The following is a 57,543-nucleotide window of genomic DNA, read 5'->3' as shown; positions in this document are numbered from 1 at the left end:
AGCCGCGAACGGCGTCGCGCCCTGGGGCGACCCTGACCCGCTTCCCGGCTTCGGCGCCTTCGTCGATGGCGCCATCATCCCGCGGCACCCCTTCGCCGAAGGCGTCGCGTCCTTCTCGGCCGGCAAGCCGCTGATGTGCGGCACATGCCGCGATGAAACGGTGTTCTTCAGTCTCTTCGAGCCGCCCGACATCTTCCGCATCGACGAGGCCGGCCTGCGCAGGGAGCTGAGTCGTACCTATCAGGGTGCCGAGCTCGACCAGATCATCAGGACCTTCCACACCTCGCGGCCCGACGCGACGCCGGCGCAGCTCTACTTCGCGATCACGACCTCACCCATCTGGCGCGACGCGATCAAGATCGCGGAGGCCAAGGTGGCGCAGCGCGCCGCGCCGGTGTTCATGTACCAGCTCGCCTACAAGAACCCGACCGTGGTGCCAGGCACCGATTTCCCCATCGGCTCGCCGCACGCGTCGGACATCAACCTCAAATTCGCCAACACCGACAAGAACCTCGACTTCTTCCTCTACGCCGATCAGTCGCCGGGGCGGCTGGCGACCGCGCGGCACATGAGCGCACTGTGGGCGGGCTTCGCCCGTAAGGGCCGCCCCACGGCGACGGACGTGCCGAGATGGCCTGCCTACACGCTCAAAGACCGTGCCACGATGTGGCTCGACGCCGAGTGCGAGATCATCACCGATCCGGACAAGGACGAAAGGTTGTTCTGGGAGAACCGCGCCTGAGGCGCGTCACCCGTCCTGGTGATCAGGCCCAGGGCCGATTCTGTCGGCGCCGGATGGCATTCTTGGGGCGTGAGCATCCACGCGGTGAGCCCGCTCTTCGTCGGTCGCGCCGGCGAGCTGAGCGCGCTCGAGCGCGCGCTGGCCGACGCCCGGACCGGCGCGGCGTCCACCGTGCTGGTCGGCGGCGAGGCGGGCGTCGGCAAGACGCGCCTGGTCAGGGAGTTCGCCGACCGGGCGGGCGAGGCGATGGTGCTCGTCGGCGGCTGCCTGGAGCTCGGCACCGAGGGCCTGCCGTTCGCCCCCTTCACCGCGGTGCTGCGCGGCCTGGTGCGCGAGCTCGGCCGCGACGGCGTCGCGGCGCTCGTGCCCGGCGGCACCACGCGCGGGCTGGCCCGGCTGCTGCCCGAGTTCGGTGAGCCCGACGGCGACGGGTCCGAGGCCCGCGCCCGGCTCTTCGAGCAGCTGCTCGGCCTGCTGGAGCGGCTGGCGGAAGACCGCCCGGTCGTCCTGGTCATCGAGGACGCCCACTGGGCCGACCGATCCACCCGCGACCTGCTCTCGTTCCTGGTCCGCTACCAGCGCTCCGGCGTACGGCTGCTGATCGTCGTCACCTACCGGGCCGACGAGCTGCACCGCACCCACCCGCTGCGCACGCTGCTGGCCGAGCTGGGCCGCGTCGACTGGGTGGCCAGGCTGGAGCTGCGCAGGCTCACCCGCAGGGAGGTCGTCGAGCAGGCGGCGAGCATCCTGGAGCGCGAGCCGTCCGGCCCCGACATGGACCTGATCTACGCGCGCAGCGAGGGCAACCCGCTGTTCGTCGAGGCGCTGCTCAGCGAGTCCGGCGTCGGTGAGGCGCTGCCGGAGTCGCTGCGCGACCTGCTGCTGGCCGGCGTCGAGCGGCTGCCCGACGACACCCAGGAGCTGCTCCGCGTGGCCAGTGCGGGCGGCCAGCGCATCGAGCACGACCTGCTGTCCGCCGTCGCCGGGCGGGACGACGTGGCGCTGTCCAACGCGTTGCGGCCCGCCGTGGCCGGCAACGTGCTGGTCGTGGACGGCGAAGGCTACTCCTTCAGGCACGCGCTGATCCGCGAGGCGCTCCACGACGACCTGCTGCCGGGCGAGCACACCCGCCTGCACACGCGCTTCGCCGAGGCGCTGGAGCGCGACCTGTCGATCCTGCCCGTCCCGCGCGGCGCGATCGAGCTGGCTCACCACTGGCACGCCGCCCACGACACCACGTGGGCGTTGATCAGCGCCTGGCACGCCGCGGCCGCCGCCCGCCGCTCCGCCGCCTACGACGAGCAGCTCAGGATGCTGTCCCGGGTGCTGGAGCTGTGGGATCACGTGCCCGACGCCGCGGAGCGCATCGGCGTCGACCACGTCGACGTGCTCAGGCAGACGTCCACGGTCGCCCACCTGGCGGGCGAGTACGAACGCGCGATGGCCCTGGCCACCGCCGGGCTCGCCGAGATCGACGAGACGGCCGAGCCGGCCAGAGCCGCCAGGGTGCTGCGGCAGCGCGGTCTCACCGGCTACGACCTCAGCCGGCCCGGCCATGTCGACGACCTGCGCAGGGCGGCGTCGCTGGTGCCCGCCGACAAGCCGAGCAAGCTGCGGGCGCAGGTGCTGGAGAGCCTGGCGCGCATGCTCTACGACGACTGGCAGGAGAAGATCTCGACAGCCCGGCTGGCCATGGAGATCGGCCACGAGGTGGGCGACGCCAACACCGAGGCGCACGCGCTGATCAGCCTGACCTGGGCACGCTGCCAGTTCTCCGACATCGACGCCTACCTGGACGGGTTCGCCGAAGCGCGCCGCATCGCGGCCGCGGCCGACGCCTACAACGCGATGCTGCGCTGCGCCATCTCCGAGTCCGACGTGCTGGAGGGCGCCGGCCGCCACGAACGCGCCGCGCAGGTCGCCCGCGACGGCATCGCCGAGGCCGAACGCTACGGCGTGGCGCGCACGTCGGGCACGTTCCTGTCGATCAACCTGGCGGAGCCGCTGTGGTCGCTCGGGCGCTGGGACGAGGCGCTGAAGGTGATCGAGCACGCCCTGGAGCTCATGCCGCCGCCGCCCTACCGGGCCAGCCTGCAGGGGTTGGCCTCCGACATCGTGCTCGCGCGCGGGCGGGTCGATCGGGCCGAGGAGCTGTTCGCGGCCTCACGCAGCGTGCTGGCGCGCGGGCGGTTCCGCGACCAGAGCGTGCTGCCGCACGCCTGCAGGGAGGTCGAGCTCCTGATGGCGCGGGGGCGCCTGGACGAGGCGCGGGAGGCGGCGGCCCGGACGCTGCGTGAGCAGGATCTGCTGGCCAGCCCGCGTTACGCTTGGCCGCTGCTGGTGGTGATCGCGCAGCTGGGCGGGGATCTTGTGGGGGAGCTGCGGTCGGTCGCGGGGCGGCTCGAGGCTGAGGGCGACAGCCAGGAGGCGCACCGGCTCACGTTCATGGCCTTGACGGGGCTGTCCGAGTCCGAGCTGGGTTTGGGGTCTGATCCTGAGTCGGGTGCCGGATCGGAGCTGAGCTCCGGGTCTGGTGTTGGCCCGGGTGCCGGATCGGAGCTGGGCTCCGGGTCTGGTGTTGGCCCGGGTGTCGGATCCGAGTCTGATTCCGTGGCCGGTCTCGATGGCGCGGCCTGGCGGCTCAAGGCGTGGGACGCGGCGGTGGCGGCTTGGGCGGGGTTGCGGGAGCCCTACTCCGAAGCCTGGACCCTGGAGGGTGCCGCCCGTGCGGCGCTGGAGGCCGGTGATCGGCAGGGGGCGGGGGTCAGACTGGCGAGAGCCCGTGAGCTGGCCGAGCACCTCGGTGCGGTGCCGTTGGTCGAGCGGCTGGACGCGTTCGCGCGGCGGGGCCGTGTCGCCGTGGCCGACGACCCGGCGCCCGACGGGCTGCCGTTGGGGCTGACGGCGCGCGAGCTGGAGGTGCTGCGGCACGTGGCCGAGGGGCACAGCAATCGGGAGATCGCGGGGGAGCTGTTCATCTCGGTCAAGACTGTGAGCGTGCACGTCTCCAACATCCTGGCCAAACTGGGCGTCGCCTCCCGCGGCGAGGCATCCGCGGTGGCCCATCGAATCCGCCTCTTCGCCGACGACTGATCGGCCCCACAGCTCGGTGCCTGTCGTCGAGGAGCGATCGGCTTCATGGTCTGGTGCCTGCCCCCGGCACAAGGTGGGGCCGCTGCTGACCTTCGGCACCACGACGTGCGTTAACGCTTGGGCCCTGGCACCCGACCACTGCTGACCTCCGGCACCGAAGCGCCGGTTGGACTCTGGGTCAAGCGGTGTCCCGTGTTGGTGTGGTCAGCCGGTGAGCTGGGCTTCCAGGCGGTAGCCGTCGACCGTGACGTAGACCTGGTCGCCGGGGCGGGCGTTGAGGCGCATGAGGACCGGTTGGAGCGAGTCGAAGACCGGCTGGTGACCCTGCCAGACCAGGACGATGGCGTTGTCGCCCGGGCCGGTCACCGACAGGAGGGTGCCGGGGCGCATGCCGAGCTGCGTGGCGTACCCCTCCGGGACCGGGACCGGGCCGCCTCGGAGGTGCTCGTTGGTGACCTCGATGCGCTGCCAGCGGCGCGGGTCCGACGACGGGCTCGGCAGCGGCGGCGGTGGGGTGGCGGGCGTGCCCGCGAGCGTGGGGGGCAGCATGCCGGAACGGCCGCCCGAGAGGGCGGACAGCGTGGCGAGGGCCGCCGAAGGGTCGATGGCGTTGCTCTCGGCCGAGGGGATGGGCTGACCGCCCCTGTGGTGATGGCCGTTGGCTCCGGGGGTACGGCGGGGGAGCGGCTGGGCCGGAGACGGGGCGGACGCCACCGGGTCCGACGTGTCCGGCAGCGCGTCGAGCCACGCCTTGGCCGAGTGCGCGCGGATGCCCAGCTCGCTGAGCAGCTCCACCACGTCGGTGTCGGCGGGCTGGCCGGCCAGCAGTTGCCTCGTACGGGCCTGCAGGCCGTGAAGGTCGCCCACCACCAGCCAGCCGTCCTGGAGGCGGCGGTCGGGCATGAGCGTCACGAGTACTCGCCAGAGCGGTGTACGCAGCGACGGCACCATCACCGGGTGCGCGGGGTCGGCGCCGATGAGCTGGTCCTGCGTGGCGGCCGCGCCGAGCCACTCCGTCAGCCGGAACATGTGGCCGGTGACCGGCGCCGACTCCGACGAACGCAGCCAGTTCAGCACGCGTTCCTCGGCCGTCCGCTGCGCTTGGGAGAGCGCGTCCCGGTCGACGAGCATCTTGTGGGCGAGCGTACGCAGGCTGACGGGGTCGTCGGCGAACAGTCGGTGTACGGCCACCGCGAGCGCCAGCTTGTCCAGGCTGCGGAACAGGCTGTCGACGACCCGGACCATGGCATGGTCGGTCTCGGACGGTGCGGGCGTCGCCGCCGGTGCGGAGCTACCGATCGGGGCCGGTGTGTCGTACGCGCCGCCGAGGCCCGGAACGCCTGTCACCGGGAGAGAGACGTCGCCGGTGTGCATGTCCGCGTTCGGGGTGCGGGGCGTGGCGCCCAGGTCGCCGGGGAAGGCGCCTCCGGGATGCGATCCCGCGCCGGTTCCGGCGGATGATCCGTTGCCTGCGGGCGTTCCGTTGCCCGCTAGTGGCCCGACAGCGGGGAACGAGCCGGTGCCTGTGGCGGACCTGACAGCCGGGAACGAGCCGGTGCCTGTGGCGGAGCCGACCGCTGGGAAGGAGCCGGTGCCGCTGACGGACCCGTTGCCCCCGGGCGTTCCGTTGTCCGCGAGTGGGCCGGTGCCTGCGAGCGGTCCGGTGGCGGGGCGTGACCCGGTGTGGGGCGTTCCGCCGGGGATGCGGTCGGCGCCTGGCTGGGAGCCCGGTTGGGCTGTCCCGCCGGGACGGTCGGCACCGGACCGGGGGTCGGTGTGCGGGCCACCGGGCGGCAGCTGGCCGCCGGTGGGCGGCGTACCGGCCTGAGAGCCGACGGTGGGGTGCGGACCGGTGTGCGGGCCTGCGGTGGGATGGGGGCCGGTGTGCGGACCGGTGCGCTCGGAGTCCGCGTTGCCGGGGACGTTGGCACCCGGAAGCCCAGTGCCCGAAAGCCCAGTACCTGAGAGCCTCGGAAGGCCGGTGCCTGGACCGTTGGCGGCCGGGAGGCCGGTGTTCGGGAAGCCGCCTTGCTGACCGCCGCCCTGCTGACCGCCGCCCGGGGCATTGGTGCCGGGGAAGAGGCCACCCTGCTGGTTGGTGCCGGGCGGATTGGTGCCGGGAAAGCCGCCGCCCTGCTGGTCGGTGCCGGGCGGATTGGCGTCGGGGGCGTTCGTGTCCTGGCGGGCGGCCTGCGGGCCGGACTGAGGTTGCGGAGCGGACAGGGGCTGCCGACCGGCCGCGGGTGCCGGGGCGCCCTCGTTCTGCGCCGGGAACGAGCCGGTCTGAGAGGGTCCGCCCGGGGCGGGGGACGAGCCGGTGTGAGAGGCACCGCCCGGGGCGGGGGACGAGCCGGTGTGAGAGGCACCGCCCGGTGCGGGGGACGAGCCGGTCTGGCGGGCGGCCCCGCCCAGAGCGGCGAAGGAGCCGGTCTGTGGCCCACCTTGACCCGGGAGGGAGCCCGACTGCGGCGCCCCCTGGACGGGAAAGGAGCCGGTCTGGCGGGGAGAGCCGCCGTTGTCCTGGGCCACGGCGGGCAGCGGGCCGGTGTGCGCCGGGCTCTGGCCCGGACCACCGTCGCGCTGGCCGGGGCCTCCATCGCGCTGAGGGCCACCGTCGCGCTGGCCGGGGACCGTGCCGCGCTGAAGCGGACGGGTCACCTCTGGATGGCCCTGCCCCGGATGGGCGGCGGGCTGGCCCGGCCGGGTCTGTGTCGGGTGACCTTGTGGTGCGGACTGGGTGGCGGGCTGGCCGGGTTCGCGTTGGACCGGGATGCGGCTGAGCACCTCGCGGAACACCGAGCCGATCACCACTTCAGGCGTGGCCGACGGCGTTTTCAGGTCGCCGGGCGACAGGCGGCGCAACCGCTGCCAGCCACCCAGGCCGGTGATCGCCGTCCTGGTGGCCTCCGGCCAGCCGGGCAGCGCCGGGTCGATGGGGTGCACTGTCAGCGCGGGCAGAACGTCAGAGAGGGCCAGGTGGTCCCAGCGGGCTGAGGCCAGCAGGGCGAGCCGGTCGCAGATCCAGTCGAGTCCGGTCGTGCCGAGCGCCCTCGACAGGGCGACGGACGACCACCACCCGGCGGGCAGGCGCGGATCGCCCAGCGCCTCCGCGACTTGCTGGGGACGGCTCCAGCGCAAGGCAGGGACCAGGTCGCTCAGGCAGATCGATGACTCGACTTCCATCGGCGGACCTTATCCTCCCCAGTGAGCCGCGTGATGCCACTCAATACGCATGTGGTTCTTGGTGCAGCCTACGCGGCAAGCTATCAATCGGTGTGAATAGGGTAAAGAAGGTTCAGCTCCAAACCGTACCGTGGCCGACCGCCCACCAGGGCCACGCACTCGGCTCCGGCGCGGCATCCGGCGTCCAAAGACTGCCCTTCACCGGCGCCGTTCAACCTCGCTGTGAGATATCCCGCAGCGAACGCATCGCCCGCTCCCGTCGAGTCCACGACCTCGGCTGGAACCCCCGCCGCCGCCGCCGTCACAGTGCCCTCCGTGGCCGCCAGAGCGCCCTGGGGTCCCAGCTTGACGATCGCGGTGCCGTACTTCTCGCTGAGGAGCTCTGCGGCCCGCTCGGGCGTCCGCGCTCCGGCGAGCAGGAGGGCTTCGTCCCGGTTGGGGATGATGAGGTGAGCGGGGGCGGATTCGCGCAGGAAGCGATCGACGCCGAACTCGCGCAGAAAGCCGGTCGAGGCGGGATCCATGCTGACGGTCACCCCGGCGGCGCGGGCCTCGGCCATGGCGAGCCTGGCCAGTGCCAGCCCCGCCTCCGCGAAGAGCGTGTACCCGGACAGGTGCAGGCGGCCCACGCCGTCGAGCAGCGAGCCGTCCCAGTCCTCGGCGGAGATCCGGCCGCCCGCGCCGCGGTTGGTGAGGAACGAGCGTTCGCCGGTCCGGTCCACCATGGCGATGACGATCGCCGTGGGGTGGTGGGGATCGACGCGTACGTGCGGGCGTACCCCGGTCTTGCGCAGCTCGGCGGTGTGCCACTCGCTGCTGTCGTAGCCGAGCCGGGCCAGCAGCCGTACGTCGGCGCCCAGGTGGGCGGCCCAGGAGGCGGTGTTCGCGCCCGAGCCGCCGGGACGGAGCACGATGTCGGCGGCCGTGTCGGTGCCCGACATGACCGGAGTGTCGTGCAGGGCCACCACATCGGTGACGACGTCGCCGATGACGAGGAGGCCGCCGCCGCTCACGCTCGTGACCAGGCGAGCGCGATCTGGGCCGCGAGGGCGACGTTGCCGCGGACCGCGGCCAGGTTCGCCTCCAGGGAGGCGCCGCCGGTGCCGCGTACCAGGTAGTCGAGGAGGAACGGGGTGATCTTCTGCCCGGTCACGCCCTCGCGGTCGGCGGCGGCCAGCGCCTCGCTCAGCACGCGGTCGTGCAGCTCCGGATCGAGCTGCTGGTCCACCGGGATGGGGTTGGCCACGATCAGCGCGGTCTCCTGCCCGCCGAACCCGTCCTGTCCGCGCATGATGGCCGCGGCCTCGTCGGCCGACTCGATCCGCCAGTCGATCGGCTCGCCGGAGGAGTGCAGGTAGAAGCCCGGGAAGGTGTCCGTACGGTATCCCGCCACGGTCGCGCCGCGCGTCTCGAGGCGCTGGAGGGTCGCGGGCACGTCCAGGATCGACTTGACCCCGGCGCACACGACGGTGATGCGGGTACGCGCGAGCGTGTCGAGGTCGGCCGACTCGTCCTGCGCCTGGGTCCAGCCCCGGTGCACGCCGCCGAGCCCGCCGGTGGCGAAGATCCGGATGCCCGCGCGGGCGGCCAGGAACGAGGTGGCCGACACGGTCGTCGCGCCGCTCGCCTTCAGCGCCGCGGCCACCGGCAGGTCGCGCTGGCCCAGCTTGCGCAGGCCCGACTCGGTCGCGATGCGTTCGAGCTCCACCTCGTCCAGGCCGACGCGGGCGACGCCGTCGAGCACCGCGATCGTGGCCGGTACGGCACCCGCCGCCCTGACGACGTCCTCCAGCTCCCGGGCCACCGCCAGATTGCGCGGCTGCGGCAGGCCGTGCGAGATGATCGTGGACTCCAGGGCCACGACCGGAGCGCCGGTGGCAAGGGCTTCGGCGACCTCGTCGGACGGCCGGAGGATGGGGTCGGCGGCGCTGCGCATGTGGGTTTCGTGCTCCTTCGTAGGACGGCTTGGTGGAACGGTCTATTTTACGAAGCTTGTTCCGGATAAGCACGTTACGGAGGAGGACATCCACCGGTGATCACACGAGAAGCATGACACCCGCCAGCGAGATGGTCGCGATCATGCCGGTGGCCATGGCGCCGAGCAGCAGCACGCGCCCGCCCTTGATCAGCGCGCGGGCGTCGATCCCCGTACCGAGGCCGAACAGGGCGGCGGCCATGAGGACGTTCGTGACCTGGGGGATCACGGTGGTCACGGCGGCGGGGACCAGGCCGCTGCTGCGGAGCGCGACCATCGCCAGGAAGCCGGCCACGAAGAGCGGGATGACCGGCGGGCGCTTGAGCGGGCCGGCGGTATCGAAGCGGTGGCGGTAGGAGGTCAGGGCGACGATCGGGGCGAGCAGGATGACACGACCCAGCTTGACCGTGACGGCGGTCGCCAGCACGCCCGAGGCGGCCCCGATCGCGGCCACCTGAGCCACCTCGTGCACCGCCGCCCCGGCCCACACTCCCAGCTGCGTCGCCGACAGTCCGAGCCAGGACGCCGCCAGCGGCACCACGGCGATGGAGGCGGTGCCGTACAGGACCACCACGCTGAGCGCACCGGCCGCGTCCTCGTCGGAGGAGCCGTCGGTACTTTCCCGCATGGCCGCGATCGCGGCGGCGCCGCAGATCGAGACACCGGTGGCGACCAGCAGTGACGCGCCCGGCGTGAGGCCGAGGCGGCGGCCGATCAGCGGAGTGAGCGTGAACGTGACGCCGGTCGCCACCACCACGACGGCCACCGCCCGCCAGCCCAGCGCCAGCACCTGCGGCACCGCGATCTGCAGGCCGAGCAGCACGATCGCGATCCGCAGCACCCGCTTGGCGACGAACCGCAGACCGGGCTTGAGCCGTTCGCCGACGCCCACCAGGTTCGCCAGCGCCGCGCCCGACACCACGGCGATGGCCGCGGGGCTGAGCACGGGCACGAACCGGTTCACGACCAGCGCGAACACCACCGCCAGCGCCGCCGCGCCGATCCCAGGCAGACGATCGTCGCGCAGACGATCACCAGGTGGACGATCGTGCGGCACGCGCGCGGTGGAGTACATGATCCCAGTGTTCTGAGCGCCGGAAGGGCTCGGTAGCCACGCGTTGCCTAGTAGGTCATAGCCTTGGGCTATGAGTACGCTGCCGGATCTCGACTCGCTCAAGCTCCTGGTCGACGTGGGCGAGCTGGGCAGCCTCGGGCAGGCGGCCAAGGTCGCGGGCATCGCCCAGCCGTCGGCCAGCAAGCGGATCGCGCACCTGGAGCGCCGCCTGGGCCTGCCGCTGCTGGAGCGTACGCCGCGCGGGTCCACGCTGACCGCCGAGGGCAGGATGGTGGCGGGCTGGGCCGCGCACGTGCTGGCCGCCGCTCAGGAGCTGATGCGCGCCGCCCAGGCGGTACGGCGCAGCGAGGCGGCTCATCTGCGGGTGGCGGCGAGCATGACGGTGGCCGAGTACCTGGTGCCGCGCTGGCTGGGCGAGCTGCAGAACCGGGAGCCTGACGTCCAGGTCGGACTCGACGTGGTGAACTCCGCCGACGTCGCCGCCCGGGTCCTGGCCGAGGAGGTGGAGCTGGGCTTCGTCGAGGGGCCGAGCGTGCCCGAGGGGCTGGCCAGCCGGGTGGTGGGCACCGATCGGCTGGTGGTCGTGGTGGCGCCGGGGCACGCCTGGACGCGGCGCCGTACCGCGCTGATGGGGGCGGAGCTGGCCGCCACGCCGCTCGTCGTCCGCGAACCCGGCTCGGGCACCCGGGAGACGCTGGACGTGGCGTTCAGAAGCCTGCACCGGGCCAGCCCGCGCCTGGAGCTGGGCTCGAACTCGGCCGTCAAGGGTGCCGCCCAGGCGGGGGCGGCGCCCGCGGTGCTCAGCGGGTACGCCGTGGAGGCGGAAGTGGCCACGGGCCGGCTGGTGGAGGTGCCGCTGGCCGGGATCAACCTGGTCAGGAGCCTGCGCGCGGTGTGGCGCCGCGGCCGCTCACTCGCCGCCCCGGCCGCCACCCTCCTGGCGATCGCCAGCCGACCCTGACCGAGGGTTTTGCCGCTTCGGCAAAGCAGCTTGCGATCCCATCCAGCGCAGGCTGATCCTTTCCGCCATGCATGTCTTCGTCACCGGCGCGAGCGGCTACATCGGCGGTTCCGTCGCCGCCCGCCTCATTCAGGCAGGCCATACCGTCACCGGCCTGATCCGCGACCAGGCCAAAGCCGAGGACCTCGCCCGGCTCGGCTGCCGACCGGTGGTGGGCACCCTTGACGACCCGGCGGTGCTCACCGAGCAGGCCCGCCGCGCCGACGGTGTCGTCAACGCCGCCAGCAGCGACCACCGGGGGGCCGTCGAAGCACTCATCGCCGCGCTGGCCGGGTCCGGCAAGCCGCTGATCCACACCAGCGGCTCCAGCATCGTGGGCGTCGGCGCCGATGGCGAGGCATCCGGGAAGACCTTCGGCGAGGACATCCTCGATGCGGACTCCGCCTGGGAGCCCGACCATCCCATCCGCAAGGCACGCCTCGCGATCGACCGCTTGGTGCTGAGCGCCGCGGAGAAGGACGTACGGTCCGCGGTCCTGTGCAACAGCCTGATCTACGGGCCTGGACGGGGCCTGGGCCGCGACAGCGTCCTGATCGCGGCACTGGTCCACCAGGCGCGCTCCGGCGGTGTGGTCCGCCACGTCGGGAGCGGCGGCAACATCTGGTCCAACGTCCACATCGACGACATGGCCGACCTGTACCTTCTCGCCCTGGAGAAGACGCCCGCCGGCACGTTCTATTTCGTGGAGAACGGCGAGGAGTCCTTCGCCGCGATGACCGGCGCCATCGCCCGCTCCCTCGGCCTGCCCGGCCCGCGGCCCTGGGACCCCGACTCACCGGACAACGTCTGGGATCCCCAGTTCGCCCGCCACGCCCTGGGCTCCAACAGCCGCGTGCGCGGCACCCGTACCCGCGATCTCCTCGGCTGGCGCCCGCGGCACCGATCGATCACCGACTGGCTCACCGATCTTTGACACCATGGAGAGCCTTCGACAGGAAAGGCCCATCCATGATCAGCCAAGCGAGGATCGCCGTGACCGGCGCCACCGGCCGCCTCGGCGGGCGCGTCGTCCGCCGGCTCGCCGCCGCCGATATCCCGCAGACCATGGTGGTACGCGACCTGGACCGCGCCCCTCAGCTGGCCGGAGCCACCGCGGTCCGCGGCGGTTTCGGCGACCGTGACGCCGTCCTGCGGGCCCTCGACGGCGTCGATCGGGTCCTGATGGTGTCGGCCTCGGAGACCCCTGACCGCCTCCAGCAGCACCGCACCTTCGTCGACGCCGCCGCCGAGGCCGGAGTTGCCCACCTGGTGTACATCTCCTTCTACGGCGCCGCCCCCGATGCCACGTTCACACTGGCGCGCGACCACTGGGCCACCGAACAGCACATCCGCGCCAGTGGCCTGGCCTTCACCTTCCTGCGCGACAACCTCTACGCCGACTTCACGCCGGCCCTGGTCGGCGCCGACGGCGTCATCCGCGGTCCCGGCGGGCAGGGGCGAGCCGCGGTCGTCGCGCAGGACGACATCGCCGACGCCGCCACCGGCGTACTGCTCCATGCCCCCGAGCACGCCGGAGCCACCTACGACCTGACCGGCCCGCAATCGCTCACCCTCGCCGAAATCGCCGCGATCCTGTCCCGGACCACGGGACGCGCCATCACCTACCACCCCGAGGACGTGGAAGAGGCCTACCGCTCCCGCGCCTCCTACGGAGCCCCGGACTGGCAGCTCGACGCCTGGGTCTCCACCTACACCGCCATCGCCAACGGCGAGATGGACGGGGTCAGCGACGCCATCCCTCGCCTGACCGGCCACCCCGCGACACCGCTGGCCGACGTCGTCTCGGATACCTAGAGCTTGCGCCTGGTGACGCAGGCCGTGTGCTCGCTCTGCGAGAGCGATCACTATGTATGGTGCCGGTATGGGGTCATATGACGTCGTTGTCGCGGGTGGCGGGCACAACGGGCTGGTGGCGGCCGCGTACCTGGCGCGGGCCGGGCGGCGGGTGCTGGTGCTGGAGCGGCTTGGGTACGTGGGCGGCCTGGCGATCTCCGCGCGCCCCTTTCCGGGCGTGGATGTACGGCTGTCGCGCTACTCCTACCTGGTCAGCCTCCTGCCCACGGAGATCGTCCGCGACCTGGGGCTCCGCCTGGACCTGCGCCGGCGCCGCTACTCCTCCTACACGCCCCACGGCGACACCGGCCTGCTCGTGGACGACGGCGACGAAGGCGCGACCGTCGCCTCGTTCAGGGCCGTCACCGGAGGCGACGCCGACCATCGGGCATGGCGGGAGTTCTACGGGCTGACCGCCGAGGTGGCCCGGGTCCTGGCGCCCACATTGCTCGAACCTCTGCGTACCCCGGCCGAGATCGAGCGCTTGGTGGGCGCCGAGGCGTGGCGGGAGCTGTTCCAGCGGCCGATCGGGCAGACGGTGGACGAGCGGTTCGGTGACGACACCGTACGCGGCGTGGTGCTGACCGACGCGCTGATCGGGACGTTCGCCGACCCCGCCGCGGACCTGCTGGCCAACCGGTGCTTCCTCTATCACGTGATCGGGGATGGGACGGGCGACTGGAACGTGCCGGTCGGTGGGATGGGCGCGGTGTCAGGAGCGCTCGAAGCGGCCGCCAGGCAGGCGGGCGCCGAGATCAGGACCGGCGCGGAGATCATCGGGATCTCCCCATCGGGGGAGGTGGCGTTCCGCGCGGACGACGGCGAACACACGGTCACCGGACGCCACGTGCTGGCCAACCTGCCGCCGGCCGTGCTCGACCGGCTGCTCGGCGCGACACCGGAGGTGCCCGAGGGCGCGCAGCTGAAGGTCAACATGGTCCTGAGCAGGCTGCCGCGGCTCAAGGACGACTCGGTGGACCCGCGCGCGGCCTTCAGCGGCACGTTCCACATCAACGAGAGCCGCGACCAGCTGGCCCGGGCCCACGCGCAGGCGGTGGCGGGCCGGATCCCCGACCTGCCGCCCGCCGAGGTCTACTGCCACTCGCTGACCGACCCGTCGATCCTCGGCCCCGAGCTGCGGGACCGGGCGGAGACGCTGACGCTGTTCGGGCTGCACATGCCCGCCCGGCTGTTCCGCGACAATCCGGACAAGGCGCGGGAAGAGGCGCTCAAGGCCACCCTGGCCTCCATCGACAGCGTGCTGGCCGAGCCCATCGAGAGCTGCCTCCTGCGCGCCCCCGACGGCACGCCCTGCGTCGAGGCCAAGACGCCGGTGGACCTGGAGAACGAGGCGGGGCTGCCCGGCGGGCACATCTTCCACCGGGACCTGAGCTGGCCGTACGCGGAGGAAGGCGGCTGGGGAGTGGAGACCGGGCACGAGCGGATCCTGCTCTGCGGCGCCGGTGCCCGGAGGGGCGGCGGCGTCAGCGGCATCGCCGGCCACAACGCGGCGATGGCCCTACTGACCTGAGGACTCATGATCTGAGACCAGCCGGACCGCCACGGTCATGGCGGCGGCGGCCAGCTCGGCCGGCGGCAGGTCGATCTTGAACAGCTCCGGCACCCTGGCCAGGATCAGCGCGAACACCGCCAGCCGCGCCTCGAACTGCACGACCGCGTCACCCTCCGGCCTGCTCAGCACCGACACCAGCGTGACGATGCGCTCCTGCATCTGGCCGCCCACCGATGACTGGGCGAACGCCCCCTGGTTCATCTGCGCGAAGCGCATCAGCGGCCGCCACCTGTCCTCCAGCAATTCGGAGATGCGCCCCAGGATCTCCCGCCGGGCCTCGAACGTGTCCGGCTGCGCACGTGCCCACTCCGCGAGTTCGTCGAGCGAGGCGATGAACCCGTCGGCGATGCTGGCGAGAATCTCCTCTTTCGTCCGGAAGTGGTAGTACAGCGCCGGCCGGGTGATCTCCAGCCGCTCCGCGACCTCCTGCAACGTGGTCTTGTCGTAGCCCCGCTCGGCGAACAGCTCCATCGCGACCCGCTGGATCCGCTCACGTGTATCGGTCCGCCGCCCTGCCATTTCACTCCGTTCGCTTGACGGCCGGGCCCTCCATTGCTTACTTTCGCGTAAGTAAGCAATGCGATTCCGGCTTCGTAGGGAGCAAGACTATGACCTCCTCCTTTCCTGTCCCACGCACGTGCCCGTACGCGCCGCCGCCCGAGTACGAGCGGATGCGCGAGGAGGCGCCGCTCGTACGAACGTCGCTGCCCAACGGCGACGTCTGGCTGGTCACCAGGTACGCCGAAGCCAGGCAGGTGCTGAACGGTCAAGGCATCAGCACCAGCCCGGCCACCCCCGGCCATCCGAACAACGCCTTCACCACCGAGGAGCCCACCGAGGAGCAGCGCGAGTTCATGGAACGGTTCAGGGTCGGCCAGTTCATCGACATGGACCCGCCCGAGCACGGCCGATTCAGGCGGCTGCTCATCCCCGAGTTCACTGTCAGGCGGATCAAGGAGATGCGACCCGGCATTCAGCGGACCGCCGACCTGCTCATCGACGACATGCTCGCCAAGGGGCCGGAGGCCGAGCTGGTCGCCGACTTCGGGCTGGCGCTGCCGTCACTGGTCATCTGCCAGTTGCTCGGCGTGCCGTACGGCGACCACGAGTTCTTCCAGTCGCGTACCCGCACGATGGTGTCGAGCGAGGACCCGCAGGCGGGCATCGCGGCGATCATGGAGATCAAGGGCTACCTCGACGGCCTCGTCACCGAGGCCGAGAAGCAGCCCAAAGACGACCTGCTCGGGCGGCTGATCGTGGCGGGAGAGGTGAGCCACGACGAGATCGTCGGCATGATCTCGCTGCTGCTCATCGCCGGCCACGAGACCACCGCCAACATGATCCCGCTCGGCGTCCTCACCCTGCTGCGCCACCCAGACCAGCTGGCCAGGCTGCGCGAGGACCCGGGACTGTGGCCGATGGCGATCGAGGAACTGCTGCGCTACCTGTCGATCGTCGACTGGGTGGCCTTCGACCGGGTGGCCATCGAGGACCAGGAGATCGGCGGGCAACTCGTCAAGAAGGGCGAGGGCATCTTCGTGCTCGGCGCCTCGGCGAACCGGGACGAGCGGGCCTTCGAGCGGCCGGACGAGTTCGACATCGACCGCGGCGCCCGCCACCACGTCGCCTTCGGCTACGGCGTGCACCAGTGCCTCGGCCAGAACCTGGCCAGGGCCGAGCTGGAGATCGCCTACCGGACGCTGTTCGAGCGCATCCCCTCGCTGCGTCTCGCGGTGGACGAGGAGGAGGTGTCGTTCAAGTACAGTCAGGTCATCTTCGGGGCGAACGCCGTGCCCGTCACGTGGTAGCACTCATGAAACAGCCCCGGAACCGTTCATGGCGTTCTCATGATGGGGCCTTAGCGTAAAGATTATGAGTGAGCCCGCACGGTTGCTGGTGGTGGACGACGAGCCCGCGTTGCGCGAGGCCCTGCAGTCGAGCCTCGAATTCGAGGGCTACAAGGTCGTCACCGCCAACGACGGGCAGGCGGCGCTGGACCAGGTGGCGCGCGAGACCTACGACGCGGTGCTGCTCGACGTCATGATGCCGCGCCTCGACGGGCTGACCGCCTGCCGCCGGCTCAGGGCCACGGGCAACCACATCCCCGTGCTCATGCTGACCGCGCGCGACGCGGTCGGCGACCGGGTCTCCGGGCTCGACGCGGGCGCCGACGACTACCTGGTCAAGCCGTTCGAGCTGGACGAACTGCTGGCCAGGGTCCGCGCCCTGCTGCGGCGGGGCGCGCTCAACTCCGCCGTCCCGGAGGTCACGCTGACCTACGGCGACCTGCGCATGGACCCCGACACCCGCGAGGTCACCAGGGGCGAGCGGCGGCTGGACCTGACCAGGACCGAATACCTGCTGATGGAGCTGTTCCTGACGCACCCGCGCCAGGTGCTGACCCGCGAGCAGATCCTGGGCGAGGTGTGGGGGTTCGACTTCGAGCCGACGTCCAACTCGCTCGACGTGTACGTGATGTACCTGCGGCGCAAGACCGAGGCCGGCGGCGAACCGAGGGTGATCCACACCGTCCGCGGCGTCGGCTACACCCTCCGGGCCGCGCCGTGAGGCGATACAGCCTGCGCTCCCGGCTCACCCTCCTCGTCACGGTCGCCGTGGCGCTGGCCATCGCGGCCTGCGCGGGACTGTCGTGGTTCATCGTGCGCGAGCAGATGGTCCGCCAGCTCGACCAGACCATCATGGACCCCGAAGGCAAGAACGACCAGAGATGGCTGAGGGAGCATTGCACGACCGAGGGAACCCCCGCCGAATACGCCGCCGGCCTGGTGACGTTGCTGGACGGGACCGGTACCACCTGCTCGCTGGGTTCGCCGATTGTGGTGACCGAGGATGACAAGCGGGCCATCCCCCACCCCGGTAAGCCGATCTACCGTTACGGCGTCACCAAGGACGGCATGCCGCTGCGCGTTGTGACGGTGAACTTCTCACCAGGTGTGGCGGTCCTGGAGGCCAGGCCGCTGTTCCACCTTCAGGACACGTTGCGCAACACCGCGTTCGCGCTGGCGGCCGTCGCCGCTCTGGGTGTGCTCGGCGCCGGATGGGCGGGCCTGGCCATCTCCCGTGCGGCTCTGGCACCCGTCGGCCGCCTCACCAAGGCCGTTGAGCACATCGCCCAGACCGAGGACCTCGACACCCCCATTCCCGTCAAGGGCAGCGACGAGATCGCCCGGCTGAGCCTGGCGTTCAACGGCATGATCACCGCTCTGGCCGGGTCCCGCGAGCGCCAGCAGCAACTGGTCGCCGACGCCGGGCACGAACTGCGCACCCCGCTGACCACCCTGCGTACCAACATCGACCTGCTGCTGCGCAGCGAACAGACCGGCCGCAGCCTGGACCCCGGTGCCAAGGAACGCCTGCTGGTCAACGTGAAGGCGCAGTTCGCCGAGCTCACCGCGCTCGTCGGCGACCTGCTCCAGCTGGCCAGAGGCGACACCGACCACGAGCCGCACGTCGAGCTGGGCCTGCACCAGGTGGTCACCGCCGCCGTCGAACGGGCCAGGCTGCGCGGTGCCCACGTCACGCTCGACCTCCAGCCCTGGTACGTCGTCGGCAACGCCGCCTCCTTGGAACGTGCCGTACTCAACCTCATCGACAACGCCGCCAAGTTCAGCCCGGACGGCGAGGTCCAGGTGAGCCTGCGACAGGGCGAGGTGACCGTACGCGATCACGGGCCCGGCATCCCCGAAGAGGACCTGCCGCACGTCTTCGAGCGCTTCTGGCGCTCCCCGGCCGCGCGCGGCCTGCCCGGCTCCGGGCTCGGCCTGGCGATCGTCGCGCAGGCCGTGGCCGAGGCGGGGGGAAAGGTACGCCTGGAGAACGCCCCAGGCGGCGGCGCGATCGCGATCGTCGAACTGCCCGGGAATCTCACCCCTCACTCATAATCGGCTAATTCCCGTTAAAGACCCCCACGATGGGATCTGGGTCATGCACACAACAGTGAAGACCCGGCTGGTCGAGGTGGTCGTCCCGGTCTACAACGAGCAGCGGGCCCTGCGCGACAGCATCGGCCGGCTGCACGCCTACCTCTCGGGCACCTTCCCCTACGACTACCGCATCACGATCGCCGACAACGCCAGCACGGACGACACCTGGCAGCTGGCCATAGAGCTGGCCGCCGAACTGCCGCACGTGCGGGCCGTACACCTGGACGGCAAGGGACGCGGGCGGGCGCTGCGCCAGGTGTGGTCGGACAGCGACGCGGACGTCGTCAGCTACATGGACGTCGATCTGTCCACCGACCTCGACGCGTTCCTGCCACTGGTGGCCCCGCTGCTGTCGGGCCACAGCGACCTGGCCATCGGTACCCGGCTGGCCAGGTCGTCGCGGGTGGTGCGCGGGCCGAAGCGCGAGCTCATCTCCCGTTCGTACAACCTGCTGCTCCACTCCGTCATGGGCGCGAAGTTCTCCGACGCGCAGTGCGGCTTCAAGGCCGTACGCACCGAGATCGCGCAGGCACTGCTGCCCGCCGTCGAGGACGAGCAGTGGTTCTTCGACACCGAACTGCTGCTGCTGGCCGAGCGGCACGGGCTGCGCATCCACGAGGTGCCCGTCGACTGGGTGGACGACCCCGACAGCCGGGTGGACGTCGTCCAGACCGTCAAGGACGACCTGCGCGGCCTGGTCAGGGTGACCCGCAAGACACTGTCCGGCGCGGCCCGCATCCCGGTGCCCGCCCGCGTCTCCCAGGCGCGGCTGCCGCGCGGGATGGCGGCGCAGCTGCCCAGGTTCGCGGTCGTGGGCGCGGTGAGCACGCTGGCCTACCTGCTGCTGTTCTCGGGGCTGCGGCAGGCGATCCCGGTACTGGCGGCCAACGCGATCGCGCTGCTGGTGACCGCCGTGGCCAACACCGCCGCCAACCGCCGCTTCACCTTCGGCGTGACGGGGTCGGCCGGGGCCATGCGGCACCAGTTCGAGGGCCTGATCGCGTTCCTCGTGGGGCTGGCGCTGACCAGCGGCGTGCTGGCACTGCTTCCGGACGGTGTCTCTCATGGGGTGGAGCTGGTGGCGGTCGTGGTGGCCAACGCGCTGGCCACGCTGGTCCGCTTCCTGCTGCTGCGCGTCTGGGTCTTCAACCCTCGCCGGAGCACGTCATGACCGATGTGCGTCCGGGTCGTCAACCTTCACTGGAGGACGTCATGACCACGACCCTCGACCGTCCGGGTCACCGTCGTATGTCCCGTCCAGCCCAGATCTGGCGCGGCGCCCCGGAGGACCCCCGCTGGTCCCGGCCCGCGCTCTGGGCCGTCCTGGCCGTCGCTCTCGTCCTCTACACCTGGGCACTGAGCGGCAACGCCAACGAGTACTACTCCGCCGCCATCCTGTCGGGCACCAAGAGCTGGAAGGCGTTCTTCTTCGGCGCGATCGACTCCAGCTCGTACATCACGGTCGACAAGCCGCCGCTGGCCCTGTGGGTGATGGGCCTGTCAGCGCGGATCTTCGGCTTCTCGACGTGGAGCATGCTGATCCCGCAGGCGCTGGCCGGCGTGGCCTCCGTCGGCCTGGTCTTCTCCGCCGTCCGACGGGCGTACCCGGTCGTCGTGTCTGCCCACTCGGAGGTACGGCAGGCACACGTGGCGGGCCTGATCGCAGCCGTGGTCATGACCCTCACCCCGATCACCGTGGCGATCAACCGCGACAACAACCCCGACACGATCCTGGTGCTGCTGCTCGTCCTGGCCGCCTGGTTCTGCCTGGAGTCGCTGCGCACCGGGCGGCTGAGCTCGCTGCTGGTGTGCTCGCTGTTCGTGGGGCTGGCGTTCAACGTCAAGATGCTCCAGGCGTACGTGGTCGTGCCCGCCCTCGCGCTGGCGTACCTGCTGTGTGCGCGGGTTTCCTGGGTGAAGCGTGTCGGGCATCTGCTGGCGGCGGGCGCCGTGATGGTGGTGTCGAGCGCCTGGTGGATGGTGATCGTGGACCTCTGGCCCGCCGACTCCCGTCCGTATATAGGCGGCTCGACCGACAACACCGTCTGGGACCTGGTCATCGGCTACAACGGTTTGGGCCGCGTCTTCGGCCAGAGTGGCGGCGGTCCTGGTGGTGGCGGCGGTGGCGCCTCGTTCGGCGGGGCGGCGGGGGCGGACCGGCTGTTCAACGAGACGATGGCGGGCCAGATCTCTTGGTTGCTGCCGTTCTGCGGGCTGGCCCTGGTGTTCGCGCTGACCGCCCGGTGGCGGCGAGCCAAGCTCACTGCCCTGCCTGGGGGCGGCACGGACACCAGCGTCGCCGCTAGGCCTGGGGCCGACACGGACACCTGCGCCGCCGCTAGGCCTGGGGGCGCTGCGGACGCGAGCGGCGTCGCCAAGCCTGAGGCGACCACCCCGTGGGTCGGCCTGGTCACGCCCGAGGTTGGCACCGCATCCGAAGTCGGCGCCGCGTGCGTGGTTCGCGCCGCGCCTAAGGGTGGTGCCGCGTCCGAAGTCACTGCCTCGCCCATACTCGTCGGCGTTTCGGGGGTTGCTGCTCAGCCCGGAGCGAGTCTCGCCGCGTGGCTGCTCTGGGGTGGCTGGCTTGTCGTCCACTTCATGGTGTTCAGCTTCGCCAGCGGCACCTTCCACCCGTACTACACGACCGCCATGGCACCCGCCGTCGCCGCCATCACCGCTTTCGGCGGACTGGCCATGTGGGACGCCTACCGGCACTCGCGGGCATGGTCCTGGGTCCTACCCCTGGGCATCGCCGTAACAGGCGCCTGGTCGTTCACGGTCCTGCGCCGTACGCCCGACTTCCTGCCATGGCTGGCCTGGGTGGTGCTCACCGCGACCGTTGTGGCGGTGGTGGGGCTGGTCCTGGCCACATTCCGCCGCAAGGTCGCGGTCCGGCTGGCCGCGATCGGGCTGGCGGCGGCAGTGATCGCCGGGCTAGCCGGACCGGCCGCGTACGCGGTCACGCCGCTCCAGTCCCAGGTCAACGGCTCGAACCCGACGGCAGGACCGTCGGGCGGCGCAGGCTTCGGCCCCGGCGGCGGCTTCCGCGGCATGATGCGCCCCGGCCAGAACGGCCAGCCTCCGATGACCCCACCGAACGGCCAGGACGGCCAGAGCCAGAACGGCCAGGATGCGCAGGACGGCCAGGCCCAGAACGGCCAGTACAGCCAGTACGGCCGGGCTCAGGACGGACAGGACGGGCAGGGCACGGACGGCCGGTTCGGACGAACGGGCGGTTTCGGCGGCGGCGGCATCAGCAGCTCGATGATCTCCTACCTGGAGGCCAACCAGGGCAAGGCGGAGTGGCTCGTCGCGGTGAGCAGCGCCATGCAGGCGTCATCGACCATCCTGTCCACCGGCAAGCCGGTCATGGCCATGGGCGGCTTCACCGGCAGCGACCCCGCCATGACCGTCACCCGCCTCAAGGAACTGGTGGCATCCGGCAAGCTCCGCTACGTACTGGCCGGCGGCGACGACCGAGGCGGCCCCGGCAGAGGCAACAACGAGGTCACCACCTGGGTCCAGGCCAACTGCAAGGCCGTGACCGGCCAGGACGGGCTGTACGACTGCACCGCATGATCCGAGGCAAGGGGCGCCGCGACCAATGGCGACGCGGCGCCCCAGAACGGGCTTCAAGCAACGGCCTCGCACGCCAAACGGACCGGATGCGAACATGGCGGCGATAGAAGAAACGAAGACTGAAAGCCCAGTGTCCACGAGGGCTGGGCATCGTTTGCTGAGTTCTGCCAGCTAGCAGCGCTCCGGAGGAGGTCCTCATGAGCACACCCGAAGCGGACCACCCCGCCTACCCGCCGATCAGGCCCCGCTTGTCAGTTGAGGACTTGCTCGCGGCCAAGAACACCCAGCCGATCCGCTCCGTGGACGACCTCGCCGCCGACACTTTCGAGTCGGACGAGGAACTGGAGGAGTTCCTGGCTTTCATCTATGCCGAGCGCCATCGCGACGTAGCCTGAACTGTCGCCGTGCAACCTGTCATCTTCGACACCGACGTCGCCTCGCTGATCCACAAGCGCAAACTCACCGGCCCGTTGGCCACCCGCCTGATCGGCCCGTAAGCCGCTGATCACTTTCGTGACCTTCGGCACGTCAGACGGGGTGCAGTTCCGTCTCACCCACTCCACCTGCGGCACTGCACGCCTGTGAGACCTTCAAGGCTTGCCTGAGCCGAGCTGCGGGGAAAGCCCGCACGGCCGGTTCTGAGGGGGGACCGTCGCAGCAATGCGACGGTCCTACCCGACTGTTCCTCGGCTACGCCTCCAGCCGCGGCCGGGCGGTGCTGGACCGGGAGCTCTACCTGCCCCGGGAATCCTGGATCGGCCGGCCAGAGCGGTGCACGGCCGCGCAGATCCCCGAACAGATCGGTTTCGCGACCAAACCGCAGCTGCTGCAGGCCACGATCGAACGGACACTCGCGGCCGGGGTGCCGTTCGGCTGGGTAACCGCCGATGAGGCTTACGGCGACAACGGGCCGCTTCGCCGCTATCTGGAAACCCAGCAGATCGGCTACGTGCTCGCGGTCTCCCGCACCCACCAGATCACCACCGGCGTCGGCAAGGTCCGCGCCGACGTCATGGCCGCCAAGGTGCCCAACAGCGGATGGCAGCGCCTGTCCTGCGGCGCGGGCGCCAAGGGCGAACGGCGCTACGACTGGGCTCTGATCGCCACCACAAGCCCTGTCCATCGCCTGCTCATCCGCCGGTCGCTCAGCAACCCCTCCGACCTGGCCTTCTACCTGTGTCACACACCGCGGGCCGTGCCGTTACAACGCCTGGTCCAGGTGGCCGGAGCCCGCTGGACGATCGAGGAATGCTTCCAGACCGGCAAGAACGAGGCCGCCTTTGACCACTATCAAGTCCGGCTCTATCCCGCCTGGTATCGCTACATCACCCTGGCCATATTTGCCCTGGCCTTCCTCGCCGTCACCCGCGCTGCCCTGGCCTCTGATCCTGCCAAGCCGGCCACCACCGGCCAGCTCATCATGATCTCCGCGAATGAGATCCGCCGCCTGTTCGCCCTGCTGACCCGGCCGCCTACCAACGAGAGCCACATCATGCGCTGGTCATACTGGCGGCGGCGCCATCAGGCCCGCGCCCATCGAAGCCACTACCAGCGTCAACGCCTCAAAGATCGATAAGTGCGGCTGGAGTACTAGAGAGCTTTGAATATGGGGGTTACGTTATGTAGATGTCTCTGGCTGGTTGCGTGACGAGTGTTCGTCGTGGGTCTATGCCGGAGGGATGAGGTATCCCGATGGTGGCGGGTTGACCGCGCAGGCGCGGGCCCGCCGGGAGACAGGTGCGGATGCGGGCAGCGGACCGCTTCGCCGAGGGTGCCACGGATGCGCAGGTGGCGGTCGAGTTTCGTATCAGCCGGATGCCGGCCAATCGCTGGCGCCGCGCCTTTTACGCCGGTGGCCGGGAGGCGCTGCTGTCCAAGGGGCCGGGCGGCGAGAAGTGCAAGCTGACCGAGGCGCAGGTGGACAGGTTGCAGGCGGCGTTGGACGAAGGGCCGGCCGCCTACGGCTGGGATGAGGATCAGTGCTGGACGTTGGCCCGGATCGCCGAGCTGGTCTGGGAGCTGTTCCGGGTGCGCTACACCCTGAGCGGGCTGGACTATCTGCTACATCGACTGGGGTGGAGCTGGCAGGTGTCGACCCGGCGGGCGTCGAGCGCGACGAAGCAGCGATCGCCGCCTGGCGCAACGACGTCTGGCCGGAGGGAAAAGAATCGCGGCGAACCTGGACGCCTGGCTCTGTTTCCAAGACGAGGCCGGTCAAGGCCTGAGACCCCCGAAAGGCCGCAGCTGGGGGCGGCGCGGGGTGACGCCGGTGGTCACGGTGTCGGGCAGCGGGTCGGGCACGGTGATGATCGCCGGGTTGATCGCCACCAAGCCCGGCCACCTGCCGCGGCTGATCTACCGGATCCGGCTGCGGCGGGGCCGCAAGGGCGAGCGCAAGTCCTTCTCCGAGACCGACTACGCAGCCCTGCTCGATGCCGCCCACCAGCAACTGGGCGGCCCGATCGTGCTCGTGTGGGACAACTTGAACACCCACATCAGCGCGCGGATGCGAGAGCTGGTCGAACACCGTGCCTGGCTGACGGTCATCCGTTTACCCGCCTACGCCCCCGAGCTCAACCCGGTCGAGGCGGTCTGGGCCCATCTGAAACGGTCCCTGGCCAACCTGGCCAAGAAGACCCTGAACGAACTCGCCCGGCTGATCAAGACACGGCTGAAGAAGCTACAGTACCGCCCCCAGCTGATCAGCGGCTTCATCGCCAAGACCGGCCTCGACCTCAAGCCGCCGTAACCTCAGCCTTAAAGCTCTCTAGTCTGGTGACGCACACGAAAACGCGGCCCGGTTCGGTAGCCCGGGCGACCACGCGCACTGCAAGGGCTCACCCGATCAGGCGCTTCGCGCCCAGAGGCCTCGGCGTGCTCCCCGGGGCCTTCGACCCCTCCCATGCGAGATCGTCTCGCTGGCAGTAGGAGCGGAGCGTTATGTGATGGAACGGGCGTTCAGCGACCTGATGGCCTAATCACGCGGTTCAATCCGAAGGTGGAGGAAATCGGGGCTTACGTCGGCGGAACCTTGTGGTTATGATCGCTGATCATGGTGCGTAACTCGTCGCGCACCGCCCCTACGTTCTTTCGGGGAGGCAACGTGGAGAAGTCAAGCCAGGTAACCGAGGACAAGAAGCCCACGAAGAAGATCGACCTCAAGATCAAGCGGCTGGAGAAGGTGGAGACCACCCAGCTCCGTCTGGTCGGCTGACCCCTACGGATACTCGGCCGGTCAGGCAGGACCTGGCCGGCTCTCCTGTGTTTTCGGCGTGATATGGAAGGTTTTCGTGCACTTCCCTCGCATCAAGCGTGTCCATCAGCCCATGGCCTTGCCGGATGGTCGCATCGTCATAGGTCTCATGCAGCAGGGCATCTCCTCCGAGATACAGGACGACGAGGACGGCGCGATCGCCCAGCTGATCGTCCTTATGGACGGCACCAAGACGATCGATCAGATATGTGCCACTTTCGCCGAGACACATCCAGATTTCGATGACCAGAGTGTCCGCGAGGTCATCGCGGGGCTGATCGACAACGGATTCGTCGAAGACGCCGGCGCGCCGCTTCCCGGCAACCTCACCCCGCGTGAGGCGGCACGCTACGAACCGGCCAGAAACTTCTTCGCGTGGATCGACTCCACCCCGCGGAGTTCTCCGTACGAGATCCAATCCAAGATCAAAGATGCCAAGGTGTGCCTGCTCGGCATTGGCGGCACGGGCTCCGCCGTGGCGGCCGGACTGGTCTCCGGCGGTATCGGAGCTCTGCACATCGCCGACTTCGACACAGTCGAGGAACCGAACCTCACGCGCCAGCTCCTGTACACCGAGCAGGACATCTACCGGCCCAAGGTCGACAGCGCCGTGGATCGGCTGCGTGCCATGAACAGTCTGGTCACAGTGACCGGCAGCACCGTCAAGGCAGGCGCGTCCAATGACATCGCCGCCCTGATGGAAGACTGCGACGTGTTCGTCCTCTGCGCGGACAAGCCCCACCCGGACATCATGTTCTGGACCAACGAGGCGGCGCTGCGCACCGGCACGCCGTGGTTCGTCAGCTTCTACACGGGGCCGATGGCCGTCGTCGGATCCCTGATCCCAGGCGAGACCGGGTGTTGGGCGTGCCTGCACCGTCAGGAGGACCGTCGCGAGGTCAACGCCCACGGCCGCCCACTCACCGAGGAGCGTCCGAACGCCGTGGTGGCGGCGAGCGCCAACATCAGCGGGCATCTCTGCGCGCTGGAAGTTCTGTATCACCTCGGCGGCCTGCCGACCCAGGTGCGCGGCCGGGTCTTCCACTGGAACTACGCCATGTGGGATCACTCATACTACATCGACGTTCCGCACGACGACGACTGCCCCGCCTGCGGGCCCACAACGTCGTGAGTGCCGCACCGCTCACCGCCGACAGCAACGTCGGCTTCCATCCGCTGATCGTCCGCCCGGACGACGACGACCCGGAAGTCGTGGTCGTCGGCCGGTCAGAGATCGGGGAGTTCATAGAGCTGCCGGCGGTTTACGGCGACGCGATCCGCCTCCTGGGCACAGGGCTCTCCATAAGCGCCACGGAGGAGCGGATAGCAGCCGAGCAGGAGGTGGAGCTCGACGTCGCGGAGCTCGTGGAAGCCCTCGCGGACCTGGGATTCGTCCGTTCCGTCAACGGACAGCCGCTGCCGGATCCGGAGGCGAACACTGCGCGCAGCCATTTCAGCCGACTGACCGAGCTGCATGTGGCGTGGCTCTTCAGCCGGCCGATGAAACTCCTCTGGCTGCTGGTCATGGGCGCGGCCCTGGTCACCCTCGCCATGCGGCCCGATCTGCTGCCGAACTACGCGGACTTCTTCTGGGGCGACTACGTCGGCCTGACGGTGCTGGTCAACACGGTGATGATGTCGATCAGCATCAGCATGCACGAGCTCATGCATCTGACGGCGGCCCGGTCACTCGGCGTTCCCGGGCGGATCGGCTTCGGCACCCGCCTCCACAACCTGGTGGTGCAGACCGACGTCACGGCGGTGTGGGGCGTGCCGAGGCGATCCCGTTACCGGGTGTATCTGGCGGGGATGGCCTGGGATCTGTTACTCATGGCGTCCCTGACCCTGCTGGTCGCCCACGTGGCCATGCCTCAGCCGATGAAGGCCGTCCTTCAGGCACTCGTCGTCTGCGTCCTCCTGAGCATTCCGTTCCAGCTCCAGGTCTACATGCGCACCGACCTGTACTACGTTCTTCGCGATCTTCTGCGGACCCGGAACCTTTTCGACGACGGGCTCGCCTACGCCAGGTATCTGCTCGCGAGAACCGTCGCGGGCCTGCGCCGCCGTCCCGCTCCTATCGCGGACCCGACGATCGGGCTGGCCCCCCATGAGCGGCGGGCGACCCGCGTCTACTCCGTCTTCCTCGTACTCGGTGCCACCATCAGCCTCAGCTTCCTCGCCCTGTTCGGCATTCCGATCGCGATCGCGGCGCTGGTGCGCGCCCTCCTCGCCATCGCCGACGGCCTCAACGGCGGACCGGTGCTCCTAGCACTGGACTCCGGGCTCCTGGTGCTCATCGAAGGCGGCATCCAGGTCCTCTTCGTAGTGACCTTCATTCGGGGCCACCGGCATTGGTTCCGTCGGCCCAGCACAGCCCCCGCCACCCGCTCCTCGTAGGGCGGCGTCACATGTCGATGCTCGATATGTCCCCGTACCGCCCCCAGCTGATCAGCGACTTCACCGCCGTAACCTCAGCCTTTGAACCTCTCTAGCCCCCGCGAGCGCGTGGTCGTTCATGGTCCTGCGCCGTACGCCCGACTATTCGGCGGCGAAAAAGGCAGGAGTCCCCAAATGGCTCGAGGGCGTATTCAACAGCATGCGGAACGGAGTAGGGGCTGCCGTCGAATTTATCAAAGATCTTGGTGCCAAGGCGATCGAGATCTGTTGATGTGTGCGGGGATGCCAGATAGGTATATCCCGAAGGGCATGGCGGTTATACGATCGCCGGTGTATTCGTCACCAGGCTATGGTCAAAGGAAATCGACGAGAAGGCATGTGAAGATTCATCGCGACCAGTGGCACTATAATGCCAATCAAACCGGATACTGGTTCACCTTCCCCATTCTCTATGCGGCCGCCGGATCCAACGTATGCAAGAACCGCTTTGAAATAGCGGCGGGCCCGGATGACGGCCGGTACGTCTGTTGACATGCCGTAACACTGTCGCGAGGATCCATGGCATGAAGAGGACCGTAACCTTTCTGACGCTCAGCTTCCTGCTGGTGGCCTGTGGCTACGGCAGCCCGGCGCAGATGGGCGCGACCGGGGTCACCGTGACTGCCGACGGGCAGCTCGTGATGGTGACGTCCTGGTGTAGTGGGAGTGCCCCGGACGGCGTGCGGGTCTACCGTTACGACACTGCTGGCGAACTGCAGGACCAGGCGGACATCAAGGCGCCGTCGCTGACCGGCGGCAGCGCCTCCCTGAACTTGGAGGAGATACCCGCCGGGTGGTCTCTCCGGGAAGGAAACCTGAAGTTCGAGGACGGGGTGAAGTATAGAGTTGCCGCCTATTCCTCGAAAACTAATGCCATGCTCAGACCTGTTGATTTCACGACCAAGGTGAAGAAGGATATTCCGCTCGACAGAATTTTGATCCAGGAGTACCTGTCCGACCGTGACAAGAATGTCCTTCTGGCTGACGGCGAGTTCAAGGCGCGGGCGCGACTCCATTGCTGAGCAAAGTGTGCTCAGGAAAAGAGCCTACAAGAGTCTCGCATCGCGTCACCTTGGTGGCGACCTCAAAGCCGTGCCGACGGGTCATGACAGCTTGGGCCTTCTTCTCCACTCTCGCGGCGCTTGCGTCTGCCACGCTTGATGCGCTTCTAGCGCTTTCGCTCGTTCGTCGGTAGGAGGGCTCTTCCTCGTTTCTTCCGAGGGCAGGGCTGGTCGGTGTGCCGCGATTGAGGAGCGTCGTAGCCTGGCATCATCTGCCTTGCCCTTTCGGACCAAAAGGAAGGGCGCACGCAGTGATCGATCTTGGCCCGGACATCCCGCTCTGGTTGAGCGGGATGTCTCGCCGTAACGGTGCGGAGCCAAAGCGGACCCGTCAGGGAATCCTGGACAGGTCGATCACGTACCTGCCGTTCACGGTCCTGTACGTCATCATCCGTCCGGCCCGGTCGGCGACCGGGACCTCGCCCTGCGCGGCCTCGTTCCTGATGCCCAGGTCGGCGAGCGTTCCGCTCTTCAGGTCGTAGAGCCCGAGACCCGGGCTGTCGCTCGTGAGGGTGCGTACATAGAAGCGGCTCTGGCTGGGCGGCTCCGGGATCTGGAAGCCGGTCGGCACCTCCTGCTGTTTCGAGCCGTCACGCGGCCGGGTGAACGCCTTTGCGCCGCCAGACGTCGTCGCGATGCAGGACTGGACGCCGCAGGCGAGCAACTGCTCTCCCTGGCGGGCCGGGGCCGCGTCGCTCGTCTGCCCGGTCTCCAGGTTGACCAGGTGGGTGAACGGCGCGCCGTCCTTGGGGCTCCACGTGCCAGGCGAGCCCGCCCATGGCCAGGACAACAGGTGCAGTTCGGTCCCACGGTCGATCGGCGTCACCTGACCCCCGTGCACGGGCACGCTGAACACCCCGCCCTTCTGCATGGAGAACACGATCGCGCCGTTCGCCACGGCGAGGCTGTCGATCATGTCGCCTCCGGTCCTGCGCTCGGCCACCTGCCTGGCCGCGCCACCGGTCAGCGGCGCGGCCCAGAGGCGTACGGAGGTCTTCGTCGACGTCCACCACGCCACCACGCCCTCGCCCATGCTGAAGTTCGCGGCGATCCCCTCGGCTTTCTTCGGGGCGCGTACGTCCGTGATCTTGCGTAGATCTCCTCCGGCCAGGTCGTAGAGGTAGAGCGTCTCGGGCTGCTCGACCTTGCCTCGGGCCTCGACCAGCAGCGTCCCGTCGTCGGTCAGCGCGATGGGGTGCAGTTCCTTGCCCGCGGAGTCCTTGACGGGCATCTTCCACACAGCCTGCGGCCACACCTTCTCGACGAGTTCCGCGGTGGCAGCGCTGATCGCCGCGGACGGCGCCCCCGACGGGCCGACCGCGGTCTGTGCCTGCCCGCCGCCGACCGCCCGCAGGCCCACGACCATCCCGCCGGCGACCACCGCCACGGCCGCCGCCGCGAGCAGCGCCTGGGACCTCTGCCTGCGCCGCCGGTAGCTGGTCTCCAGCCGTTCTCCCGCCGGGGCTGTCATCCGCGGCGCCCGCTCGGCCGCATGTCCCAGGGTCCTGCTCAGCCGCTCTTCGATATCCTTCATCGCTGCTCCCCGCGATCCGACCCGACGCCTTCTTCGATGTGCTCGCCCACCGCGGAACGGAGCTTGCCGAGCGCCCGCGACGCCTGGCTCCGCACGGTTCCACGAGAGATCCCCAGGGCCGCCGCGATCTCCTCGTCGCTGAGCCCCTCGTAGTAGCGCAACACCAGCACCGCCCGCTGCTTACGGGGCAACCCGGCTAACGCCGCCCACATCGCCTGCTCGTCTTCGCTGGGCAGCGCGTCGTGGTAGCCGTGCTCTGGTGGGTCCCAGGCGAGCAGTTCGCGCCGCCGTAACCGCCAGGCCGCCGTGTGCAGCCTGGCCATGGTGGTACGCACATAACTTTCTGGATTGTCCTTGGCACGCAGTCTCGACCAGGAGGCGCGTAACTTCAGCAGCGCCTCCTGCACCAGGTCGGCCGCGTCGTGCGGGTTCCCGGCCAGGACGTAGCCATAACGCAACAGCGCATCGCCACGCTCGGCAACGAACCCGGCGAACCGGGGATCTGCTTCCAACTGCCTTCGCCTTTCGTCGTCCGTGTCACCTCCCAGATGGACTTGCCTGGCGAACTGTTGCATCGGCCCGGCGGAAAGGCGTGGGAACTCCTACCAGGGCCGGAGGTGGCGCCACCGGGCTCTCTGGTCACGGAACGTGGACGGGGGCGGCACGTCCGTGGCGGTCAGATGGTGAAGAGGCGGAGTTTGACGCCGATGGAGTCGGCGAGGTGGGCCAGGTCGTCGGGGTCGCTGGTGACCACGGAGGCTTGGTGCTGGACGGCGGTGGCGACGACTACGTCCAAGGTTCTCGAGGCGCCGCAGGCGCCGCAGCTTCGCCCTTAATGCGCATACATGTCATCAAGCGCGCCTGATCATGCGGTAAGTCGCAGCTCAGGACGGGTTTGAAAATTAAGGGAAGATATCACGCAAACAAAGCCGCCGAAACTGCCGCTTCTCTGGCCAAGCTGTTGGAGGATGACTGAAAGGGGCGGATCCACTTATCCCCTACGGATAGAGTTATCGCCAAGAGGGAGTTTGCTGAGATATGGAAGGTTCTCAATCGCGCAAACTTTCATCCAGCGGTGAAGGCGTTCTTTCGTGCTAATCCTGTACGGCTGAAGCAGTTCAATAACGCCATAGCCGTTTCAATGGAGACTGAAGCTGTGAAGGAAACTACAGGCGAAATATTCCGTGCGAGGTTGGACCAACAAAGGAATCCGAATGCAGCCAACGAGCATGTTCCAACTGGTGCGCGGTCGACGAGAGGATTCCTGCGCTCGATGATTAGGCTAGGAGACACGCTCGGCGTTTTGGGGGATCTCGTCTTCGTTTTGGGAGGCGCCTCATGTTTTGCCGACGAGCAGTGTGCTCACGATGAACTAAAGAAGGCAAACCCTAACTATGGGTATGATGGTGTATCGTAAATCATAGCATCCGAGTGCTGCTGTATGCGTCGCTCAAGCGATAGACGCATGGTTTGCGTCGAAAATATTTCATCGGAAGAGTCGGCTCCGGTATGGACGAATTCAACCTAGATAACTTTGTTAGCCTGGAAGGGCTCATAGCGCGTGCTCGTAACATTATTTGGGATAGCATGCCGTATGCGCGAGGAGCTCTCCATTCGCTAGAGGAAAGGTCGAAGGAAGACGATGTTTATATAAGCTTTTATGACTATATTCTAGAAGTTGTAACCGAAGTGCTCGACCCGGCCGTGGAAAGCGGTGCATGGAATGTCGTTGAAGCTTTCTATGAAATGTGCGAAGCTCTGCTGGGATTAGGTAGCAGTATGCTCGGAGAAACGATCGAAGATCTTGTGGTGAAAGATTTGGTGGGATATAGGCCAGAGCTAATGCGGTGGGCAGGCCCACTCCTGCGTGGACTGGTTGAAGCTTATTGAGGAATTGTCTGCTGCGGGTCGTTGTGAATAGGCGGCATCGCGAATCAGGGTCACCACTTACAGCTGCGAGTGCCTGTCCACGATCTTTGAGCTCTGTCACGCGGCCGGGCAGGCCTTCGTTCGCCGGACCGTACGAGGGCCCGGCAGCCCAGTCGTCCACGAGAGCGTGTAGCTGGGCAGTGCCGCAGCGGAGCACCTATACCAGCGGATTCTGCTGGGCGAGGCGCGCTGAGACCGGCGCGGCCGGTGATGGGCGTCACCCCGATGTCCGTCGCGCCTTTCACCCCTTCTTCGGACAGGAACTGCTCGGAGGAGCCTTCACTGCTCAGAGTGACCGAGGCCGTACGGCAAGTGCGGACTCTTTGTCGCGCGGGCACGGACTCCGCATAGGCCGACGCTGCTGGTGCGTAACTCGCAGACCACCATGACCGCCGCGCTCGCCTGCCAACGGCGCGAGGACTCGCCAAGTTGGTCGTTCGTGTGGGCGAAATGGGGACGAGGTGATGCTTCTAGTCGAGGCAATCGAGGAGGCAGCCGACCGTACTGACCGAGGGCGGGGCTGGCGCGCCATGTAACAGATCACCGACCAGCGTCCGGTCCACCAACGGCTCGAAGAACGCATGCGCGCCCACGTCATCCACTGCCAATGCAGAGTGGCCCAGCGTCGACGCCCCATGGCCGAGCTGGGTGCTCGGGCGCGGGCCGAGCGGCGAAGCGCGCCCTACTCACCTACCCGGACCGGGCCCGCGTCGGGCAAGTCCAGGGGCTGCGGGGCAGAATGGCGGGCAGGCAGGTACCTCTCCCTTCGCCGGAGCCAGCGTACGGCTCATTGGCCATGCCCGACCTGGGCAGGACGCCGGCCAAAGCCCCTCCACCGTCCTCCGTGGTGCTGACCGTCCGTGGCGGTCAGATGGTGAAGAGGCGGAGTTTGACGCCGATGGAGTCGGCGAGGTGGGTCAGGTCGTCGGGGTCGCTGGTGACCACGGAGGCTTGGTGCTGGACGGCGGTCGCGACGACGATCGCGTCAACTACGTTGGAGGTTCCCGAGGCTCCGCAGGCGACGCCGGCGGAGCGGCCGGTGCGCTGGTCGCTGGGGAGGATGTCGCAGCCCTTGAGCACCCTGGAGATCTGGTGTTGCGGTCCGCCTCTCCAGGCTTGGGCGAGGACGACGACAGGCACGATGGGGCGGATGTGTGCGGCGGTGAGCTCGTCATGCAGGGCAAGGAAGCCCGGGTTGCGGCGCTCGGCGGCCAGCAGGGTGCCGGTGTCGTAGATGATCGTGCGCACTACCCGACCGCCGACCACGGCTCGTCGTCCAGCAGCCCGGTCTCCATGAGGAACTGGCGGGCGCGCTGCCTCGACTCCTCGGGGAGCGTGCCGTGCTCGCTCTCGTACTCCGCCACCAGTTCGCGCGCAGTGGCGCGGCCTTGGGCGTGCAGGAGAGCGATTTGCGCTTTCTCGACAGCAGCTTCTGCCAGCCAGACGGAGACCGGTTTGCCTTCTTCGGCGGCCGCAGCCTTAATCGTTTCTTCGACCTCGGGCGACACCGAGATCGACAGTTTCCGTGCGGTCATGCAGCCACCGTAACCGCACGGTAGGAAGACGCTCCTACCGTTTTCGCGAGAGGGTTCGCGCGTGGGTTGTGCAAGCTGATAGATCTGGACCGCCGTCTACCAGGATCAGGCGCCATGCTGACCGATCACGCGACGATCAGCCGGTGATCGGCGCGTTCACGGTCAGAACCTCCTCGCCCGCGGGTCCGTTCAGGCGGATCGAGAGCTCCCAGACGCCGGTCATCGGGAAGAACTCGCCCTCGGCGACGAAGTGGCCGGGTTCCGGCTTCTGGGCTGTGATCTCCGGCATGGCGTGGCCCATGGTGGGCATCACGGCGGACAGGGCCGCGCTGTTCGCGTCACCTGAAGTCAGCCGCACGTCCACGACGACGCGTCCGGTGGTCGGCCGGTCGATCGAGACGGTGGCGGCGTAGTGCGTTCCTCTGGCGGTCACCTGGAGCGGATCAGGGGCGGAGTTCCTTCCCACGATGAGAAACGTCACCACTGCCACCGCGAGGACGGCGACGGCCACCGCTGCGCGCTTCACTGTGCGGCTCCCGATGCCGTGACGTTGATGGTGAAAGGCGCGGTCACGATGTGGTCGCCGGTCGCGTACTGCGCCCAGGCGAGGTAGCGGCCAGCCGAAGGGAAGCTGAAGGTGAAGCGGAGCCGGGGGCCGGGGGTACCCATCTCGTGTACGTGGCCGAGGAAGGTGCCGTCCTGGCTGCGGATGATCAGGTGGCCGGTCATGCCCAGCCAGGGGCGTGGGGTGCCGGACGTGTTGAGTTCGATCGTCGTTGGGCGGCCCGCGACCGGAGCGGTGGGCTGCAGGAGCGGTGTAACGGCCTCAACGGGCGTCTCCGCCCCAACTGAAGTGTCGCCGCTGATGGTGAACTCGCCGGTGATCAGTTGCCCGCCAGAGTCCTCGCGCTCCAGTTCGGCGTACGCCAGATACCGGCCTGGCCGGTCGGCTCGCATCTTGACCTCCAGCCGGCCCGGTGCCGTGCGCAGCGGATGTATGTGGCGGAAATAGCGCCCGTCCTCGCTTGTCACGATTACGTGGGTGAGGGCCTCGTGGTGCAGGACGAGGTCGTCCACGGGGCGGCCGGTAGATCCGTCGACCAGGTCGAGCCGTAACGTGAACTCCTCTCCGGCGGCCGGGCGGGCCGGGAGCGTCGCCATCCGTCCCTGCGCGAACGGGCGCCCGCCGGTCTGCGTCCCCGACGCCGCCCCAGCTCCCATCCCCGCTCCCACCGTCGGCGCCACCGTGGGTGGGGCGCCGTCGGGTGGGGAAGCGGGGAGTAGGGGCTCGAAGATGACGACCATGGCGGCGACCGTCAAACCGATCGCGGCGCCGCCCGTCAGCAGCATCGCCTGATTGCGGCGGGCCAGTGCCCCGGTGAGCAGGCCGCCGATCAACAGCAGGGCTGCCACGAGCAGGCCGCCGTAGATCAGCAGCTCTATCGGCGACCCGCGGTCCACCAGGACGCGGAACGGCACCACGGCGGTCTCGTTCCCGGCGCGCAGCGTGAGTTCGTGCGGGCCGGTTCGGTCCACCGTGAGCTGCGTGTACTGAGGTTCGTACGCGGCCCGTGCCACGCCCGTCACCGTACGGCCGTCCGCGACCGAGCGCAGCTCCAGAGCGACCGGCAGGTCGGTGACCGGCTGGAAGGCGATGACACCGATCTGTAAAGGGCCGGGCACCCGCTTCGTCCCCTTGATCACGACGGTGACCTCCGTGCCCGCGATTGTCTGGGCGATCCGCAGATCCGCTCCGACCGTGACATTGTGCGCGGCGGCCGGAGCGGCGCCCGCCAGCATCAGGACGGCGGCCAGACAGAGGACCCGGAGGACTCGGATCATGCCCGGTCGGCGTCGGCCACGCTGGGCGGAACGGGCTCGGGGTCGACCGCGCTGGGCTGAACCGGCGTGGCAGCGGTCGCGTTGGGCGGAACCGGTTCGGCGTCGGCCGCGCTGGGCGAAACCGGCTCGGCACTGACCGCGTTGGGCAGGAACAGCGCCCCGAGCGCGAGCCCGACCAGTCCGGCCACGACCGGCGCGCCGGTCCACAGCTCGGTGACAGCGGGCAGCCCGCCGCCCGCCACCGATGCCGTCCCGATGTACAGCGACCAGGTGAGGAAGCCCGACAACCCGGCGAACGCCCAGTAAGCGCCCCGTCGCTCGCCCGAGGGCTTCAGCCACAGAATCAGCAGGTCGCTCACGAGGCCCGCGGCCACGAACGTCAGCAGCACCGCCAGATTCCCGAACGCGGTCTGCGCGCCCGACATCAGGATGCCCACCGCGTGCAGGATGGTCACGCTGCCGAACGGCAGGCGCCAGCGACGCGCCAGCAGCAGTACGGGGGCGAGCGTGACGACGTTGCTGATGACCATGCCGCTGGCCAGCCGGTCGGCGCCCTGGTCGTGCATGTCGGAGAAGGCCCTGACAATGCCCTGCGGACCCCACTGGAGGGCGTCGGCGTACCCCAGGAACAGCGACACCAGCGTGGTGGCGAACGCGAGCCCGATCAGTGCCGGGAGCATCCGGCCCAGCGAAGGGCTCGGGCCAAGGCCGGGGGCGTTCCACAGGGAGCGGAGCGGTGTGGTGATGATGAGGAGCATCGTTACGATCAGCCCGAGATGCGAGGGGCTGAACAGGATGTTGAGGGTGGTCTCGATGCCGAGGAAGGTGTGCCACATCATGTCCGCGAGCCCGAAGACGGCGAACCCGGGAATCGCGAGCAGCCCGGCCAGGTAGCCCGTGGGCACCGCCGCGACCCCCTGTCGGCCGGCCTGGACGTTGCGCCATACCTGCCAGATGATCCAGCCGGATACCACGGCGAACCCCGAATAGAACGCCGCGTGCCAAGGCGTGAAGAACGTCTCCAGCTGCGTCAGGTTCGAGTGCGCCCACGCGTCGATCATCAAGCCGATGCCGAACCAGACGCCCAGCAGCGCGGTGACCAGGTCCGTTCTGGGTGACACCCAGCCGCGCTGCTCTCCCGAGTCCGCGAGTAATCGCCGTATCCCAGTGTTGGTCACTGCCATGTCAAGACTCCCTTCTCCTAGATCGAATAGATCGGGTAGCTCGAATCCTGGCAGACGGAGCTGGGAGACGAGCGCCCGGGTGATGATCTTCTCTAAGGTCGATCGTCATCGTCACGCATGGTTGCGGACTTCGTACGAGGCCCTGCCAAGCCGTGTGAAGATCGGGGTTGACAACGATGTCATACGCGGCACTTGATAGTTCTATGTCCGCACCGCTGCTGGAAGCCCGCGGGATCGTCAAGAGTTACGGCCACGTGGAGGCTCTGCGCGGCGCGGACTTCGCGCTGCTCCCAGGCGAGGTCGTCGCGTTGGTCGGCGACAACGGCGCCGGGAAGTCGACGCTGGTCAACATCCTTTCGGGCGCCGAAGGGCCGGACGCCGGTGAGATCGTCGTGGATGGCGAGCCGGTGGAGTTCGGGTCGGTCGAGGAGGCCAGGGGTGCCGGAATCGAGACGGTCTATCAGGATCTGGCGCTGTGTGCTGATCTGAGCCCGGCGGCCAATTTCTTTCTCGGCAGGGAGCTGCTTCACAAGGGCCTGCGCGGTCGGCTTGGGCTGCTCGACAACGCGGCCATGCGCGCCCGTACCAGAGAGGCCTGTGAAACGCTCGGGGTGCGGCTCAAATCGCAGAGTGCGCCTGTTTCCACGTTGTCGGGTGGGCAGAGGCAGGGGGTCGCGGTCGCGCGGGCGGTGACGTGGGCGCGCAGGGTGGTGTTCATGGACGAGCCGACCGCCGCGCTCGGGGTGGTGCAGACGCAGAAGGTGCTCGATCTCATCCGCCGGGTGCGGGACACCGGGGTGGCGGTGGTGCTGGTCAGTCACAACATGCAGGACGTCAAGGCAGTGTCTGATCGGGTTGAGGTGCTGCGGCTCGGGCGGCGGGTGGCCAGGTTCGAGACGGCGCGGGTCTCGATGGAGGATCTGGTCGGGGCCATGACAGGCGCCATCGAACAGGCCGCTGAGGAAGCAGTCGCCGGTCAAGGTGCTGAAGAAGCCTCCGGTCAAGCCACGACCCAAGCAACTGGGCAAGAAGGCCAGCCGGAGATTCCCAGGTGAGAGGCTCAAGTGAGCGTAGTTGAATCGCCGCCCGAAGCAAGCGCCCCCGAGAAGACCCGCCTGCGCGACCGCCAAGTCATCTGGATCGCCGCCGTCCTGGCCGCCCTCCTGGTCCTCTTCTCGATCCTGCGCCCAACCAGCTTCGCCACCTCCTTCAACCTCCTCAACCTCGTCAGCGACGCCGCCATCCTGCTCCTGCTCGCCACCGGCATGACCTACGTGATCATCACCGCGGGCATCGACCTCTCCGTCGGGGGAGTGCTGGTGTTCAGCGCGGTCGCGGCCACCAAGCTCATGGACGCCACCGGCTCACTCCTGCTCGGCGCCGCGACCGCCGTACTGACCGGTCTGGCCTGGGGGCTGCTGAACGGCTTTCTGATCGCCAAGGGCCGCATCCCGGCGCTGATCGTGACGCTCGGCACCCTGGGCATGTCGCTCGGCGGCGCGCTGCTGCTGACCGGCGGCGTGGACCTGCGCGCGCCCGGCGACCTCAACCTCGGCCTGGGGCTGGCGCGCTGGCTCGGCGTGCCGGTGATCGCGTGGATCTGCGCCGCGATCACCGCCGTGCTCGGCGTCACGCTGGCGCGCACCCGCTTCGGCCGCCACACGTACGCGATCGGCTCCAACGCCAAGGCGGCCCGCCGTGGCGGTGTGGCCGTGAACAGGCATTTGATCAAGGTGTACGGCCTGGCGGGGCTGCTGGCGGGCCTGGCCGGGTACCTGTCGCTCGCCAAGTACGGGATCACCGGCGTCTCCGCCCACTCCACCGACAACCTCCAGGCCATCGCGGCCGTGGTGATCGGGGGCACCTCGCTGTTCGGCGGCGTGGGGACCGTGGTCGGGACGGTCATCGGGGTGTTCATCCCGGTGGTGCTGCAGAACGGGTTCCAGATTCTCGGGGTGCGGCCGTTCTGGCAGCAGGTGGTGGTGGGCGCCGTGCTCGTCGCCGCCGTCTATGTCGACCAGTGGCAGCGCGGCAGGCGCGACCAGTAAGGAGACAGGCATGCGTAAGGCTCTGGCACTCGCGACGCTGTTGCTCACCGTCGCGGCCTGTGGTGGTGGTGGGACGACAGCCCAGAGTGGGCCGACCAAGATAACGCTCATCCAAGGTCTGGCGGGGGAGGAGTTCTACGAGACCATGGCCTGTGGCGCGAAGGCCAAGGCCAAGGAGCTGGGCGTGCAGCTTGACGTACAGGGGCCGCAGAAGTTCGACCCGACGCTGCAGACGCCGATCGTCAACTCGGTCATCGCGAGCAAGCCCAACGCCATGCTGATCGCGCCGACCGACGTGAAGGCGCTGATCGCGCCGCTCACCCAGGCCAAGCAGCAGGACATCAAGATCATCCTGGTGGACACGGTGGTCGAGGACCCGAGCATCGGGCTGTCCCGGATCAGTACCGACAACGTCAAGGGCGGCGCCGCCGCCGCGAAGGCGCTGGCCGAGCAGATCGGCGACAAGGGCAAGGCGCTGGTCATCTCCACCGACCCGGGCGTCAGCTCGGTGGACGCCCGGATCAAGGGGTTCGAGGAGGAGATCAAGGCGAGCCATCCGGGGATCTCCTATCTCGGCGTCCAGTACTCGCACAACGACGTCAGCGAAGCCTCCAAGATCGTCAACGCGGCGCTGGCCAAGGACCCGGACCTGGCCGGGATCTTCGCCACGAACCTCAACTCGGCCACCGGCGCGGGCTCCGCGCTCCAGCAGGCGGGCAAGCTGGACAAGGTGAAGATGGTCGGCTTCGACGCCGGTCCCGCACAGGTCAAGCAGCTCCAGGACGGCGTCGTGTCCGCCCTGATCGCCCAGCTGCCCGGCGAGATCGGCGCCAAGGGCGTCGAGCAGGCCGTCGCCGCGGTGAAGGGCCAGCCGGTCACCGCCTCCATCCCGACCGACGCCACGATCGTCACCAAGCAGAACCTGAACACCCCCGACATCCAGAAGATCCTCTACAAGGCGGGCTGCTGAGGGCCGATAGGCTGACCCGGTGCGGAGTACGAACCGGGCCGAGCAGGCAGACCAGCGCAGGGCCGAGCTCCTGGAGGCCACCCGCAAGGTGGTTCTGGAGCGCGGCCTGGCCCACACCCGGATCGCCGACATCGCCAAGTCGATCAACGTCAGCGGCGGCCTCATCCACTACCACTTCGCCACCAAGGACGAGCTGATCACCGCCATGCTGCGGGCCACCCTCGACATCGAGGGCGCCCGCCTGGGGGAGCTGGTGGCCGGCCCCGGCACCGCGATCGAGCGCCTGGACCGGGTCCTGCGCTATTACATCCCGGAGTCCCGTTCCGACCAGAGCTGGCTGCTGTGGATCGACGCCTGGAACACCGCCCTCCGCGAGCCGGCGGTCAGCGAGATCATGCTGGAGCTCGAATCGGCGTGGCTGGGGGCCCTCACTCAGGTCCTCGCGGACGGTACGGAGTCAGGCGAGTTCAGCTGCGAAGACCCGGCGGCCTCCGCCGAGCGCATCGACGCCATGCTGGACGGCCTGATCATCCGCTACACCCTTCACCCGGCGGTCCTGACCCGCCCCCGCCTGCTGGATCACGCGCACACGGCGGCGGCCAGAGAGGCCGGCATAGAGCCTTCAACTTTCAACTAGGGAAGGCGCTTTCCCGGCAGGTCCAAAAAAAGGGACTACGCGGGCAGCGCAGCCAGGAGGAAGGCCAGCCGGGCGGCCGCGCCCTCGACGTCGTCCGTCGTGCCGAGCCGATATCCCCACGAGGTGATGAAACTTCCACTCTCGGAGAGAGTGACGGTTTCGGCGAGGTTCGCGGAGAAGCGGTTACGCACGGAGACGTAAGCGGGGTCGCTGGAAAGAGCGAGGTTCTGAATCGCCAGGTCGGCGTGTCGTCTCGCATACCAAGCAAACCGCTCGAGGCTGAGCGCGGTGTCAAGCATCATGCGTCACCTCCGCAACGTTCTCGCGACAGAATTGCACGATCTTGTGGCGGGAGGCAAGCAATTGCGATGGTTAATGTGAGGATTGTTTCCGGTAGTCGTTAAGAATGCCGATGATGACCTCCCGGCCCGCCTCGTCGAACTCCGCGCACTTCGCGTAGTCCTCGAAGGCCCGCACGTAGAAGGCGATGTCGTCGGGGTCGCGCAGCACCAGGTCCTTCGTCATGGTGGCCAGGCCGATCATGGCCTCGTTGTAGATCCAGAACCCGTTGATCGGCGACGAGGGGATCTCGGTGCTGAACGGGATGACCCCGAACTCCACGTTCGGCAGCGTGCTCACCGCCAGCAGCCGGTCGAGCTGGCCGTGCATGACGTCGAGCGGGGCGATCCGGGTGCGTAGCGCCGACTCCGTCACGACGAACCTGAACGTGCGGCTCCGGTCGTAGAGGATCTCCTGGCGCTGCATCCGTACGCGAACGGCCGCGTCGATCTGGTCGGCGGCGCTGTAGAGGCGCTTGACCTTGCGGAAGACGTGCCTGGCGTACTCGGAGGTCTGCAGCAGCCCGATCACGATCGCCGGCTCGAACACCCGGAAGAGCTTGGTACGCGCCTCCAGGTCGCGGATGTCCTCCTGGAGCGCGGCCAGGCCGCTGCGGTGCCGCTGCTTCCAGTCGTCGTGCCGCTCCAGCAACGCCATGGACTGACGGATCAGGTCGTCGGCCGTCTCCGGAGGCGCGTGTACGGCAGCCGCCCAGACGACCACGTCGTCCTCTGTGGCGGTCTGCCGGGCGTTCTCCAGGCGTGACACCTTCGACGGCTGCCACCGGAGCCTCTCGGCCAGATCTTTGCCCGAAAGGTGGGCGGCCTCGCGCAACTGGCGTAGCTGGCTGCCGAGGTCGACGCGCGCCTGCTGAAACGACGTCACCGCATGAGGCTAGACCGGGTTGCGTGGATCATGCCAGACCCGGTCTGCAATTGTGATCAATCGGTCGCTGGGGGTGTCCCGTCCCTGCTCGGGAAAGCGGTTACCGGAGTTTCGGCCATGACTCGGCGGGCTATTTCGGTGATGAGCTCGCGGGGAACCTCCACTGCCGTCTCGCCATCGAGGATGTCGCGAAGGTCCGCGAGTGCTTCTTTGTCGGTGAGTTCGAGGCCCTGAACGACGATCGTGCCCCGATCGGTCTCGTACAGGGTGGGGCAGGCGCCCGCCTCCGAGGTGGAGCCGAGGAACCGCATCCGCATATCTATCCTTCCCCGAGCATCAACTGCAATTGCGCGCAATTGTATGACTCAGGCGGACATAAGTGATCGTTTTGGGAAAAATCGGTATTTAGAGCAGCCCTCCCATGAACTCCTGGGCCCTCGCGAACAGGGCCAGCGTGGTGGCATGCAGCCGGTCGCCGATGTCCTTGGGGGCCTGGCCCGCGCAGGCCCTGGCATGGGTGCCCTCCAGGACGATGCCCAGCTTGAAGCAGGCCAGCACGGCGTACCAGTCGATGGCCGACAGGTCGCGCTCGGACAGAGCCGCGTAGTAGGCGACGAGCTCTCCCGGCGATGGCAGGCCCGGGACGTGCTCGTTGTTCGACGGCCAGGTGGCCAGCAGCCAGCCCAGGTCGAGCAGCGGGTCGCCGATGGTGGACATCTCCCAGTCGACGATCGCCGCCACCCGGGGGCCGTCGTGGGCGAACATCAGGTTCGCGAAGTGGTAGTCGCCGTGCATGACCCCCGGCGTGAACGTCGCGGGCCGCTGCCGCTCCAGCCACTCGGCCGTCTCGGCGAGGCGCGGGATGTCGGGTCCGGGGTAGCCGTCGAGCCGGCAGTACGAGTCGAGCTCCTTGAGCCAGCGCGGCACCTGCCGTTCGAGGAACCCGTCAGGCCGGCCGAAGCCGGGCAGCGCGGCGGGATCGACGCGCCCCAGCTCGGCCAGCGCGCCAGCCGCCTCCAGCCCCATCCGGTGCCGGATCGCCGGGTCGGAGGCGTGCGGCTCGGGCAGCCCGTTCGACGGGTTGAAGCCGTCGACCGGCTCCATCAGGTAGTAGACCGGCTCGTCCGCCGTCTGCGCGGCCACCAGCCTCGGCGCGGGCACCGGGGTGTCGCGCAGCGCCGCGAGCACCCGCGCCTCCCGGCGCAGCACCTCGTTGCTCTGCTGGCGCGCGTGCAGGGGAGGTCTGCGCAGGATGTACGGGGTGCCGCCGCGTTCGAAGCGGACCATGACGTTCTGCGTGCCGCCGAGGACCGGGACGGCGTCGCCGATGACGCCGCCGGGCAGCCCCTGGGCGTCCATCCAGGCGCCGAGCGCGCTGAAGTCGATGGCGCCGACGTCGATGTGGGTGGAGGTCATCGCCGCCCTTTAGTAGAATGAAGTTCTAGTACCTTATGAGAGGCGCGTTCAGCCGGTCAACCGAGCGCCTGCATGTACGGCAGGAACTGGCGGGCCCGGTCGCCAGGAAGCTCGCCGCCCAGCACCATGAGCGAGACCGGCCACGGGTTGCCGATCCCGTGCTCACCCGCCCACCTGACCAGGTCGTCCTTGGCCAGGTCGAGGTCCAGTCGCACGACGCCGCCCACGTCCAGGGCCAGGTCGCCGATCAGCGCTTCGGCGGTCGCCTGGTCGCGTGCCACCACAGGGCCGATGACCACGTTGCCGTCGTTGCGCCACGCGTGCCCGAACCCGCCTTCGGTGACCCGCACCTGCTCCCCGAAATCGAACATGCGGCGCAGCAGCGGCGACCTGTCCGTGCCGAACACCTCCGCGTCCAGCGCCAGGATCGCGCCGAGGTCCTCCTGCGCGGCGGGCCGGGTCCGGCCGGAACGCTCGCCCTGGAAGACGCCGGTGTGCGCGGCGACCCTGCCGACGGTACGGAAACCGAGCCGCTCGTACAGCGGGCGCCCGTTCTCGGTCGCGTGCAGCCAGACGACGCGGTCTCCGGCCTGCCGCAGCACGTGCTCCATCAACTTGCCTGCCAACCCCTGCCTGCCGTACCTGGCGGCGGTGAGGACCATGCTGATCACGGCGTGACCGGGGCCGTAGCGGGTCAGGATGTTCGTCGCGGCGAGGCCGTCCCCGTCGGGCGCGTCGATTCCGTACACCTCGCCGACCTCGAACAGCAGCCCCCACTTGTGCCGCTCGGGCGGCCACTCGCGGTCCTGGGCCAGCCGGGTGCAGGCGTCGAGGTCGGCTCGGGACAGCAGGCGCGGGTTCATGCCGCACAGCCTTCCCGGTCCCCGGCCGCTCGTTCAAACGATTTACTAGGCGTGTGGAATGCGTGGTGGCGGTCGATGTGGGTGGGACGACGCTGAAGGGCGGCCTCGTCGGCCGCGACGGAACTCCGCTGTACGTGGAGCGCCGGGCCACGCCGCGTGCCGAGGGCCCCGAACGGGTGATCGCCGCCATCTCGGCCTTCGTCACGGACCTGTCCCGCCGCCGCACATCCGGCGACCTGGAGCCCGTCGCCGTGGGGCTGGCCGTGCCGGGGCTGGTGACGGCGACGCACGCGGTGTTCTCCGCCGCGATCGGCTGGCGTGACGTGCCCGTCGAGGCGTTCACCGAGGTCGACCTGCCGGTCGCGCTCGGCCACGACGTCCGTTCGGCGGGGGAGGCCGAACTGGCGTACGGCGGCGGGTCGGGAGACGTGTTGTACCTCCCCATCGGCACCGGCATCGCGGGCGCGGTGGTCCTTTCCGGCAGCCTGTACGGCGGAGCCGCCGGCTGGGCCGGCCAGATCGGCCACATCCCGGTACGGCCCGACGGTCTCCTCTGTGCCTGTGGCCAGCGCGGCTGCCTGGCGGCGTACGCCTCGGCCTCGGCCATCGCGGCCCGCTGCGGCGAGAACTCCGCCGCCGACGTGGTCGCCCGCGTGCTGACGGGCGACGCCCAGGCCGTGGCGGTCTGGAACGAGGCGGTGGAGGCGCTGTCCCTGGCCCTGGCCACGTACACCCTGCTGCTGGACCCGGCCCTGGTCGTCATCGGCGGCGGCCTCTCGCTGGCGGGCGACACCCTGATCGCGCCCCTCCGCGACCGGCTGCCGGCCCTGCTCACCTTCCGCCGTCCACCGGCCCTGCGCGTCTCGGCCCTCGGCGTCCACGCGGGCCTGCTGGGCGCGGGCCTCCTGGGCTGGCGCGCCCAGGAAGCCCACTGGCAACCGATCAGCCGATGACACGCTCTGGCGTGTCCAGCCAGATGTGCTGGCCCTCGGGGGTGACCGTCATGCCGAACCGGTCACGGTCGGGCTCGCCCCAGCTCACCCACCGGTAGTAGGCGTCCACGGCCTCCTGCCAGACGTCCCGGTCGCCGATCTGGAAGACCTCGTAGACATCTCGCTTCGGCTCCCAGGTCGCCGCCGCCCACCGGTCGCTGTCGCCGATGACCCACATGCGATAGAAATCAGCCTCGCGGTAGGTGCGAGATTGCAGGCCGGTCAGCGTCGAGATCGCCAGGTCGGCTCCGGCCGGGGCGTAGGCGAGGGTGCGCGGGTCGATCCTGGTGGTGGACAGTTGCGCCTGGTCGGGGTCGAAGTCGCCGATGTCGGTGCTCCGCTGGGAGCGCATCATCATGTACGAGGCGAAGCCGGGGAAGCGGCCGATCGCCGTGCCGTCCGGCCTGACCACGAGCCGCAGCGCATTGTTGAGGCCGAAGCCGGGACAGTATGGGGCGACGATCACCGCGCCGGGCCGGGACTGTGCTATCCAGGCGTAGGGCACGGTGTGGATGCCGCACGTGACATGCACCCGATCGAAGGGGGCGTGGCCGGGGAAGCCGTACGCGCCATCGCCGACGAGAAGATGCGGCTGTACTCCTGCGGCGACGAGGTTCTTGGCCGCCTGCTCGGCGTTAGCCCTGTCGATTTCGATCGAGGTGACGTTGGTCGCGCCGGCCACGTGAGAGAGCAGAGCGGCGGTCCAGCCGGTGCCGGTGCCCACCTCGAGCACCTGATGGCCGGGTTCGGGGTCCAGCCATTGGAGCAGGTCCGCTACGGTGCTGGGCGCGGAATTGGACGAGGTGGAGCCTCTGACGCCGAGCTTGATCTCGGTGGCACCGTCATCGACCTGGGTGACGAGCACACTGTCGGAGTAGACCACCTCCCACCAGGTATCGGGGTCGGCGTCGCGGTCGATGATGATCTCGCGCTCGTCCAACCCGACGAACGCCTGCGCGATCGACGGGATGAACAGGTGACGGGGAACGGCTCGCAGCGCGCTGAGCACCCACTTGCTGCGTGGGGAAACGGCCATGATCTCGTCGAGCATCCGCTCGATTCGGCCGGGGGCGTTCACTTCTTGTCCCCGTTGTCTTTGTTGTCCTTGTTGTCGCCCTTTCCGCCGCTGTGCTTGCCGTTTCCGCCGCACAAGGTGTCTTCGTCCTTGGCCTTGGGGGCAATGTACGGCTTGTACTTCTTGGGGTCGCCTTCGTGCTTACCCATGACGATCTCCGTCGCCTAGTTAGCGACTCCGCATAGTCATCCCGCCGGTAACAATAAGACTACGGACTGTGATCGAGCAAGTGGATTCCGCTTTCAGGCCAGCAGCGTCGCCGGCACGTCGACCGGCTGGGCGCGTAGCTGCTCGCCAAGGGCCTTGGCCTGGGGGTCCATGCGAGGACTGGCCGCCACGCCCCTACCCAGCAGGCCGTGGACGACGAAGTTGAGCGCATGGAGGTTCGGGAGTTCGTAGCGGGTGATCCGGTGGGTCACCAGGTCAGGGAGGAGCTCCTTCAGGCGGTCCGTCGTCAGGTAGGTGGCCAGCCAGCCGTACCGCTCCGCCGTGTCGACCCAGACGCCCAGATTGGCGTTGCCGCCCTTGTCGCCCGAGCGGGCACCCGCCAGGCGGCCCAGCGGGAGGCGGACGGTGGGCTGGTCCGTCGAAAGCCGCGACGGGGGGCGCCGTACAACGTCCGGCTCCGAGTCGGCCGCTGCCGAGACGCCCACGGGCACGGGAACCTCATCGCCGTCCAGGAAGACCTGAGCCCGCACCTCCGCAGCCGGTACCAGGACTGGCCAGTACACCCCGTACGGCGACGCGTTGCCCGGCGGGGTGAGGCCGTAGAAGCCGGGATACCCGGCCAGCCCCGTCTCCACGACGGCCGAGGAGAAGGCGCGGCCGGCCCGGCGCTGGTCGGCGTCCATGACCGTGATCCGCAGCAGCCCCCCGTCCGCGAGCGTGACGTCCACCGAGTCGAACGACTCCTTCGGCACCCTGGCCCAGATCGCCTCCTCCGCCACGCGGGCCTTGGCCTCGATGTCCAGGCCCGTCAGGACCAGCGTCATCGTGTTGCGGTATCCGGCCAGGTAGTTGACCGCGACCTTGAGCGTGCCGGGCGGCGGCTCGCCGCGTACGCCCGAGACGCGCACCCGGTCGGGGCCGTCGTCCGACAGCGTGATGGTGTCGAAGCGGGCCACCACGTCGGGCCCGAGGTAGCGGGGACCGGCGATCTCGTAGACGAGCTGGGCGGTCACCGTGCCGATCGAGACCAGGCCGCCCGTCCTCGGGTGCTTGGTGATCACGGAGGAGCCGTCGGCGTGCAGCTCGGCGATGGGGAAGCCGCAGTGCGCCAGATCCGGTACGTCCTGGAAGAACGCGTAGTTGCCACCCGTGGCCTGGCAGCCGCATTCGATGATGTGGCCCGCGACCACCGAGCCCGCCAGGGGATCGAGGTCGCCGGGCTGCCAGCCGTACCGCCAGATGCCGGGGCCCGTCACCAGGGCGGCGTCCGTGACGCGGCCCGTCACCACGACGTCGGCACCCGCCGACAGGGCCGCCGCGATCGGGCGCCCGCCCAGGTAGGCGTTGGCGGTCAGGGGCGTCGCGGCGAGCTGCTCGCCGGTGTCGGCGTTGGTCAGGTCCAGGTCGCGGCCGGTGAGGTCGTCGCCGGTGACGTGGGCGACCCTGGGGGAGAGGCCGAGGCGGGCGGCGAGCTCGTGTACGGCGGCGGCGCACCCGGCCGGGTCCAGCCCGCCGGCGTTGGTCACGATTTTTATGCCGTTATCGAGGCAGGTGCCGAGGACCTCTTCGAGCTGGGTCAGGAACGTCGGCGCGTAGCCGGGGCGGCCCTTGAGGCGGTTGCCGGCCAGGATGAGCATCGTCAGCTCCGCCAGCCAGTCGCCCGTGAGCACGTCGATCGGCCCGCCCTCGACCATCTCCCGCGCGGCCGACAGCCGGTCACCGTAGAAGCCGCTGCAGTTGGCGATGCGGAGTGTCATGAAGAAGGAACCCATTTGGCGGGGCGCTTGCCCATGAAGGCCGCGATGCCTTCCTGACCTTCTTCGGAGGTGAAGCGCTGGGCGGACAACGCGGTCATCTGCCGCAGCCCCTCCTCGAACGACACCTGTGGCAGCTCCCTGACCAGCCGTTTCGTGATGGCCAGCGCCTCGGGGCCGCCCTTGAGCAGCATCCCGGCGTAGTGCCGCACTGTCGCGTCGAGCTCCTCGGCGGGCACGGCCCGCGTCAGCAGCCCGATCTCCACCGCCCTGGCCGCGTCGAACACCTCGCCGGTCAGGAAGTACTCGGCCGCCGCCCGGGGATCGAGCCTGCGCAGGACCGGCACCGAGATCATGGCGGGCACGACGCCGAGCCGTACCTCCGTGAAGGCGAACGAGGCCGTCTCCGGCGCGATCGCGAAGTCGCACGCGGCCACCAGGCCGAGCCCGCCCGCGCGGGCGGTGCCGTTCAGGTGGCAGATGACCGGCTTCGGGCTCTCCCAGATCAACGAGAGGATCTCCGGGAACGATGCCGTCACCGGCGCGTCGCCGACCCCGGAAGCGGGCTCGACGCGCTGCTCCTTCAGGTCGGCGCCCGAGCAGAACACCGGGCCCGCGCCGGTCAGCACGATCACCCGGACCTCCGGCTCGGTCAGTGCCCAGTTCAGCCGGCGTTCCAGGTCGCCGAGCAGCCGTACGGACAGCGCGTTCCTGTTGGCCGGCGAGTCCAGCGTGATCGTCGCGATGCCGCCGGCCAGCTCCTTGTGGACCAGGCTCGTCATGAGTCCCCTTCTCGGATGATCGCCAGCACGGCGCCCGCCTCGACCTGCTGCCCCTTCTCGACGTGTACGCCGGAGACGACGCCGTCGGCGGGCGCGGCGATCTGATGCTCCATCTTCATCGCCTCCAGCACCAGCACCGCCTGGCCCTTCGTCACGCGGTCACCCGGCTCCACCTCGACCCGCAGCACGCTACCCGGCATGGGGGCGAGGAGTGAGCCCGGCGCGACCTGCTCGACGGGTTCGGGCAGCCGGGGCGCGGGCGTCAGCTCGACGGAACCGCCGGGGGAGTCGACGCAGACCTTCCCGTCGTAGTGGGCGATCTCGAAGGTGTGCCGTACGCCGCCGCGTTCCAGGACGATTCTGGACGGGTCCGCATGGACCAGCTCGATTCCGTCGGGGAGCGGCTCGTAGACGACCTCGGCCTCGTCGAAGACGGCGCGCGAGGGCTGCGACCGGACGTTGCGCCAGCCGGAGGGCAGGCTGCGCAGGACCGGCGCGGCGGCCCGGTTGGCGGCGGCCTGGGCCAGGGCGGCGGCCAGCACGGCCAGCTCATCGAGGTGTTTCAGGCCGGGCTCGTGTCCGTCCAGGAACCCGGTGTGCGTGTCCCCGGCCCTGAAGTCACGATTTTTCAGGACGCTGAGCAGCAAATCCCTGTTCGTGGTGAGCCCGTGGATCTGAGCGCGTCGCAGCGCCGTCGTCAGCTTCCGTACCGCCTCGTCCCGGGACGAGCCATGAGCGATCACTTTGGCGAGCATCGCGTCGTAATGAGCGGAGACGACCGACCCGGCCTCGACCCCTGAGTCAACCCGTACGTCCCCAGGCACCTCGAACCGCCGCAAGATCCCGGTCTGCGGAAGATAGTCCTCGTCCTCCGCGTACAGCCGCACTTCGACCGCGTGCCCCTGAGGCGGCGGCGGCGAGCCCGGCAGCGCCAGCCCCTCGGCCACCTCGATCTGCAGCCGTACCAGGTCCACGCCGTAGACCAGCTCGGTGACCGGGTGCTCGACCTGGAGCCGGGTGTTCATCTCCAGGAAGGCCACCTGGTCGCCCTTGACCAGGAACTCCACGGTCCCGGCGCCGACGTAGCCGATGGTCCTGGCCGCCCTGACCGCCGCCTCGCAGAGCTCGTCCCTGACCCGCTGGGTGATGCCGGGCGAGGGGCATTCCTCCACGACCTTCTGGTGCCGGCGCTGGATGCTGCACTCCCGCTCGCCGAGCGCCCACACGGTGCCGTGCCGGTCGGCCAGGATCTGTACCTCGACGTGCCTGGCCCCTTCGAGCAGCGGCTCGAGGAACACGGTCCCGTCGCCGAACGCCGCCTCGGACTCGCGCCGCGCCGACGCGATCTCCCGCTCCAGCTCGGCGGGGTCGCGCACCACCCGCATACCCCGCCCGCCACCACCGGCCGACGCTTTCACCAGCACGGGGAACTCCGTGACCGCCGCCGTCAGTGACGGCAGCAGCGGCACCCCGGCCTCGTCCATCAGCCGCTTGGCCTCGATCTTCGACCCCATGGCCGCGATCGACGCCGGCGACGGGCCGACCCACACCAGCCCGGCATCCAGCACAGCCTGGGCGAAGTCCGCGTTCTCCGACAGGAACCCATATCCCGGATGCACGGCGTCGGCGCCGGCCGCCTGGCAGGCCGCCACGATCCGCTCGATGTCCAGATAGGTCTCCGCGGGCTTGGCACCGTGCAGCCGTACCGCGTAGTCGGCCTCGGCCACGTGCGGCGACCCGGCGTCGGCGTCGGAGAAGACGGCCACGGTCTCGATGCCGAGCGAACGGCAGGTACGGAAGACGCGCCGGGCGATCTCGCCCCGGTTCGCGACGAGCAGACGAGTGATCACGGCCGGAACACCCCGAATCCCGCCGCCTCGGGCACCGCTGCACTGTTGATCGCCGACAGGCACAGCCCCAGCACGGTCCTGGTGTCGCGCGGGTCGATCACCCCGTCGTCATAGAGCCGCCCCGACAGGAAGTACGGCAGTGACTCCGCCTCGATCTGCGCCTCCACCATCGCCCGCATGGCCGCGTCGCCCTCCTCGTCGTACACCTGACCGCGCGCCTCGGCCGAGGCCCGCCCGACGATCGACAGCACCCCGGCGAGCTGCGCGGGCCCCATCACCGCGGACTTCGCGCTCGGCCACGCGAACAGGAACCGCGGATCGTAGGCCCGGCCGCACATCCCGTAGTTTCCGGCGCCGTAGGAGGCACCCATCACCACGGTGAGATGCGGCACCGTCGAGTTGGACACCGCGTTGATCATCATCGCGCCGTGCTTGATGATGCCGCCCTGTTCGTAGTCCTTGCCGACCATGTAACCGGTCGTGTTCTGGAGGAACAGCAACGGAGTGCGCGACTGGTTCGCGAGCTGGATGAACTGGGTCGCCTTCTGCGATTCCTCACTGAACAGCACGCCACGCGCGTTGGCCAGGATCCCGACCGGATAGCCGTGCAGCCGCGCCCACCCCGTCACCAGCGAGGCCCCGTACAGCGGCTTGAACTCCTCGAACTCACTGCCGTCCACGATCCGCGCGATCACCTCGCGCGGATCGAACGGCACCTTCAGATCCTGCGGCACGATCCCGAGGAGCTCTTCGGCCGGATATCGGGGCTCCTGTACGGCCTGAGGCCGCGTGCCCAGCTTGCGCCAATGGAGCGACCGGATGATCTGCCGCCCGAGCCGCAGCGCGTCGTGCTCGTCGAGGGCCAGGTAGTCGGCCAGGCCGCTGGTACGCGCGTGCATGTCGGCGCCGCCGAGCGACTCGTCGTCGGACTCCTCGCCGGTCGCCATCTTGACCAGCGGCGGCCCGCCGAGGAACACCTTGGCCCGCTCCTTCACCATCACCACGTAGTCGCTCATCCCGGGCACGTAGGCCCCGCCGGCCGTGGAGTTGCCGAACACGAGCGCGATCGTCGGAATCCCCGCCGCCGACAGCCGCGTCAGGTCCCGAAATATCCGCCCACCCGGGATGAAGATCTCCTTCTGCGTCGGCAGGTCCGCGCCACCGCTCTCCACCAGATTGACGTACGGCAGGCGGTTGCGCAGGGCGATGTCGGCGGATCTGAGCGACTTCTTGAGCGTCCACGGGTTCGACGCGCCGCCCCTGACCGTGGGATCGTTCGCGGTGATCACGCACTCGACGCCCTCGATCACCCCGATTCCGGTGACCATGCTGGCGCCCACCGGGAACTCGCTGCCCCACGCGGCCAGCGGCGACAACTCCAGGAAGGGGGAGTCGGGATCGATAAGCAGCTCGATCCGCTCGCGGGCCAGCAGCTTGCCCCGTTTCCGGTGCCGCTCCATGTATTTGTCGCCGCCGCCCGCGACCGCCTTGGCCTGCTCGGCGTCGAGCTCTTCCAGCTTGCCCAGCATCGCCGCGCGCCGCTCCTGATAGTCGGCGCCGCTGGGATCGAGCCTGCTCCGGATCACACGCCCTCCTGTTGCCAACTTGACGCCGATGTCAACCCGATGGCCCTGGCCCAGAGCTTGGTGAGCAGTTCCACGGCCGTCCGCTCGTCGGCCCGCTCGCCCAGGTCAAGCCAGACGTGGGCGAAGTGCTCCACCATCCCGCCCAGCATGACGGCCGTCAGCCGGGGATCGAGGGCCGGATCGGCCAGCCCCTGCTCCTGCAACCGGCGCAGCCCCTCGGCGCCACGCCGGACGAACACCTCGCGCAGCTCAAGCAGCAGGCCACGCAGGCCCTCCTCGGCGGTGGCGGCCTGTTCGAGCATCCGGACCAGCCTGGAGTTGGCCGCCCAGGCCCGCAGGTAGAGCCGGTTGGCCGCCTCGATGCGCGCGTACGGGTCGCCGGGAACGCCGGGACCCACGACGCTCGCCGTGAACATCTCCCCGACCACCGCCGCCGCCACCTCGCCGAACAGGGCTTCCTTGGCGTCGAAGTAGGTGTAGAAGGTGCCGTGGGAGACGCCGGCGCGGGCGCACACGTCGTCGATGCGCACCGCCTCGTAGCCATGCTCGTCGAAGGCCTCCCGGCCCGCGCGTACGAGCGCGTCCCTCGTACGCCGTCCTCGGGCGGTCAGCTCGGACTTGACGATCACGTCAACTAGCGTAGCCCGCTTGTCCGGCACGCGAAAAGCCCTCCACGACGATCCTTTCCGCCGTGGAGGGCTTGCAGGCCCCGCTATGTCAGGTGCAGTGGCTCCAGCCGGACTTCCAGGACGCGGTGCCCCACGAGCCGCCCCAGATCACGCACTTCTTGACGGCCGCCACTCGCACCGGGCCCGCGTAGGCGGTGAACTTGCCCGGGTTGGCGCCGCTGCCGCCGTTCTGGACCTGGAGGGTGGCGTTCATCGAGACCTTGCCGGGATACACCAGCTTGGACATCGTCACCACGCAGTTCTTGCCGTTGCCGTACAGCAGGTAGATCGTGGCGGAGCTGCCCAGCGCGTGGCTGTCGATCACCTTGAAGCCGGCGCCGCACACCGCCGCCGCGCTGTAGGTGTTCGGCTTGGGGCTGACGGTCGGCTTCACCGTTGGCTTCACGGTCGGCTTCGTCGTGGGCTTCGTCGTGGGCTTGGTGCTCGGCTTGGGGTTCGGGTCGTCCGTGTCGTCCTCGGTGGGCGAGGTCGTGGGGCCGGGATCCGGGTTCACCATGTCGGTGCGCTTGGTCTTGGTGGGCTGGGGATCCGGCTCCGGCTTGTGCGTCGTGGGCTTCGACGTCTGCGGAACCGTGGGGACGGTGACCGGGACCTGGGTGCTCGGGTCCTGGATCACCTGCTCCTTGGTCTTGCTCTTGGTGGGCTCGGGCTCGCTCAGCGTCGGGACCGGCTGCGAGACGACCGGGCTGTCCTCGGTCAGGGGCGGCTCGACGGGCTGACCGGCCCCGGAGCCGTCGGTGGGGGTGGCCTCGGAGGTGCTGCCGACGGCGACCACCTTCTGGATGCCGCCGCTGTTGGCCTGCACGATCACCGCGCCGCCGACGACCAGCAGGGCCGCCGCGGCCGCGCCGGTCAGGGCGAAGGTCAGGGTACGACGCTGCTTCGCCGACCCGACGTCAGTCGGCTGAGGTCCCTGCCCCGGCCCACCCGCGCCGGGCCCACCCGCGCCGGGCCCAGCCGCGCCAGGCCCACGACCGCCGGGACCGCCGGGGCCGCCAGGACCGTATGCTGCCGGGCGGCCTGCGCCGCCCGCGCCGAAGCTCGGAGCGCCGCTCTGCCCCGGTACGCCGCCCATGGGGTGTCCCGGGGCGCCGCTCTGTCCTGGTATGCCGCCCATGGGCTGTCCCGGGGCGCCTGCCATGGGCTGACCGGGAGCGCCTGCCCCCTGGGCCATGGGGGCCTGCAGCGTCGGACCGCCGGGTGCTCCCTGGCCGCCGACGGGCATCCCGGGGCCGGTCGGGGCGTTGCCGTGCGGCATGTTCTGACTGCTCGGGGGATTGCCCTGGGGCATGCCGGGTGCACCGGCCGAGGGACCAGCCGCCGCCATGGGAGCCGGGGAGCCACCCTTTGTCGCGCCGGGAAGGCCGAAGTGACCGGTCTGGCCGGTCTGACCCGACTGGGGCGTGGCGCCGGGCCGCATCCAGGGGCCGGGGTAGGAGTCCTGCGGGTTCGCTCCCGGCTGCGGCCCCGTACCAGGCTGAGCGCCCGCGAGAGCGCCTGTGTGACCGCCAGGCTGGGCGCCCGCGACAGCACCCGTGTGACCGCCAGGCTGAGCGGCCGCGACAGCACCCGCCTGAGCGCCGTGCTGAGCACCCGTGGTCAGCGGGTCCACGGCCGCGGGCGGCGCCGGCTGCCCGGTGAGGTGCACGATCAGCTGGTCCGCGCTGGGCCGCTGCGACGGGTCCTTGGACAGGCACGCCGCCACCAGTTGCCCCAGCGCCCCCTCCATCGCGCCCAGCTCCGGCTCCTCGTGCAGGATCCGGTTCATCACCACGGGAATCGAGTCGGCGCCGAAGGCGGGCTTGCCCGTCGCCGCGAACACCATCGTGACGCCCCAGGCGAACACGTCCGCCGCCTCGGACACGGCCGCCCCGCTGAGCTGCTCGGGCGCCAGGTACGACGGCGTACCCATGGCCATGCCCGTGGCCGTCGCCCCGGGGGAGTCCAGCGCTCGGGCGATGCCGAAGTCGATCACGACGGGGCCCTCGGGCCCCATGAGGACGTTCGCCGGCTTGAAGTCGCGGTGCAGGATCCCGGCCCGGTGGATGGCCGCCAGCGCGGTCGCCGTACTGATCGCGAGCCGCTCCAGCGCCGCTCCCCGGCGCGGGCCCTCGTTGATCACCAATTGCCGGAGGGACGGCCCCGGTACGTACTCGCTCACGATGTACGGCCGGCTGCCCTCGAGGTCGGCGTGCAGCACCGGAGCCGTACAGAACCTGGCCACCCGTTGCGCCACCGCGACCTCGCGCAGGAATCTGCTCCTGGCGTCAGCGTCGGCCACCAGCGCGTTGTGCAGCAGCTTGACCGCCGCCTGCTCGCCGGTGTCACTCTGGCCGAGGTACACGACTCCCTGGCCGCCCTCACCTAGCCGGGCGACGAGGTCGTAGGCCCCCAGCCGCCGCGGGTCGTCCGCCGCCAGCGGCTGGTGCTGATTCACGCCGTACCCCCAAGACCATGCATAACAAATCGTCAGATGGTGCGAAACGCTACCAGCGTGACCCTTGGGGCGTTGCCCGGACCCATCAGATGTTTCATCTTTTGACGCAAGATGTCAGCGTTTCGGAGCAGGTCGTGTCCCCATTGACCGGGCTAGGTCACGGCTTGGTGAACTCAGATCGCCTTGCCCGGGTTGAGCAGGCCAAGCGGGTCGAAGACGGCCTTGATGCCCTGCTGCATCTCCAGCGCCACCGGTCCGAACTCCAGGCCGAGCCAGCGCCGCTTGAGGACGCCGACACCGTGCTCGCCGGTCAGCGTGCCGCCGAGCCGCAAAGCGTGCTTGAACACCTCGTCCGCCGCGGCCCACACCTCGGGCGGCGGCTCGGTCATACCACGATCGAAGATGAAGACCGGGTGAATGTTTCCGTCACCGGCGTGCGCGGCCGTACAGATCTTCACGCCATGCCGTACGGCTGCCGCCTCGATCGCCATGATCATGTCGGGCAGCGCAGAACGCGGCACGCACACGTCCTCCACCAGGCACGCGCCAAGGCGCTCCTTGGCGTCGTAGGCCATCCTGCGCAGCCCGATCAGCTCCTCGGTCTCCTGCGGGCTGGAGGAGACCGCCACGAACGACGCGCCGTTGTCGACGCACAACCGCTCCATGCGCTTGACGACCGACTCGCTGTCCGACGCGTCGGACTGGCCGATCAGCATGGCGATCGTGCTCGTTTCCAGGCCGATGTTGCGATAGTCGTCGATGGCCTCCAGCGTCGCCCGGTCGAGCAGCTCCATCAGCGACGGCTGGCACCCGGCGGCCATGATCGCCGACACGGCCGCGCCCGCGTCGCGCAGCGAGCCGAACTCCGCCGCGAACGTCGCCGGCGGCTTCTCCGGCGCCCTGCGCAGCCGTACCGTCGCCGAGGTGATCACACCGAGCGTGCCTTCCGAGCCGACGAACAGGCCGGTCAGGTCGTACCCGGTGACGCCCTTCATCGTGCGGCGGCCCGTCTCGAGGATCCGGCCGTCGGCCAGCACCACCTCCAGACCGAGCGCGGAGTCGCGGGTCACGCCGTACTTCACGCAGCGCAGCCCGCCCGCGTTGGTGGCCAGGTTGCCGCCGATCGTGGAGATCTCGTACGACGACGGGTCGGGCGCGTACATCAGCCCGTGCTTCCTGGCCGCCCGGTCGAGATCGGCGGTGATCACCCCGGGCTCGACCACGGCGATCTCGTCGGCGGGGGAGAGCTCCTTGATCGCCGTCATTTTGGCCACGGAGAGGATCACCGACCCGTCGCCGGCGGTGGCGGCGCCCGCCAGCCCCGTACCCCCGCCGCGCGGCACCACCGGGACCCGGTGCTCGGTCGCCCATTTGAGCGTCGTCACCACATCGTCACGCGACGTGGCGAGCACCGCGGCCAGCGGCTTGCCGGGTTCCAGGAACGTACGGTCGCGTGCGTAGGAGTCGATGACGTCGGGGTCGGTCAGAACGCGCCCCTCGGGCAGGGCGTTCACCAAGGCATCAATGGGTCTCACATGGGAAACTCTACGGTTTGCGCCGACAGCGGCTAAAGGCCAGACTGCCCAGGTGGAAGTCACATGTCCGGTATGCAGCCGATCTGACCAGGTCTCCGCAGTCCCTGGAGTGGTGGCGGCGGGCACCACGTACCGGATCGGCCGCGCCCGGATGGCCGCCACGCGCGACATCGTGGACCTGCCGACGGCGGCCTCGCTGGGCGCCTCGAAGCACCTCATGAGCCGTACACAGCTGGCGGTCTGGCTGTCGTTCCCCAGCCGCCACTACACGGCGTGGACCAGGAACCAGGGCTACATCCTGCTCGGCGTCGCCGCCCTGGTCCACCTGGTGGTCGCGCTGGTGATCGCGATGGGCAAGGACGCGAACTGGACCGAGGTGCTGCTCGCGCCGTTCTGCCTGACCGGGCTGTTCTGGGGGTTCGGGCTGCTGTTCGTGCTGGGGTCATACGGGGCTCGCAAGCGGGACACGGCGGAGGCCCCGGCCCGGGTACAGGCGCTCACCGTGTGGGAGCGGCTGTGTTACTGCCCGCGGGACAACGTGGTGTTCGAGCCGGGGGTCGGGGTGTCGTTCCACCCGAGCGAGACCCGCGAGTACATCTTCGGCTTCCGCCAGAGCAAGACCCGCACCATCTAGTGTCCCGCGTCTGAAATTCGTCGGCAATATCGAGCGAGGGATTCGAGGATCTCGTCGGCGGTCTTGGTCCAGACGAACGGCTTCGGGTCGT

The 57,543-nt window shown here is 69.3% G+C and carries 50 protein-coding genes and 1 pseudogene (1 of these 51 only partly in view); 25 read left to right on the top strand and 26 right to left on the bottom strand.

Going from position 1 to position 57,543, the window contains the following annotated elements; genetic code table 11:
* Together AB0B61_RS25780 and AB0B61_RS25775 are read left to right on the top strand one after the other, a co-directional pair.
* Positions 1-742: the 3' end of a carboxylesterase family protein gene (locus tag AB0B61_RS25780; protein ID WP_358436497.1), read on the top strand. 989 nt of this gene lie to the left of the window's left edge; 742 of the gene's 1,731 nt are visible here — the last part of the coding sequence; its start codon lies off the left edge, out of view; its stop codon occupies positions 740-742.
* Positions 743-811: 69 nt separating this feature from the next.
* The gene (locus tag AB0B61_RS25775) at positions 812-3,835 is read left to right on the top strand and encodes an AAA family ATPase (RefSeq protein WP_358436494.1); all 3,024 of its coding nucleotides are present in this window, start codon (positions 812-814) and stop codon (positions 3,833-3,835) included.
* Between the two features lie 204 nt (positions 3,836-4,039).
* On the opposite strand, the gene AB0B61_RS25770 is transcribed toward AB0B61_RS25775, so the two are convergent.
* The 4 genes from AB0B61_RS25770 to AB0B61_RS25755 form a co-directional block, all read right to left on the bottom strand.
* The gene (locus AB0B61_RS25770) at positions 4,040-7,018 is read right to left on the bottom strand and encodes a hypothetical protein (RefSeq protein WP_358436492.1); all 2,979 of its coding nucleotides are present in this window, start codon (positions 7,016-7,018) and stop codon (positions 4,040-4,042) included.
* An 83-nt stretch (positions 7,019-7,101) separates the two neighbouring features.
* The gene (locus AB0B61_RS25765) at positions 7,102-8,031 is read right to left on the bottom strand and encodes a sugar kinase (RefSeq protein ID WP_358436489.1); all 930 of its coding nucleotides are present in this window, start codon (positions 8,029-8,031) and stop codon (positions 7,102-7,104) included.
* Entirely contained in the window at positions 8,028-8,954 is a 927-nt protein-coding gene (locus tag AB0B61_RS25760; RefSeq protein WP_358436487.1) for a pseudouridine-5'-phosphate glycosidase, read from the bottom strand. The genes AB0B61_RS25765 and AB0B61_RS25760 overlap by 4 nt, the downstream gene beginning before the upstream one ends.
* Positions 8,955-9,054: 100 nt before the next feature.
* Entirely contained in the window at positions 9,055-10,068 is a 1,014-nt protein-coding gene (locus tag AB0B61_RS25755) for a putative sulfate exporter family transporter (RefSeq protein WP_358436485.1), read from the bottom strand.
* 70 nt (positions 10,069-10,138) lie between these two features.
* Between AB0B61_RS25755 and AB0B61_RS25750 the strand changes: the two genes are divergently transcribed.
* The 4 genes from AB0B61_RS25750 (at position 10,139) to AB0B61_RS25735 (ending at position 14,453) form a co-directional block, all read left to right on the top strand.
* Positions 10,139-11,029 (top strand): LysR substrate-binding domain-containing protein, encoded by an 891-nt coding sequence (locus tag AB0B61_RS25750; protein ID WP_358436482.1) that lies wholly within the window; start codon positions 10,139-10,141, stop codon positions 11,027-11,029.
* A gap of 67 nt (positions 11,030-11,096) precedes the next feature.
* The gene (locus tag AB0B61_RS25745; RefSeq protein WP_358436479.1) at positions 11,097-12,002 is read left to right on the top strand and encodes an NAD-dependent epimerase/dehydratase family protein; all 906 of its coding nucleotides are present in this window, start codon (positions 11,097-11,099) and stop codon (positions 12,000-12,002) included.
* Positions 12,003-12,037: 35 nt separating this feature from the next.
* Positions 12,038-12,883 (top strand): SDR family oxidoreductase, encoded by an 846-nt coding sequence (locus tag AB0B61_RS25740; protein ID WP_358436476.1) that lies wholly within the window; start codon positions 12,038-12,040, stop codon positions 12,881-12,883.
* 67 nt (positions 12,884-12,950) lie between these two features.
* Positions 12,951-14,453, top strand: a complete 1,503-nt coding sequence (locus AB0B61_RS25735) for an NAD(P)/FAD-dependent oxidoreductase (RefSeq protein WP_358436473.1) — start codon at positions 12,951-12,953, stop codon at positions 14,451-14,453.
* Here AB0B61_RS25735 and AB0B61_RS25730 read toward each other — a convergent pair.
* Positions 14,442-15,014, bottom strand: a complete 573-nt coding sequence (locus tag AB0B61_RS25730; protein ID WP_358436471.1) for a helix-turn-helix domain-containing protein — start codon at positions 15,012-15,014, stop codon at positions 14,442-14,444. The genes AB0B61_RS25735 and AB0B61_RS25730 overlap by 12 nt on opposite strands.
* 89 nt (positions 15,015-15,103) lie before the next feature.
* Between AB0B61_RS25730 and AB0B61_RS25725 the strand changes: the two genes are divergently transcribed.
* From AB0B61_RS25725 to AB0B61_RS25670, 12 genes and pseudogenes are all read left to right on the top strand, one after another.
* Positions 15,104-16,303, top strand: a complete 1,200-nt coding sequence (locus tag AB0B61_RS25725) for a cytochrome P450 (protein WP_358436468.1) — start codon at positions 15,104-15,106, stop codon at positions 16,301-16,303.
* A 64-nt stretch (positions 16,304-16,367) separates the two neighbouring features.
* Complete coding sequence (locus AB0B61_RS25720; RefSeq protein ID WP_225289654.1) at positions 16,368-17,063, top strand: response regulator transcription factor; 696 nt, start codon at positions 16,368-16,370, stop codon at positions 17,061-17,063.
* The gene (locus tag AB0B61_RS25715) at positions 17,060-18,397 is read left to right on the top strand and encodes a HAMP domain-containing sensor histidine kinase (protein ID WP_358436465.1); all 1,338 of its coding nucleotides are present in this window, start codon (positions 17,060-17,062) and stop codon (positions 18,395-18,397) included. Before AB0B61_RS25720 ends, AB0B61_RS25715 begins: the two co-directional genes overlap by 4 nt.
* Positions 18,398-18,440: 43 nt before the next feature.
* Complete coding sequence (locus AB0B61_RS25710) at positions 18,441-19,610, top strand: bifunctional glycosyltransferase family 2/GtrA family protein (RefSeq protein ID WP_358436463.1); 1,170 nt, start codon at positions 18,441-18,443, stop codon at positions 19,608-19,610.
* A 41-nt stretch (positions 19,611-19,651) separates the two neighbouring features.
* Positions 19,652-22,018 carry a glycosyltransferase family 39 protein gene (locus AB0B61_RS25705; RefSeq protein ID WP_358436460.1) on the top strand — a complete coding sequence of 789 codons (2,367 nt, stop codon included), beginning with the start codon at positions 19,652-19,654 and terminating at the stop codon, positions 22,016-22,018.
* A gap of 197 nt (positions 22,019-22,215) precedes the next feature.
* Complete coding sequence (locus AB0B61_RS25700) at positions 22,216-22,413, top strand: hypothetical protein (RefSeq protein ID WP_358436458.1); 198 nt, start codon at positions 22,216-22,218, stop codon at positions 22,411-22,413.
* Between the two features lie 176 nt (positions 22,414-22,589).
* Entirely contained in the window at positions 22,590-23,594 is a 1,005-nt protein-coding gene (locus tag AB0B61_RS25695; RefSeq protein WP_358437066.1) for an IS701 family transposase, read from the top strand.
* A 167-nt stretch (positions 23,595-23,761) separates the two neighbouring features.
* Positions 23,762-24,073 (top strand): annotated as a pseudogene (locus AB0B61_RS25690) (helix-turn-helix domain-containing protein); the annotation flags it as partial.
* Between the two features lies 1 nt (position 24,074).
* On the top strand, positions 24,075-24,767 hold the full coding sequence (locus AB0B61_RS25685; protein ID WP_358437064.1) for a transposase: 693 nt from the start codon (positions 24,075-24,077) through the stop codon (positions 24,765-24,767).
* Positions 24,768-25,380: 613 nt separating this feature from the next.
* On the top strand, positions 25,381-26,403 hold the full coding sequence (locus AB0B61_RS25680; RefSeq protein WP_358436455.1) for a TOMM precursor leader peptide-binding protein: 1,023 nt from the start codon (positions 25,381-25,383) through the stop codon (positions 26,401-26,403).
* Positions 26,400-27,668 (top strand): hypothetical protein, encoded by a 1,269-nt coding sequence (locus AB0B61_RS25675; protein ID WP_358436452.1) that lies wholly within the window; start codon positions 26,400-26,402, stop codon positions 27,666-27,668. The genes AB0B61_RS25680 and AB0B61_RS25675 overlap by 4 nt, the downstream gene beginning before the upstream one ends.
* Positions 27,669-28,231: 563 nt before the next feature.
* Positions 28,232-28,729, top strand: coding sequence for a hypothetical protein (locus AB0B61_RS25670; protein WP_358436450.1), 498 nt, complete (start codon positions 28,232-28,234; stop codon positions 28,727-28,729).
* 370 nt (positions 28,730-29,099) lie between these two features.
* Here AB0B61_RS25670 and AB0B61_RS25665 read toward each other — a convergent pair whose 3' ends face one another.
* Positions 29,100-30,302 (bottom strand): hypothetical protein, encoded by a 1,203-nt coding sequence (locus AB0B61_RS25665; RefSeq protein ID WP_358436447.1) that lies wholly within the window; start codon positions 30,300-30,302, stop codon positions 29,100-29,102.
* The gene (locus tag AB0B61_RS25660; RefSeq protein WP_358436445.1) at positions 30,299-30,814 is read right to left on the bottom strand and encodes a SigE family RNA polymerase sigma factor; all 516 of its coding nucleotides are present in this window, start codon (positions 30,812-30,814) and stop codon (positions 30,299-30,301) included. Before AB0B61_RS25660 ends, AB0B61_RS25665 begins: the two co-directional genes overlap by 4 nt.
* A 997-nt stretch (positions 30,815-31,811) precedes the next feature.
* Here AB0B61_RS25660 and AB0B61_RS25655 point away from each other — a divergent pair.
* Positions 31,812-32,192, top strand: coding sequence for a hypothetical protein (locus AB0B61_RS25655; RefSeq protein ID WP_358436443.1), 381 nt, complete (start codon positions 31,812-31,814; stop codon positions 32,190-32,192).
* A gap of 906 nt (positions 32,193-33,098) precedes the next feature.
* Here the strand turns inward: AB0B61_RS25655 and AB0B61_RS25650 are convergent.
* The 5 genes from AB0B61_RS25650 to AB0B61_RS25630 all read right to left on the bottom strand — a co-directional run bounded on the left by AB0B61_RS25650 (position 33,099) and on the right by AB0B61_RS25630 (position 36,792).
* Positions 33,099-33,479, bottom strand: a complete 381-nt coding sequence (locus AB0B61_RS25650) for a PIN domain-containing protein (protein ID WP_358436440.1) — start codon at positions 33,477-33,479, stop codon at positions 33,099-33,101.
* Positions 33,479-33,766 (bottom strand): DUF1778 domain-containing protein, encoded by a 288-nt coding sequence (locus AB0B61_RS25645; protein WP_358436437.1) that lies wholly within the window; start codon positions 33,764-33,766, stop codon positions 33,479-33,481. Before AB0B61_RS25645 ends, AB0B61_RS25650 begins: the two co-directional genes overlap by 1 nt.
* 136 nt (positions 33,767-33,902) lie before the next feature.
* Entirely contained in the window at positions 33,903-34,292 is a 390-nt protein-coding gene (locus AB0B61_RS25640) for a hypothetical protein (RefSeq protein WP_358436433.1), read from the bottom strand.
* Positions 34,289-35,608 carry a hypothetical protein gene (locus tag AB0B61_RS25635; RefSeq protein WP_358436430.1) on the bottom strand — a complete coding sequence of 440 codons (1,320 nt, stop codon included), beginning with the start codon at positions 35,606-35,608 and terminating at the stop codon, positions 34,289-34,291. Before AB0B61_RS25635 ends, AB0B61_RS25640 begins: the two co-directional genes overlap by 4 nt.
* Positions 35,605-36,792 (bottom strand): hypothetical protein, encoded by a 1,188-nt coding sequence (locus AB0B61_RS25630; protein ID WP_358436427.1) that lies wholly within the window; start codon positions 36,790-36,792, stop codon positions 35,605-35,607. The genes AB0B61_RS25635 and AB0B61_RS25630 overlap by 4 nt, the downstream gene beginning before the upstream one ends.
* A 203-nt stretch (positions 36,793-36,995) precedes the next feature.
* Between AB0B61_RS25630 and AB0B61_RS25625 the strand changes: the two genes are divergently transcribed.
* From AB0B61_RS25625 to AB0B61_RS25610, 4 genes are read left to right on the top strand one after another with little or no spacing between them, the layout of a single operon-like run.
* Complete coding sequence (locus AB0B61_RS25625; RefSeq protein WP_358436425.1) at positions 36,996-37,847, top strand: ATP-binding cassette domain-containing protein; 852 nt, start codon at positions 36,996-36,998, stop codon at positions 37,845-37,847.
* Between the two features lie 9 nt (positions 37,848-37,856).
* On the top strand, positions 37,857-38,840 hold the full coding sequence (locus AB0B61_RS25620; protein ID WP_358436422.1) for an ABC transporter permease: 984 nt from the start codon (positions 37,857-37,859) through the stop codon (positions 38,838-38,840).
* 10 nt (positions 38,841-38,850) lie between these two features.
* Entirely contained in the window at positions 38,851-39,810 is a 960-nt protein-coding gene (locus tag AB0B61_RS25615) for an ABC transporter substrate-binding protein (protein WP_358436420.1), read from the top strand.
* 19 nt (positions 39,811-39,829) lie between these two features.
* On the top strand, positions 39,830-40,447 hold the full coding sequence (locus AB0B61_RS25610; RefSeq protein ID WP_358436418.1) for a TetR/AcrR family transcriptional regulator: 618 nt from the start codon (positions 39,830-39,832) through the stop codon (positions 40,445-40,447).
* A 35-nt stretch (positions 40,448-40,482) separates the two neighbouring features.
* Here the strand turns inward: AB0B61_RS25610 and AB0B61_RS25605 are convergent, their stop codons facing one another.
* The 5 genes from AB0B61_RS25605 to AB0B61_RS25585 all read right to left on the bottom strand — a co-directional run bounded on the left by AB0B61_RS25605 (position 40,483) and on the right by AB0B61_RS25585 (position 43,950).
* Positions 40,483-40,749 (bottom strand): hypothetical protein, encoded by a 267-nt coding sequence (locus tag AB0B61_RS25605; RefSeq protein ID WP_358436415.1) that lies wholly within the window; start codon positions 40,747-40,749, stop codon positions 40,483-40,485.
* 70 nt (positions 40,750-40,819) lie between these two features.
* The gene (locus AB0B61_RS25600; protein ID WP_358436413.1) at positions 40,820-41,671 is read right to left on the bottom strand and encodes a helix-turn-helix transcriptional regulator; all 852 of its coding nucleotides are present in this window, start codon (positions 41,669-41,671) and stop codon (positions 40,820-40,822) included.
* 56 nt (positions 41,672-41,727) lie between these two features.
* A complete protein-coding gene (locus tag AB0B61_RS25595) occupies positions 41,728-41,988 on the bottom strand; it encodes a hypothetical protein (protein WP_358436410.1) in 261 nt (86 codons plus the stop codon).
* A gap of 88 nt (positions 41,989-42,076) precedes the next feature.
* Entirely contained in the window at positions 42,077-43,087 is a 1,011-nt protein-coding gene (locus AB0B61_RS25590; protein ID WP_358436407.1) for a phosphotransferase family protein, read from the bottom strand.
* 56 nt (positions 43,088-43,143) lie between these two features.
* Positions 43,144-43,950, bottom strand: a complete 807-nt coding sequence (locus AB0B61_RS25585; protein ID WP_358436405.1) for a GNAT family N-acetyltransferase — start codon at positions 43,948-43,950, stop codon at positions 43,144-43,146.
* A 65-nt stretch (positions 43,951-44,015) separates the two neighbouring features.
* Between AB0B61_RS25585 and AB0B61_RS25580 the strand changes: the two genes are divergently transcribed.
* Positions 44,016-44,903 carry an ROK family protein gene (locus AB0B61_RS25580; protein ID WP_358436402.1) on the top strand — a complete coding sequence of 296 codons (888 nt, stop codon included), beginning with the start codon at positions 44,016-44,018 and terminating at the stop codon, positions 44,901-44,903.
* Here AB0B61_RS25580 and AB0B61_RS25575 read toward each other — a convergent pair.
* The 9 genes from AB0B61_RS25575 to AB0B61_RS25535 form a co-directional block, all read right to left on the bottom strand.
* Entirely contained in the window at positions 44,893-46,020 is a 1,128-nt protein-coding gene (locus tag AB0B61_RS25575) for a methyltransferase domain-containing protein (protein WP_358436400.1), read from the bottom strand. The two genes, AB0B61_RS25580 and AB0B61_RS25575, sit on opposite strands and share 11 nt — an antisense overlap.
* Complete coding sequence (locus tag AB0B61_RS25570; RefSeq protein ID WP_357951012.1) at positions 46,017-46,166, bottom strand: hypothetical protein; 150 nt, start codon at positions 46,164-46,166, stop codon at positions 46,017-46,019. Before AB0B61_RS25570 ends, AB0B61_RS25575 begins: the two co-directional genes overlap by 4 nt.
* Positions 46,167-46,259: 93 nt before the next feature.
* Positions 46,260-47,942, bottom strand: a complete 1,683-nt coding sequence (locus AB0B61_RS25565; RefSeq protein ID WP_358436397.1) for an acyclic terpene utilization AtuA family protein — start codon at positions 47,940-47,942, stop codon at positions 46,260-46,262.
* Positions 47,939-48,721, bottom strand: a complete 783-nt coding sequence (locus AB0B61_RS25560) for an enoyl-CoA hydratase-related protein (RefSeq protein ID WP_358436394.1) — start codon at positions 48,719-48,721, stop codon at positions 47,939-47,941. Before AB0B61_RS25560 ends, AB0B61_RS25565 begins: the two co-directional genes overlap by 4 nt.
* Positions 48,718-50,571 carry a biotin carboxylase N-terminal domain-containing protein gene (locus AB0B61_RS25555; protein WP_358436391.1) on the bottom strand — a complete coding sequence of 618 codons (1,854 nt, stop codon included), beginning with the start codon at positions 50,569-50,571 and terminating at the stop codon, positions 48,718-48,720. Before AB0B61_RS25555 ends, AB0B61_RS25560 begins: the two co-directional genes overlap by 4 nt.
* Entirely contained in the window at positions 50,568-52,100 is a 1,533-nt protein-coding gene (locus AB0B61_RS25550) for a carboxyl transferase domain-containing protein (RefSeq protein ID WP_358437061.1), read from the bottom strand. Before AB0B61_RS25550 ends, AB0B61_RS25555 begins: the two co-directional genes overlap by 4 nt.
* Positions 52,101-52,153: 53 nt before the next feature.
* Complete coding sequence (locus tag AB0B61_RS25545) at positions 52,154-52,786, bottom strand: TetR/AcrR family transcriptional regulator (RefSeq protein WP_358436388.1); 633 nt, start codon at positions 52,784-52,786, stop codon at positions 52,154-52,156.
* Between the two features lie 88 nt (positions 52,787-52,874).
* Complete coding sequence (locus AB0B61_RS25540) at positions 52,875-55,283, bottom strand: protein kinase (RefSeq protein ID WP_358436386.1); 2,409 nt, start codon at positions 55,281-55,283, stop codon at positions 52,875-52,877.
* A 173-nt stretch (positions 55,284-55,456) separates the two neighbouring features.
* Complete coding sequence (locus AB0B61_RS25535) at positions 55,457-56,818, bottom strand: FAD-linked oxidase C-terminal domain-containing protein (protein ID WP_358436384.1); 1,362 nt, start codon at positions 56,816-56,818, stop codon at positions 55,457-55,459.
* Positions 56,819-56,930: 112 nt separating this feature from the next.
* Here AB0B61_RS25535 and AB0B61_RS25530 point away from each other — a divergent pair, with 112 nt between their 5' ends.
* Positions 56,931-57,452 (top strand): hypothetical protein, encoded by a 522-nt coding sequence (locus tag AB0B61_RS25530; protein WP_358436380.1) that lies wholly within the window; start codon positions 56,931-56,933, stop codon positions 57,450-57,452.
* The last annotated feature ends 91 nt before the right edge of the window (positions 57,453-57,543 follow it).

It is taken from the genome of Nonomuraea sp. NPDC049158, from assembly GCF_040648335.1.
In the GTDB taxonomy this organism is placed as follows: Bacteria; Actinomycetota; Actinomycetes; order Streptosporangiales; family Streptosporangiaceae; genus Nonomuraea.
Note: the sequence above shows the minus strand (reverse complement) of the source record. Positions and strands in the feature narration are given on the sequence as shown.

What these genes read in the sequence shown, in the direction of transcription:
- AB0B61_RS25770 (WP_358436492.1), bottom strand. Translation starts at nt 7,018, where the DNA reads ATGGAAGTCGAGTCATCGATCTGCCTGAGCGACCTGGTCCCTGCCTTG.
- AB0B61_RS25760 (WP_358436487.1), bottom strand. Translation starts at nt 8,954, where the DNA reads ATGCGCAGCGCCGCCGACCCCATCCTCCGGCCGTCCGACGAGGTCGCC.
- AB0B61_RS25755 (WP_358436485.1), bottom strand. Translation starts at nt 10,068, where the DNA reads ATGTACTCCACCGCGCGCGTGCCGCACGATCGTCCACCTGGTGATCGT.
- AB0B61_RS25750 (WP_358436482.1), top strand. Translation starts at nt 10,139, where the DNA reads ATGAGTACGCTGCCGGATCTCGACTCGCTCAAGCTCCTGGTCGACGTG.
- AB0B61_RS25745 (WP_358436479.1), top strand. Translation starts at nt 11,097, where the DNA reads ATGCATGTCTTCGTCACCGGCGCGAGCGGCTACATCGGCGGTTCCGTC.
- AB0B61_RS25740 (WP_358436476.1), top strand. Translation starts at nt 12,038, where the DNA reads ATGATCAGCCAAGCGAGGATCGCCGTGACCGGCGCCACCGGCCGCCTC.
- AB0B61_RS25735 (WP_358436473.1), top strand. Translation starts at nt 12,951, where the DNA reads ATGGGGTCATATGACGTCGTTGTCGCGGGTGGCGGGCACAACGGGCTG.
- AB0B61_RS25730 (WP_358436471.1), bottom strand. Translation starts at nt 15,014, where the DNA reads ATGGCAGGGCGGCGGACCGATACACGTGAGCGGATCCAGCGGGTCGCG.
- AB0B61_RS25725 (WP_358436468.1), top strand. Translation starts at nt 15,104, where the DNA reads ATGACCTCCTCCTTTCCTGTCCCACGCACGTGCCCGTACGCGCCGCCG.
- AB0B61_RS25720 (WP_225289654.1), top strand. Translation starts at nt 16,368, where the DNA reads ATGAGTGAGCCCGCACGGTTGCTGGTGGTGGACGACGAGCCCGCGTTG.
- AB0B61_RS25710 (WP_358436463.1), top strand. Translation starts at nt 18,441, where the DNA reads ATGCACACAACAGTGAAGACCCGGCTGGTCGAGGTGGTCGTCCCGGTC.
- AB0B61_RS25705 (WP_358436460.1), top strand. Translation starts at nt 19,652, where the DNA reads ATGACCACGACCCTCGACCGTCCGGGTCACCGTCGTATGTCCCGTCCA.
- AB0B61_RS25700 (WP_358436458.1), top strand. Translation starts at nt 22,216, where the DNA reads ATGAGCACACCCGAAGCGGACCACCCCGCCTACCCGCCGATCAGGCCC.
- AB0B61_RS25680 (WP_358436455.1), top strand. Translation starts at nt 25,381, where the DNA reads ATGCAGCAGGGCATCTCCTCCGAGATACAGGACGACGAGGACGGCGCG.
- AB0B61_RS25670 (WP_358436450.1), top strand. Translation starts at nt 28,232, where the DNA reads ATGAAGAGGACCGTAACCTTTCTGACGCTCAGCTTCCTGCTGGTGGCC.
- AB0B61_RS25665 (WP_358436447.1), bottom strand. Translation starts at nt 30,302, where the DNA reads ATGAAGGATATCGAAGAGCGGCTGAGCAGGACCCTGGGACATGCGGCC.
- AB0B61_RS25655 (WP_358436443.1), top strand. Translation starts at nt 31,812, where the DNA reads ATGGACGAATTCAACCTAGATAACTTTGTTAGCCTGGAAGGGCTCATA.
- AB0B61_RS25645 (WP_358436437.1), bottom strand. Translation starts at nt 33,766, where the DNA reads ATGACCGCACGGAAACTGTCGATCTCGGTGTCGCCCGAGGTCGAAGAA.
- AB0B61_RS25635 (WP_358436430.1), bottom strand. Translation starts at nt 35,608, where the DNA reads ATGATCCGAGTCCTCCGGGTCCTCTGTCTGGCCGCCGTCCTGATGCTG.
- AB0B61_RS25630 (WP_358436427.1), bottom strand. Translation starts at nt 36,792, where the DNA reads ATGGCAGTGACCAACACTGGGATACGGCGATTACTCGCGGACTCGGGA.
- AB0B61_RS25625 (WP_358436425.1), top strand. Translation starts at nt 36,996, where the DNA reads ATGTCCGCACCGCTGCTGGAAGCCCGCGGGATCGTCAAGAGTTACGGC.
- AB0B61_RS25615 (WP_358436420.1), top strand. Translation starts at nt 38,851, where the DNA reads ATGCGTAAGGCTCTGGCACTCGCGACGCTGTTGCTCACCGTCGCGGCC.
- AB0B61_RS25605 (WP_358436415.1), bottom strand. Translation starts at nt 40,749, where the DNA reads ATGATGCTTGACACCGCGCTCAGCCTCGAGCGGTTTGCTTGGTATGCG.
- AB0B61_RS25595 (WP_358436410.1), bottom strand. Translation starts at nt 41,988, where the DNA reads ATGCGGATGCGGTTCCTCGGCTCCACCTCGGAGGCGGGCGCCTGCCCC.
- AB0B61_RS25590 (WP_358436407.1), bottom strand. Translation starts at nt 43,087, where the DNA reads ATGACCTCCACCCACATCGACGTCGGCGCCATCGACTTCAGCGCGCTC.
- AB0B61_RS25585 (WP_358436405.1), bottom strand. Translation starts at nt 43,950, where the DNA reads ATGAACCCGCGCCTGCTGTCCCGAGCCGACCTCGACGCCTGCACCCGG.
- AB0B61_RS25570 (WP_357951012.1), bottom strand. Translation starts at nt 46,166, where the DNA reads ATGGGTAAGCACGAAGGCGACCCCAAGAAGTACAAGCCGTACATTGCC.
- AB0B61_RS25565 (WP_358436397.1), bottom strand. Translation starts at nt 47,942, where the DNA reads ATGACACTCCGCATCGCCAACTGCAGCGGCTTCTACGGTGACCGGCTG.
- AB0B61_RS25560 (WP_358436394.1), bottom strand. Translation starts at nt 48,721, where the DNA reads ATGACGAGCCTGGTCCACAAGGAGCTGGCCGGCGGCATCGCGACGATC.
- AB0B61_RS25550 (WP_358437061.1), bottom strand. Translation starts at nt 52,100, where the DNA reads ATGCTGGGCAAGCTGGAAGAGCTCGACGCCGAGCAGGCCAAGGCGGTC.